Source organism: Citrobacter sp. Marseille-Q3906, assembly GCF_916618775.1.
In the GTDB taxonomy this organism is placed as follows: domain Bacteria; phylum Pseudomonadota; class Gammaproteobacteria; order Enterobacterales; family Enterobacteriaceae; genus Citrobacter; species Citrobacter murliniae.
This window is the reverse complement of the sequence record NZ_CAKAKA010000002.1, coordinates 1,845,491-1,899,121: the sequence shown is the minus strand read 5'-3', so window position 1 is coordinate 1,899,121 and position 53,631 is coordinate 1,845,491. Positions and strand designations below refer to the sequence as shown.

Here is a 53,631-nt window from a genome sequence, read left to right as displayed (position 1 = left end):
GTTTGGTCGCGGTCCCGGAAGTTTTACCGGTGTACGTATTGGTATCGGTATTGCTCAGGGGCTGGCATTAGGTGCGGAATTACCCATGATCGGCGTTTCAACTCTGGCAACAATGGCGCAGGGAGCCTGGCGTAAAACTGGGGCAATGCGCGTGCTGGCGGCGATTGACGCACGTATGGGTGAAGTTTACTGGGCCGAATACCAACGTGATGAAGACGGCGTCTGGCACGGCGAAGAGACGGAAGCGGTATTAACACCAGAACAAGTTCATGAGCGTTTGCTGCAACTTTCCGGCGATTGGGCGACGGTTGGCACAGGCTGGTCGGCATGGCCTGAACTCGGCAAAGACAGTGGTCTGATGCTGATTGATGGCGGCGTTTTGCTTCCGGCTGCTGAAGACATGTTGCCTGTCGCCACTCAAATGCTGGCAGCAGGAAAGACGGTTGCGGTGGAACATGCTGAACCGGTTTATTTACGTAACACCGTAGCGTGGAAGAAACTTCCCGGGAAAGAATGAATCTTAGTAGTAAATACCCTGATTAATTTGAATTGCAGTTCATACGCGGCAGTTTGACAGAGGCGGGGCAGGCGCTGAGAAAAGGGAGTCGCACATGGCGGGTCAAAAACAGGTAATGAAAGGTGTACTGGCTGGTGTATTAGCATTAATGCTAAGCGGTTGCGTCACCATTCCGGATGCGATTAAAGGTTCAAGCCCTACACCGCAGCAGGATCTGGTGCGGGTGATGAATGCACCGCAGTTGTACGTCGGACAGGAAGCGCGTTTCGGCGGTAAAGTGGTGGACATTCAGAATCAGCAGGGGAAATCCCGTCTGGAAATTGCTACCGTTCCGCTCGACAGTGGCGCGCGACCAATACTGGGAGAAGCCTCACGCGGAAGGATTTATGCTGATGTAAACGGCTTCCTCGATCCGGTTGATTTTCGTGGACAACTGGTTACCGTCGTGGGACCGATTAGCGGCACGGTAGACGGTAAAATCGGTAGTACGCCGTATAAGTTTATGCTGATGCAGGTAACAGGTTATAAACGCTGGCATATTACTCAGCAGATCGTGATGCCACCGCAACCGATTGACCCCTGGTTCTATGGTGCGCGTGGCTGGCCATACGGCTATGGCGGTTGGGGATGGTACAATCCCGGTCCCGCACAGGTTCAGACGATAGTAACAGAGTAACTCTTTGTTTTATTGGTAAAAGAAACAGCGGCTCGTCCGCTGTTTCTGCATTAACGTGGATATAAAAAAAATAAATAGTGACGCGCTTCGCAACCTTGTCGTTGTGTAATAAACAAACTGGTACGCTGAGTTAATATTATGTTAACAGTTTGTTTATTGTCTGGGGTTGTGATGACGACGAATACGCATTTTAGAGGTGATGTATTGAAAAAGGTTTGGCTTAACCGTTATCCCGAGGGCGTTCCCGCGGAGATCAATCCTGACCGTTATCAATCCCTGGTGGAGCTCTTTGAACACTCAGTAAGGCGCTATGCTGACCAGCCCGCGTTTGTAAATATGGGGGAGGTGATGACCTTCCGCAAACTGGAGGAGCGTAGTCGGGCATTTGCGGCCTACTTGCAACAGGGGCTTGGGCTGAAAAAGGGCGATCGTGTCGCGCTAATGATGCCTAACCTGCTGCAGTATCCTGTGGCATTGTTCGGCATCCTGCGTGCCGGAATGATCGTCGTGAACGTTAACCCGTTGTATACGCCGCGGGAACTGGAGCATCAGCTTAATGACAGCGGTGCGGCGGCGATCGTGATTGTCTCCAACTTTGCTCATACGCTGGAGAAAGTGGTCGATAAAACGTCGGTTCAACATGTGATCCTGACGCGTATGGGCGATCAGCTTTCTACCGCTAAAGGGACGCTGGTTAACTTTGTCGTCAAGTACATCAAGCGTCTGGTGCCGAAATATCACCTGCCTGATGCCATCTCGTTTCGCAGCGCGTTACAAAACGGCTATCGCATGCAGTATGTGAAGCCTGAAGTGGTTTCTGAAGATCTGGCTTTCCTGCAGTATACCGGTGGCACCACTGGCGTGGCGAAAGGCGCAATGCTAACGCACCGCAATATGCTGGCTAACCTGGAACAGGTCAATGCTACCTACGGTCCATTGCTGCATCCGGGTAAAGAGCTGGTGGTGACTGCGCTGCCGTTGTATCACATCTTCGCGTTGACCATGAACTGCCTGTTGTTTATCGAACTGGGTGGTCAAAACCTGTTGATCACTAACCCGCGAGATATTCCGGGTCTGGTGAAAGAGCTGGCAAAATACCCGTTTACCGCGATGACCGGCGTCAATACGCTGTTTAACGCTTTGTTGAATAACAAAGAATTTCAGCAACTGGACTTTTCATCACTGCATCTCTCCGCGGGTGGTGGTATGCCGGTACAGCAGGCGGTAGCAGAACGCTGGGTGAAGCTGACCGGACAGTATCTGCTGGAAGGTTACGGCCTGACCGAGTGTGCGCCGCTGGTGAGTGTCAACCCTCACGATATCGATTATCACAGTGGCAGTATCGGCCTGCCGGTTCCTTCCACTGACGTTAAACTGGTGGATGACGACGATAACGAAGTGCCACCAGGGGAACCTGGCGAGCTGTGCGTTAAAGGTCCGCAGGTAATGCTGGGGTACTGGCAGCGACCAGATGCAACAGATGAAATTGTCAAAGACGGTTGGTTGCACACCGGTGATATTGCGGTGATGGATGATGAAGGTTTCCTGCGGATTGTCGATCGCAAAAAAGATATGATCCTGGTTTCAGGTTTCAACGTCTATCCGAACGAGATTGAAGATGTGGTGATGCAACACCCAGGTGTCCAGGAAGTGGCCGCAGTTGGTGTGCCGTCGGGCAGCAGCGGTGAGGCTGTGAAAATTTTTGTGGTGAAGAAAGACGCCTCGTTAACCGATGAAGCCTTGATTACCTTTTGTCGACGTCAGCTGACGGGCTATAAAGTGCCGAAGCTGGTGGAATTCCGTGATGAGCTGCCAAAATCAAACGTTGGCAAAATTTTGCGACGAGAATTACGTGACGAAGCACGTGGCAAAGTGGACAATAAAAGCTAAGCGTTAAGACAGCCATCAGAAAGCGCCGGTTAAACCGGCGTTTTTTTTGGTGCAAACCTGAGAGAGCACGATTTGAATTACCAAATGATCACCACGAACGACGCGTTGGCCACGCTGTGCGAAGCCGTTCGTGAGTTTCCGGCTATTGCCCTGGATACTGAATTTGTTCGCACACGTACCTATTACCCGCAACTGGGTCTGATCCAGTTGTTTGATGGCAAACACGTTGCTCTGATTGATCCGCTTGGGATCACCGACTGGTCACCGCTGAAGACCATTTTGCAGGACACTGCCATTACCAAATTCCTGCATGCAGGAAGTGAAGACCTGGAAGTGTTTCTCAACGCCTTTGGCGAACTTCCACAGCCGCTGATTGATACACAAATTCTGGCTGCGTTCTGCGGACGTCCACTATCGTGGGGATTTGCCGCGATGGTGGAAGAGTATACGGGAGTGGCGCTGGATAAAAGCGAATCCCGCACTGACTGGCTGGCGCGTCCGTTAACTGAGCGTCAGTGTGAGTATGCGGCAGCGGATGTCTGGTATTTATTACCGATCACCCAAAAGCTGATGACAGAGACTGATGCCTCTGGTTGGCTGCCCGCCGCGCTGGATGAGTGCCGTTTGATGCAGCAGCGTCGTCAGGAAATTCTGGCGCCTGAAGATGCGTGGCGCGAGATAACCAATGCCTGGCAACTACGAACCCGCCAGCTTGCCTGCCTGCAACTGCTGGCTGACTGGCGATTACGTAAGGCGCGTGAGCGCGATCTGGCGGTGAACTTTGTGGTACGTGAAGAACACCTGTGGTCTGTCGCTCGCTATATGCCAGGTAGTCTGGGTGAACTGGACAGTCTGGGTCTTTCCGGTAGCGAGATTCGTTTTCACGGCAAGACGCTGATTTCGCTGGTGGAGAAGGCTCAGGCTCTGCCGGAAGAATCATTGCCGGAACCGTTGCTGAACCTGATGGATATGCCGGGATATCGCAAGGCATTCAAGGCCATTAAGGCACTGGTTGCAGAGGTGAGTGCGGAACATAATCTCAGCGTTGAGTTACTGGCTTCGCGCCGTCAGATTAATCAGCTCCTCAACTGGCACTGGAAACTAAAGCCGCAGGCTTCCCTGCCGGAACTGATTTCCGGTTGGCGTGGTGAACTGATGGCCGAGCGTCTTAACGCACTGTTGCTGGAATATCCGCAGTAAGTTGACCAGACTATGCCGGGTAGCGCTATCGCTCACCCGGCCTGACGTGATTACAAATCAAGGACCAGACGTTTGCCTTTGGCGCGCGAGCAACAGATGAGCATACTTTGCTGGCTGGCCTTCTCATCGTCGCTGAAATACTGATCGCGATGATCCGCTTCCCCTTCAATAATTGTCGTTTCACAGGTACCGCACACGCCTTCGCGACATAGACATTCCACCCTGGCCGCTTTGTTATTTTCGATAACCTGTAAAATAGTCATCTCTTCCGGCACGACAAATTCACGTCCAGAACGTGCCAGCACAAGGGTGAACGCATCACCGCTCTTATCTTCCACGGCAAATTGTTCGAAATGTAGCGTATCGTTGTCCAGATCGTGGCGGGCGGCTTCGCTTTTTACGGCATCGTTAAGTACAGCAGGGCCGCAGGTGTAAATATGCGTGCCGGGTTCTACATCGGCCAGCAGACGCGCCAGGTCAAGGCGGGTGCCTTCGGTAGAAAGGTGCAGATGAATGCGCTCGGCGTTGATGTGCTGAGTGAGTTCATGATGAAATGCGCAGCTTTCCGGGCTGTGGGAGCAGTAATGCAGTTGCCACTCAGCGTGTGATTGTTCCAGCTCCGGGATCTGCGATAAAAAGGGGGTTATGCCAATGCCTCCTGCAATCAGTATATGTTTTCGTGCCTGAGGTTCGAGGGCAAAGAGATTATTTGGTGTGGATATCGTCAGCGTGTCGCCAGCGTTCACGTTCTGGTGTAAGAAACGTGAGCCGCCTTTGGACTCATCCTCCAGTCGTACAGCTATTTGATAAGCGGTGGTATCAAGCGGTGAACTCATCAGCGAATAGGCATTGCTGTAGAGATTTTCGCCATCGCGCATCTGCACGATTATATGGCTGCCTCCACTGAACGCGGGTAACGAGCCGCCTGCAGAGGCAACTAAGGTGAAACGTTTTACATGTGGAGTAATGGTCTCAATCCGGCTGACCCGCACTTCATGCATTTGATATTCAGACATCGCGGCACTCCCTTAAAAATCTGTCCGGCGCGGGTTAACCCTGCGCGCCGGAATCTGTGTCACAGCCCCTGGCAGAGATATTTCATCTCCAGGTAATCTTCGATACCGTGTTCAGAGCCTTCACGCCCAAGGCCGGACTGTTTGACGCCGCCAAACGGGGCAACTTCATTAGAGATAAGCCCGGTATTGATCCCCACCATGCCGTATTCAAGCTGCTCAGAAACTCGCCAGATACGCGCAGCGTCATTACTATAGAAGTAAGATGCCAGACCGTAGATCGTATCGTTTGCCTGGTGGATCACGTCCTGTTCATCGTCAAATTTCACCAGCGCGGCGACCGGTCCGAAGATTTCTTCCTGTAACAGTTGCGTGCCTGGCTGCACGTTGCCGATGACAGTAGGGGTAAAATAGTTTCCGCCCAGCGCATGGCGTTGGCCGCCGGTTAACAGCGTGGCACCACGCGTCAGGGCGTCATCAAGAAGTGATTGTACTTTGTCTACGGCGGCGCTGTTGATCAGTGGTCCGGTCTGTACGCCTGGTTGCTCACCATTGCCTACCTTCAGCGCGGCGACACGGGCGACAAACTTCTCGCAAAACGTGTCGTAAATGGCCTGATGAATATAAAAACGATTCACACAGACACAGGTCTGTCCGGCGTTGCGAAACTTGGCAACCAACGCCCCTTCGACGGCTTTATCAATATCTGCGTCATCAAACACAATAAACGGCGCATTACCCCCCAGCTCCAGTGACACCTTTTTGATGGAGTCAGAACACTGGCGCATCAGGACGCGTCCGACTTCTGTTGAACCCGTGAACGAGAGCTTACGTACACGATCATCAGCGGTGAACTGAGCGCCAATTTCGCGTGATTTTCCTGTTACGACGTTGATGACGCCTGAGGGAATGCCGGCCTGACGTGCGAGCTCGGCCAGCGCCAGTGCTGTGAACGGCGTCTCGTTGGCCGGTTTTATCACCATCGTACAGCCTGCAGCCAGTGCCGGACCGGCTTTGCGGGTGAGCATGGCGGCGGGGAAGTTCCACGGCGTAATCGCGGCGCAGACGCCGACGCCCTGGCGGATCACCATCAACCGCTTGTCCGTTGTAGGAGAGGGAATGATTTCACCGTTGGTGCGTTTTGCCTGTTCGGCAAACCACTCAATAAACGAAGCGGCATAGACAATTTCGCCTTCCGCTTCTGCCTGCGGTTTTCCCTGTTCGGCAGTCATGATTTGCGCCAGCGCCGTTTTGTTGTCGAGAATTAAGTGATGCCAGGCTTTGAGCAGAGTGGAACGCTGGGCTGCGGTCATTGCACGCCAGTTGGGTAACGCCTGAGAGGCGGCATCAATAGCCCGCTGAGTCTCTGACATTCCCATATTGGGTATTTTCCCCAGAATAGCGCCTGTCGCCGGATTGCTGACCGATAACGTATTGTTGTCATCGGCGTCGCACCAGTTCCCGGCGATAAACGCCTGCTGGCGGAAAAGTGAAGTCTGAAAGACGGTCATGACGAACTCCTTCAAGGATTAATCCTGAAACACCTGGGCTACCAGGTTATGGAAATGGGCAATACCGTGTTCAGAAATCCCGCTGCCGCTGGTATCTGCCATAATGCGTCCCTGACCGCGATAGCCGCGTGATTTCAGCCCTTTTTGTACGCTTTCGACCAGACGTAAATCTTCAGGGCGGAAGACATTGCGATACCATTCAATCAGCTCTTTCTGCTCTTCGGTGAGTTCTTCATTGGTGAAGTAGATGTCGTAGTTTTGCAGTGTGGTTTCTGCATCCACCGGGAACTCATAGATAACGGTCATCATGCCTTTAATTGGCGTGACGTTGAGCATGGTGCATGGCCACAACCAGAAACCGTGGAAGGCGGCATCAACGCCTTCTTCGAACTTAAATGACTGCTCTGATGGTTTGGCAAAACCGTATTGCAGAGTCCAGTTGCCATGCATGGTGTGCCAGTAGCGGTCAACCTGTACCGAGTCGGAAAAACCAGGGTGTGCCGGACCGCAGTGGTAGCACTCCAGATAGTTATCAACGATATTTTTCCAGTTGGCAGGTGTGCGAGTCGTAAAGCGCGCAGCCAGTTTCAGATCGTGTACATCAGGGCAGGCTTCGACAACTTTCGCTGCCAGTCCCGGGAGTTGATCTTCAACGCTGCCGGCATTCGGATCCATATTGATAAATACGAATCCGGCATATTCTTCAAGACGTACCGGTGTGAGATGGGCTTTCTCACTATCGAAATTGGCCACGTTTTCACAGTTACGGGCGTGTGCCAGGTTGCCATCGAGCTTAAAAGCCCAGGCGTGATAGGGACAGGTAATGACATTCTTCGCTTTCCCTTCGCCGCTTAGCAACTGATGACCCCGATGTGGGCAGACGTTGTAGAAAGCGCGCAGCACATTATCGCGACCCCGTACCAGCACGATATTTTCGCCAATCACTTCACGAGTGACATAGTCATTTGGTTTTGCCAGTTCGCTGCTGTGGGCTACGCAAATCCAACTTTTGGCAAACACGTTCTCTTGCTCGTGCTCAAACGCCTGTTGATCGGTATAAAACCGTGCTGGGATGGTCCATGCGTCCTGCGGGTTGGCACAAAAATTTTGCGGCAGAATAAACTCAGGGCTCAGATTGCTCATTGGATTACCTTTAATTTGTGAGTAAGAGGATGTTTTTGTACTGGCGCTCAACTGTCGCCTTTGAGTAATGCCCCGGCGGGTGGCGTGACTGGCTCGCCGCCCTGTGCGTCGGGAAGATGACTTTCAATTTGGTGAGCAGGAATATGGGCATAGTCCTGTTTAACCCAGCGAAGAAAACCACCGACCTTCACCAGCAAAATGGCGAGGAAGGGAAGTGCGGTCAGTACCACGGTAGTCTTCATGGTTTCCAGTGAAGCACCGGTAAACAGAATCGATAATGGAATCAAGGTAATGACCACGCACCAGAACAGGCGTAAGCCGCGCTCGGGATCTTCACCTTCCTGAAGATTGCGCGTGCTGGTGGCCGCCATGGTATAGGCCACAGCATCCATATGTGAGGCGAGGAAAATAATCATGATAGCCAGATAGGCCACCAGGAACAGTTTCCCGGCGGGTAGTGACATCAGTACCTGCTGGACGGCCGTTTCGCCGCCAAGCGTTGCCATTATTTGCGGAACATCAATTACACCGTTAACAAACTGATGGATAGAGTAACTTTCCATCACCCCGAAGAAGAACCAACAACCGACGGTGCTACCAAGGATCAATGCCCAGATCACTTCCTTAATTTTGCGTCCACGGGAAACGCGGGTAACAAACATCGCCACGCCAGGGGTATAGGAGATCCACCACAGCCAGTAAAATACCGTCCAGTTGCGGGTAAACTCACCATTACCGAGAGGGTCGGTAAACAGGCTCATTTGCAAAAAGTTTTGTGTTGTCAGGCCGATGGCATTGATGATGTTGTTAGTGATGAACTCGGTTGGTCCGACGATCAATACCAGCAGCGGCAGCAAAAACGCGCCCCAACCAACCATTTTGCTCAGACGTTGTAAGCCGTTATTGATGCCAATCCAGGAGCTGAGACAGAAGATGCCCCCCGAAAACAGGATCACAAATGCCTGCACCGTAAAGTTATCCGGCAGACCAGTGAGAGCCGATAAGCCACGAGTAAAGGTGGCTGCGGTGACGACCAGGGAGATGGTTAACGCGCCGACGGTGGCAATCAGGAACATCAGGTCGACTAAGCGCCCCCAGACGCCTTGCGGATGAACGCCAGTAATTGCAGCAATAATACCGGACAGGCTCAACCCTTTGTTTTTACGCACATGGAAGTGATAAGCCATAGTTAATGAGGCCAGCGTATAGGTTGCCCACGCGCTGATCCCCCAATGGAAAAAAGAGTAGGGCAGGCTGAATTCCAGTGCTTTTTGCGAGTTGGGGGCGATATTCAGGCCCGGTGTCTGGTAATAATAGGCCCATTCTGCAACGCCCCAGTAGAGCGTGGAAGAACCTAACCCGGCGCAGATAAACATAAACAGCCAGGAAAGAGTGCTGTATTCCGCTTTGCCTTCTCCCAGACGAATGTTGCCGTACTTGCTGGTGGCAAGATAGATGACCAGTCCCATAGCCATGAGGACCAGTATCTGGACCGCTGAACCCAGCATGCGGGTGACACCATTAAAAATGGTGTTTGCCGCTTGCGCGGATTGCTGAGGGAAGAAACTCAGTGTGGCTGCGATAAAAAGAATGGCCACCAGGCTGATGGCTATGAGTGGCACATCTTTTTTCTTTACGTTGCTCAACATGGGTGATCTCCTGGGCATAAGTTGCCCGCGTTTGGCATTAGCCTGTCGTTGTTATCATGCTGTAGGGGTACAATGTGTCGCTTCGTTATTTAACATTTTAATTATTTGTTCTTTACATGAATTAAACAATTGCCCGATGCGTGAAGCAATAAAACACGGAACGGAAATAATAAAAGGTGAATTCGCGCAGGTTATTTCAGCAATTGAACGCATAAAAAAGCCGCGTCAGTGACGCGGCTCAAATTAAGTGGTTTGACCTTTAACGAAGGGCCTGACAGATGGCCTGGCCAACCTGTGATGTGGTGGCGGTCCCTTTCATATCCGGTGTTTTAGGACCACTGGCAATGACCTGTTCAATCGCCGCCACGATCCCATCGTGAGCAGCCTGATAATTTGCATCACCGTTGCCGAGGAAATCCAGCATCATGGCTCCCGCCCAGATTGTGGCAATCGGGTTGGCGATATTCTTGCCGTAGATATCTGGTGCCGAACCGTGTACCGGTTCGAACAACGATGGAAAGGTGCGTTCCGGGTTTAAGTTTGCAGAAGGGGCAATACCAATTGTCCCTGTGCAAGCAGGGCCTAAATCGGAAAGGATATCGCCAAACAGGTTCGAGGCGACCACCACGTCAAAGCGTTCAGGCTGCATAACAAAACGGGCGCACAGAATATCGATATGCTGCTTATCCCAGCGAATCTCAGAATATTGAGCTGCCATGGCTTCAACGCGTTCATCCCAGTAGGGCATACTGATGGCAAGACCGTTTGATTTGGTTGCAGAGGTTAACGTTTTGCGTGGACGGCTCTGGGCCAGTTCGAACGCGTAACGCAAAATACGGTCGACTCCACGACGGGTGAAGACGGATTCCTGAATGACCACTTCATGCTCGGTTCCTGCGTTTACTCGCCCGCCCAGTGAAGAGTATTCCCCCTCGGTATTCTCGCGCACGACATAAAAATCAATGTCGCCTGGTTTTTTTCCTGCCAGTGGACAGGGAACGCCGGGGAACAGGCGAACCGGACGCAGGTTGACGTACTGATCGAATTCGCGCCGAAACTTGAGTAATGATCCCCATAATGAGATGTGATCCGGCACGGTATCTGGCCAACCGACAGCTCCAAAATAGATAGCATCGAATGATTTTAGCTGCTCATGCCAGTCATCCGGCATCATTTTTCCGTGATGCGTATAGTATTCGCAGCTGGCCCATTCCATTTGCTCAAAGCTGAGCGACAAATCCCAACGCTCCGCAGCCGCCTGTAACACATTAATGCCTTCAGGCAGGACTTCTTTACCAATACCATCTCCGGGAATAGCGGCAATACGACAGGTTTTCTTCATAGCAGCTCTCACTTGTACGCCATCAAAATTGACTTTCCCCTTATCCTATAATTGACTGATTAAGAGTTAATCCCCCTAACTGGTGAAACATAAAACACAGATCATGAATAATCTGCCGCTGCTAAATGATTTACGCGTCTTTATGCTGGTTGCCCGTCGTGCAGGATTTGCCGCTGTTGCTGAGGAGTTGGGCGTTTCTCCCGCGTTTATCAGCAAGCGCGTTGCGCTGCTTGAACAGACGCTGAATGTCGTGTTGTTACACCGCACCACGCGGCGAGTGACCATCACGGAAGAGGGAGAGCGGATCTACGAATGGGCGCAGCGGATCCTGCAGGATGTGGATCAGATGATGGATGAGTTGTCTGATGTCCGGCAGATCCCTCAAGGTATGTTGCGCATTATCAGTAGCTTTGGCTTTGGTCGCCAGGTGGTGGCGCCTGCACTGTCTGCACTGGCGAAACAGTATCCGCAGCTTGAGCTAAGATTCGATGTTGAGGATCGGTTGGTGGATCTGGTTAATGAAGGTGTCGATCTTGATATTCGTATTGGTGATGATATTGCTCCTAATTTGATAGCACGAAAGCTGGCGACTAATTATCGCATCCTGTGCGCTTCACCAGAATTTGTGACGCAATACGGTGCGCCTAAGCAACTGAATGAACTGGCAAGCTTTCCCTGCCTGGTAATTAAAGAACGTGATCATCCGTTTGGCATCTGGCAATTGCGTAATAAAGAAGGTGAGCACTCGATTAAAGTGACGGGTCCATTATCATCTAATCACGGTGAGGTTGTTCATCAGTGGTGTCTGGATGGGCAGGGTATTGCGCTGCGTTCGTGGTGGGATGTATGCGACAACATTACTAGCGGACATCTGGTTCAGATATTACCAGAGTATTATCAGCCAGCTAATATCTGGGCTGTATATGTTTCTCGCCTGGCGACATCGGCCAAAATTCGTATTACGGTTGAGTTTTTGCGCCGCTATTTTGAGGAGAATTACCCCAGGTTTTCTCTGGAATAAATGCGAGTTGGCTGGGGGAAAAATAAAAAAGGCAGAATAATCTGCCTTTTTGCTGCTGACCATACTCTGTTACAAAAAACGTTATTTAGACTCTTCTGCTTCAGGTAATGTCACGTTAAGTTCGAGGATAGAAATATCGCCGTCTTTTTGTTCAAGTTGTACGGTGACCATTTCGGGGTCAATTTGTACATACTTACAGATAACGTCGAGAATATCTTTCCTCAACTGCGGTAAATAATGCGGCTCGGCGTCACTGCGACGACGTTCCGCAACAATAATCTGCAGTCGCTCTTTAGCGATGTTTGCTGTGCTCTTTTTCCGCGAGAGAAAAAAATCCAGTAATGCCATAACTTATCCTCCGAACAGGCGTTTGAGGAAACCTTTCTTCTCTTCTTCAATGAAGCGGAAAGGACGTTCTTCTCCCAACAGACGGTCTACGGTATCTGCGTAGGCTTTGCCGGCATCAGCATTGATGTCGAGAATAACCGGCTCACCCTGGTTAGACGCGCGCAGGACTGACTGATCTTCAGGAATCACGCCGACCAGCTTGATTCGCAGAATCTCCAGTACATCTTCCATGCTGAGCATGTCGCCTTTGTTTACGCGGCCTGGATTGTAGCGCGTAAGTAACAGGTGCTCTTTAATCGGATCTTCACCATTTTCAGCGCGACGAGATTTCGACGCCAGAATACCCAGAATACGGTCAGAGTCACGTACGGATGAAACTTCCGGGTTGGTGGTGATGATAGCTTCATCAGCAAAATACAGGGCCATCAACGCGCCGGTTTCAATACCTGCCGGGGAGTCGCAGACGATGAAATCGAAGCCCATCGTTTTCAGATCATCCAGAACTTTTGCGACGCCTTCGCGCGTCAGCGCGTCTTTATCGCGAGTCTGTGAGGCCGGAAGAATAAAGAGATTTTCGGTACGCTTATCTTTGATTAACGCCTGATTTAACGACGCATCGCCCTGGATCACGTTGACGAAGTCGTAAACGACGCGGCGTTCACAACCCATAATCAAATCAAGATTACGCAGGCCGATATCAAAATCAATAACGACAGTTTTCTTTCCCTTCTGGGCCAAACCTGTAGCGATGGCCGCGCTGGAGGTTGTTTTGCCAACGCCCCCTTTACCCGAAGTAACAACAATAATGCGTGCCATAGAAATTCCTTGTTAAAAAGGGATCAATTCAACGGTTGAACTGTCAAAGCGTTCTCTGCTAATTGCAGACGAGCCGCTTTGCCATAAAATTCTGCTGGGATATTATCACTCAGCCAATATACACCTGCGATAGACACCAGTTCTGCCGTCAGATGGGTACAAAAAATTTGTGCTTCCCGGTCACCGCTGGCGCCCGCCAGTGCACGGCCTCTCATCACACCATACACGTGAATGTTACCATCAGCGATAAGCTCAGCGCCTGCGCTGACGTGGCTTGTAACAATCAGATCACATTGTGGTGCATAAATACGCTGACCGGAACGAACCGGTACATTTATTAATCGCGTTTTTGTGATGGGAGTAACGTTTTGTGGTGGCGCGGCAGGGGCCGGGGTATTAACTGGCGCGGAACGGATGGTTTTTTCTTTACCTTCAGTGAGTAAAGGAAGACCCAATTCGTCTATTTCTGCCTTAAGTTTGGCGTCTTTACAGCCGCTGACGCCAATAATACGCAGGCCGGTAGATGCGACCACTTTTTGCAGCGCCGGCCAGTTTACCGGGCTTTCAAGGCCACTGACGTTGATCACCACGGGAGCATGTTTTAAAAAAGCAGGTGCCTGCGCGATTTTGTCTTCCAACGCCTGACGAATAACCTCGGGTTCTGCTTCGTGCAAGTGAACCACTGATAAGGTGAAGCTACTGCCTTTAAGCTCGATTGGCGTGTTTGACATCCTGGCCTTACTCAATTTGCTATTTATCATCCCCAGCGCGGGGTGATATTCCGAAGACTATAAGGCATGTTATAGTCAGTATTATATTGAGGCAAGCCACCATTCCCTGAATTCAGAGTAAAAGATATGTTTTGTGTGATCTACCGAAGCAGCAAACGTGACCAGACCTATTTATATGTCGAAAAAAAAGACGATTTCTCACGCGTTCCTGAAGAACTGATGAAAGGATTTGGTCAACCGAAGCTGGCAATGATTTTACCGCTTGATGGCCGTAAAAAACTCGTCAACGCCGATCTTGAAAAAGTAAAACAGGCGTTAACTGAGCAGGGCTATTATTTACAATTACCGCCACCGCCAGAAGATTTACTCAAACAGCATCTGTCTGTGGTTAAACAAAATACACCAGACGTTAAACCTTAAACTGTATCCGGCAGTAGCGTGTCCCATCGATGCAGTTTATGAAATCAATGACTACGTTAGGGGAAAGTAATGTATCAACATCACAACTGGCATGGTGCTCTGCTGGATTACCCGGTAAGTAAAGTGGTTTGTGTAGGCAGCAATTATGCAAACCATATTAAAGAGATGGGTAGTGCAACGCCCGATGAACCGGTCCTGTTCATAAAACCTGAAACCGCACTGTGCGATCTGCGTCAGCCGCTGGTGATCCCGGCGGATATGGGATCTGTTCACCACGAAGTTGAGCTGGCGGTGCTGATTGGTTCGACTCTGCGCCAGGCGACGGAAGAGCACGTGCGCAAAGCCATCGCTGGCTATGGTGTGGCTCTGGATCTGACCCTGCGTGATATTCAGGGCAAAATGAAGAAGGCGGGTCAGCCGTGGGAGAAAGCGAAGGGATTTGATAACTCCTGTCCGTTGTCTGGCTTTATTCCTGTTTCGGAATTTAACGGCGATCCGCAAAATACGCAGCTCGGTCTGACAGTAAACGGTGAAAAACGTCAACACGGTTCCACAGCGGATATGATCCATCAAATTGTCCCGTTGATTGCCTATATGAGCCGTTTCTTCACGCTTAAAGCGGGTGATGTTGTGCTGACGGGGACGCCGGAAGGTGTTGGGCCATTGCATAGTGGTGATGAGCTGGCTATTAGTTTCCATGGTCAGACTCTCACGACCCGAGTGCTGTAATCTCTTCTTGCCGCCTTTTCGGGCGGCAAAACTTGCATCAGCGTGCCAGACTGGTTATAAGGTGCAGCTTTATTGCAATAGCGGATACCCTGATGAGCGACAAACCTTTCTGGCAAAGCAAAACCCTGGATGAAATGACCGATGCCGAGTGGGAGTCATTATGTGATGGGTGTGGTCAATGCTGTCTGCATAAGCTGATGGATGAGGACACCGACGAAATTTACTTTACCAACGTCGCCTGTCGTCAGCTCAACATTAAAACCTGCCAGTGCCGTAATTACGAACGCCGATTCGAATATGAGCCTGATTGTATTAAGTTAACGCGTGATAATCTCCCGACTTTTGAATGGCTACCGATGACCTGTGCCTATCGTCTGTTAGCGGAAGGTAAGGGGTTACCAGACTGGCACCCGTTGCTGACAGGTTCTAAAGCGGCAATGCATGGTGAACGCATTTCGGTACGACATATTGCAGTGAAAGAATCGGAAGTGTATGACTGGCAGGACCATATTTTGAACAAACCTTCATGGGCGGACTAACGTCATGAGGTTAAAGGAGTTTGTGTTTACTCGTTTTGGGCGTGGGGCATCTGTGGGGCATCACCTCCGAAATTAGCATTCAATATTGCCAGTTGATTATCATTGTTGTCTGTCATCCATTTACCGTAAACGCTGTAAACCATCTGTGCCGATGTATGCCCCATTTGAGCTGCAATGAAGTTGGGGTTGACTCCGGCACTTAATGCCCAACAAGCATATGTGTGTCGAGACTCATATGACTTGCGGTGCGGAATGCCGCTCCTTCTTAATATGTTGTTCCACGTTCCTGAGAATGACCCTGGTGAGTACCATTCACCTCCCTTGCCATTCCTTGCAGTTAGCCTGGGAACAAAAACGAATGTGCATTCATCCTGTCGAGTTCTGCCAAACTCTCTGAGGTGAACGTCTATTTGATGTTGTTTCCCCATCCTGGTGTAGGCCATCTGGCTTTTTAGTGCCTCGATAGCCGGAGTTGTAAGGTTAATTGTCCGGTTCCCGCTTTCTGTCTTTGGGGGCGTGAAGTGATTGGATATGGCAAGGTTCCTGCTGATCCGAATCGTCCAGTTCTTATTGTCTATGTCCTCCCATGCCAGTGCACATATTTCTCCGTGTCGCATTCCTGTATTAAACGCAAGCTTCCATAGGTTCCGTATCTGTTCGCATGGGCACTTTTCAAGAAAACGATGATACTCATCACGGGTAAGCGGCGACGGATCTGACTTCGACTTTTTGAGTGGAGTAACTGCAGCAAATGGAGATTTGCTTATGTATCCATTCAACGCCGCAAAATCAAACATTCCCTTCATGCAGGTAACATAGACGTTAACCGTCCGTACCGTCCTTCCTTTCTTAGCTGATCTGTTCTTCTGGTGTGCGCCACATATCTGGTAGCCGGTCAGCAACTCCTTTCTTAAGTTAAGCACATCCTCATGAGTTATAGAATCAACCATCCGGCCGCCTCCGAGAATATCGGTTCCGATCGTGACATACGATACATATCGGAGATGGGCGTTAAGGGTTAAGTCCATCCTCTTAAGCCCCAGCCATTTTGCCGCCAGTTCAGCAACAGTTATCCCCGGCGGCGCGATATTGAACTTCTTCAGGTTGGGTGACTGTGGGAACTGTCTGGAGTAATCGAATACACCAGTTTTTATAGCGAAACAAACAGAGGCGCGAAGCTCTCCAGCAATGCGCCTGTTCTTTGCAGTATCGACAACCCCAAGGCTTTCCCTGACCCTTTTCCCGTTATATATGAACCATATGCGCAAAGTGCCGCCGTGGTTCTCCACTCCAGTTGGATAACCAGACATAAAATCTCCTGCGTTTGTTTAATGGGGAGGGTATTTAAGCAGATTTCTGGCGCGGGATCGCCGGTCGTTGACGTTCCACCCAATTATCGACTTCGTGTCGATTGTAGAGGATAGGGGAGTTCTCCTTTGGCTGGCAGTCTCCGGAATAATGACGATACTCTCGACCCTCCATCCATGAATTTGTGCGTGCTGACTTGATCGCATTCTTTGTCAGGCCAGTGATAGCCATCAGAACTTCTTCGGATACCCACTTATTGGGAGTCAATTGGATAATGTCGCTCATAGCTTCATCCTTCTATTTTTTCAGGAAACGACTACATACAGAGCTACAGAGCAGGCTATGAAAGCGATAATTAGCGCGGCAACAAATAGCTTTGCTGATGTGGTGTATTTCATGTTTTCTCCAGGCAAAAAAATCCCGGCACTATTGGCCGGGCAAATGGGGGATAACGTGGCAGTGCATTCGCACCCAATAGTCGACTCAGTGAATCAGCTATCAGTTGCTTCATGTGGTTGGTGGCTCTGGAATTGGCATCCAATGCGTTACCTCTTTGAGATGTAAGTCATTGCCGTCGCCATCATCCCAGGTTGGGTTACCATCACTAAACCAATCGCCATAAACTCCGACCTGAGTGTTCGGAAGGTTGGGCCAGTAGTGATTTTTGAAATCGGCAGCCAGCACATAGCTTTGTTCGCTACCTCCAGTCGGTGGCATCCTGTCACTGCAATTAATCCAATCCATATGGGTGCTGAGCAAAGGGGAAATCCGCGAGAGAAGCGTTTTCTGCGCCTCCTCAATAGTCACCGGCTCGCCAGGGCTGCCAAAAATAGCAAAGAAGTCACTTATTTCTGACTCAGCTAGTTGTTTCATTGTTGCCATAATCTCTCCTCATGCCGCCCGCATAGCGCGGAGGCGTTTTAAGTGTTCTGCTGTTTCCAGTTCGGCGCGTATCTGTGCCGCCTCGTGTGGGTCGAGGTGCTCGAAATCATTGTTAAAGCGGTCGATTGAAGCGGTGTTTATCCTGCCCTGTCGCCAGTAGCGGACTATTTCTGATGTGACGGAATGAATTATTACCGGCCACCCGGCATTGTCAGCGTATATCTGACCCCGTTGAATTAGCTGGAACATTGGCAGTCTCCATGTAAGCACCAATGAAAGCGGCTGCCGCCTGCGCGTTTATAGCGTTACCGTAACCCTTAAGTCGGCCTGTGCGGTTGCGGCCTGCCATTGCTCGTAATGAGGACTTTCCATGTCCCATGCTTTTGGCAAACCTTGCAACCAGCGGGAATGTGCCGGATTCAACTGGACGCCATTGCCCATCTCGACAAAAGAGCCAGTCCGCATCTCGCCAAAAACCGTTAACCTCAAGGGGCCTGCTGTGTAAGCCTGTCGAGGTAACTGATCCAGACGTTCTTTCCCATCCCGTTGCGCTGTCATTCCTGATGTGTCTTTCCAGTCGCGAGTTGTTGGCGTCACCCATCCCGCAAGTAGAACCGATCCTGGTAGTTTCAGGCATACCTTCGGCGAACCGTCCTGATTCTTCCCGCTGTAGCAATGAGTCGACCCGGTTGAGTCGTTCGCCACTGGAGTCTGCCACCCCGTCAGACGCGCAGCTCCGGAGACGTGTTGCAGACCCCGTTTCGTTTCCGGCTGCGGATTCGTGTTCGCTACCGGCGTTGGCCACCCAGTAGGCCCGCTCTCTGATGTGCGGCGCACCGATGCCCGCTGCCGAAAACGGAACAAGCCCGAAGGCGTATCCCATTCATTCCAGGTCAGTTTGTACAAGGTCGAACCAAGCATTTGCGTTACCTGCTGCAACCTGTTCGCCAAAGACATGCTGAGGTCTGCACTCGCTGATGAGGTGGAAGAAGTGGGGCCAAAGGTGCCGCTCGTCAGCAAACCCATCTCCTTTGCCTGCCGCGCTGAAAGGCTGGCACGGGCAGGAACCTGTCCAGACCGGTTTATCGTCAGGCCATCCGGCGAGGCGCAGGGAATGTGACCAGACGCCAATTCCGGCGAAAAAGTGGCATTGGGTAAATCCGCTGAGGTCGTCAGGTGTGACATCTTCAATACTCCGTTCGTCAACTTCGCCTGGCGCGATGTGACCGCCGGCGATGAGGTTTCGCAGCCACTGCGCAGCGAAAGGATCAATTTCGTTGTAATAGGCTGCCATTACCCGCCCCTATGCTTATTCCGCAATTCCTTCTCAGCTAGGCAACTGACGCACATCGTGCATCCCGGATACGCTTTCCGGCGCTCATCACTAAGCTGATCGCCGCATTCCTCACAGTGCGTTGCTGATACTGCTGAGTGATTGAGTCTGTGCATGCTCAGTGCCGCGTCACGCTGCAAATCTTCAAGCTGTGATGCGTTATCGATAATGTCAGCCATGTTATGCGTCCCAGTTGATGCCGGCAGACACAAGCTGTCGGCAATGCCTGATAATTTGAGCGCGATTGACGGTGCCAAGTCGCCACGGAGAGTAATAAGGAGACATGTCTATTTCAGCATCCCAACCGGCTTTATTACGGGCGTCCATTTCGCCTTCAAAGTCGTGAGTCTGAGTAATCAAGTTGTCATGTAGAACGAAAAAGGCATCGTAGCTATCGCACTCACCAGTCCAGTAATCCGGTGAATCCCATAGATGCCATTCATCGTGATAGACAGTGCCGTGACGCCCTTTGAAGTCATCATATTCCAGACTGAAATCGTCCCGGTTAATGCTTCGCGGCCTTAGCTTAATAAGCAGTTCCATTGCCGATTTGCTGAACTTCTTTTCGATGCGCGCCTTGCGATTGGAGAATTTGTTGCGATCCATAATCAGTGCTCCATGAACTGTCGGTTAATTCGGTTGAAGGTGAACGCGAGAAAATAAAAAGGCCGACATAGCGACCTTGTGATTCGCTTGGTTAGCGTCATGTTCGCGTCTTGCCTGGAATTGACCAGCAAATCTGGACTGCGTAACTGCTTTTCACTCTCTGAACTTTTCCTGCTGCTTCCAGCTTCTTCAGTCTGCGCAGTACGTATGCCGCATCGAGGGGGAAATAAACACGACGAAGGATGTTGGCTACGACGTACGTCATACATCGCCCGTGACCTTCAAGTATTTCAATAATTTCCTCATCGGTAATGTTGCTCATGATTCCACTCCGTACCGGCCCGTCATCCGACCGATGCTGCTAACGAATGCCACCAGGCTGATACCAAGCGGCGCAATTTTCTGGTGATGCTTCTTGAGGATCGGCGGCACTACTGCATTCCATTTCGGCTTAGGCCTGCATTTCAGTGCCTGCTGAATCTCTGCCACGCATTTACGTCCCTGTGCTCTCACTACGTTGTTTTGCTCTGGTGTCATGCAGCCCCCCCCCGTCGAGCGAGAAGTTTCGCTCCGAAAGTCATTAATTCGTCCCGCTCCACAGTTGCGAAGTGGCAGTGTGTACGCGGGTACGGATGCCAGATGATGAGCATCGACCCTTTGTTGTTGCCGCTTACCGGCTTACCTGTGACCGGGTTGATGAATGCCAGTCGACCGGCGGTGATGAAGCGAACCTCGCTGGCGGTCTGGATAGCCTCACGGAACCAGCCGACGGACGTATCAGCCGGAACCAGCATGACGGTGCCGATCTGGTTCTTGCTCTCCGCTGCGGATTTCTTCACGAATGGCGTGATGTCGCTATATGGTGGGTTTAGCCAGGCATAGCCGGGAATTGTGAGGTAATCAGTCCACGGCGTTTCCAGCGTGTTCTTCTCGGCGGTGATGAACTTTCGGCACAGCGTATTGTGCGGCGCGGCGGCCGCGTCCAGTTGAAAGCAGAATTCAGCATCCAGCGCAGTGAACAGTGCCGGCGGTGTGCGCCATAAATCACGCTGATCCGCTGGCGTGTTGCTTCCGGTGTAATCGGTCATGAATCCTCCCGTTCAGGATTTCTTACACCCCATCCATTCCGCTCAATATTCACAGACAACCTCTTATCTCCGACCTCTTCGATACTCCGACCGGTAATCTCTGTTACTTCTGCGTTGGTGTAGCGCATCAGTGCAGCCAATTCACATGCAGTCCATTCACGCATAGTTAATCCTCCGGAGCGGGCCAGTGCGTCACGCTTGCTTCTGACTGAGTAAATGGAACGACCGGTTGCTGTGGCTATCTCTTCCTCTGAGAACCGACCAAAGAGATGAATCTCGGCTGGCGTCCATGCTCTGCCGGTCATTCGAGATGGTAGTGGTGCACCAATACGCGATGCCTGAGTTACTATGGCGCGTTCCGTGCGCTCAAGCTTTTCGGCGATAATGTGCAGTGGCATTGTTTTGCAGACGTCATGCAGGAACAGGTTTTCCCACGGTTGCCAAAGTTCGCTCATTAGTCACCTGCCAGTTCCTTTTTGCGATCCATATAAACCTCGTCGAGCTTTTTCTCTTGCTCAGGATGGGGAGAAAGCGCCGTTTTTGCTCTGTCGTAGGTTGCCTCAAGCGAATTCAAATCAGCGCTGATCGCGTTTTCGCTAAACCATGCAAGGATTGACTGCGGGTCGGTTATTTTTTTGGTCACTTCTAGTTTTCTTACGCGGTGCTCCTGCCGCTTCCCGCGAGATACCGAAAGCATCATTGAGAAATCAGCCTCAACGTCACTCATTGCAGAGATCTTTATTCCGCCAACTGCAACTCCGCCGAATCTGACAGAAGGGTCGCCAACTAGCGTAAGAGATCGACCAACCCACGAATGACCATCAGCGCCCCAGCCGCCAATTAACACGCGGCGCATTGATTTAGATGGCTTGTAAGGCCGTCCGTCATAACCCTCAAGGTCGATGAATACTGGCTGCTCAGAGTTTCCAGCCCGCACAGCTTTGATGGCAGCTGTGATACTCTGACTCTGAACATCTTCAAAGTTTATCTGGTCTGATTTAGGGATAATTGTGCGTGAGAGATCCATCAGAGAATTACCTCGTCGTCATATTCTTCATCCAGCAGATAGGCCGGAACATTAATTTCGTTGGAAGGAAGGACGATCCCTTCATATTTCAGGTCGTCATCTTCCATGCATTCTTTTATTTTCCAGAGCGCTGCAAACATCTGCTGGCGACCGAGATCTAATGACTCCTCACCGATGTAGTACATGCAGTTCCGATATGGCGCGGTGTTCTCAATGGCGAAGAATGCAAACTGATTGCGTTCTATGCCGGCTGCCAGCTTGAGAACGTATAGATAGAAGGCCGCCTGAATGTGATAGCGATATTGTCCAAATGCGTTGCTGAACCCGCGCTCAGTTGCGTCACGACAACTCTTAACATCAAGTGGGTATGGAATATTATCTGCCAGACGGTCAAATCGACATTTTAAATCCAGTCCAGTTTCCGGACAGGTGGCGAACATAGAAATCTCAGATGCGCCGGGTGCTGCCAGGTAATCCATGAAGTCGTCATTCATCCGCGACGATTCGAGCATCCTGGTTACTGTTTCAACTTCACTGCCAACCAGTATGTATTCCGGGTTAGTGCATGAGACCTCAACCTTATATTCCTTTGACGCTCTAGAGGTCACATCAGCCATCAGCGTGTAGTCTTTCCTGAACAAATCAGGCTCGAGCAGTGCGGCATGAATGGCGCTTCCAATGTGGGCTGACTTACTGCCCTTGAATGGGTTGAAGTAAAGGTTTGCAGGACTAATACTGATTGATTTTACTGACGTTGAACCGATAGCAGGATCAGCATGATAATCCGAGTTGCTAATTCCCTTATATACACCTGGTTTCATCAAATTCACCTTGTTCGATATCTGTTTGGTAGCGAGCAATTGTCTCTGCCATGTAGCGAATAAATTCGGCGGCCTTTTCCTGAAACTCGACGTCATCATCGAACGCCTTTGAAATGGCCTTCTTACTGGCTCCGCGTCGTTGCAGTTCGTCAACGCACAGCGACTCCAGCTTGCTCTGCGGTAATCCTTTCTCAAAGTCACCAGCCAGTTCAGATTCACGCTCTTCTCTGGCTATTTGCTGATAATGGCGCGTCCAGTTCTGCGCCTCGATACGGTCTTGAACGTGGTACGCTGCCATGATCAACCTCAGTAATTAATATTGGTGTGTGGGACTAGGCCATTCATTAGAGCCGTCAGCACTTCGATGGCTTGCTCGCGGGTTATGCTGGAGTTTTCGGTGAGCGACTTAACGATGTCTGCACCAATCGCCTTGCGGTGCTTCACGTCAGCTTCACGCTTTGCCTTCTCATCAGCGATACGTTTCTCTTCTGCCAGTCGGGCAGCTTCTTTCGCTTCAGCTTCACGCTTAATTCGATCTGCCTCTTCCTGGGCTTTACGCTGTTCGGCGGCAATGGCTGCTTGCTTGTCTGCTTCAGCTTTCGCTGCGGCGTCTTTTGCTTCCTGCTCTGCGCGCTCCTTCGCTTGCTTAGCCAGTAACTCAGCCTGAGCTTTTGCTGCAATAGCATCCTCTTCGCGTTTCTTCGCCGCCGCCAGATCAACTGCTGCTTTCTCTTCGGCTTCGCGCTTGGCCTGTTCTGATGCCTGACGCTTCAACTCTTCTTCATGAGCAATGCGCTGGCGTTCCGCTTCCGCTTTCTTCTCTGCCAGTTCACGGTCGAATGCGTCGTTCATCAGCAGCGCCATTTCGTGATCGGCTTCTATCTGTTTTTTGAGTGCTTCGAGTGCTGCCTTTTCCTCTGCTTCAATACGCAGACGCTCTTCTTCGGCAGCTTTTTCTGCTGCAATACGTTCCTGCTCGGCTTCCCACTCGGTTAGCGGTCGGCGAACCTCATCTTTCAGCGCGTCCAGACGTTCACGAACAATGCGGCGACTTTCATCAATCTGCTTTGGCAATGCTTTCAGTTCTGCTACAAGGTCTTTACCGGCGTTGTCGATGTATGTTTTTGAACGTGCGACCTTGTGAGCCATTGACGCGATAGCATCACGACCTTTCTTGGTGGATACATCCGGTACCAGGCTGCGAGCTTCTTTCTCGATTTTTTCAATGATGGGATCGAGTTGCTCGTTATTGGTGAATACAGCCATTGAGCTCGATTTTTCGATAACGACTAAATCCGTTACTTCATTCATGGTCTCTCCTTAAATTTGGTTGTGCGCTTCCCGTCTGCGATAGCCGGACGAGTAGGGGGAATGGGTGGAATTTAGTATTTACTTATCAGATATCATCTTGGAGAAGGCGTCGGTCATTTCTCTTTTGAAGCGGTCAATATCAGCTTGCATATCTTTGAATGTGACGTTTTTCCGTGATTTTTGCAGTGTGTATCCGCAGCGAGCCATATACCAAAGAAAGGTATCAACCACATAGATATGACCATCACGCGGGCTGCCATTTTCGTCTGCGTTTTTAATGGTGTTATGCATGGCTTTGAACACATCTTTCTGGTCGTGAAAGTCACGCATGAAATCAGGAAGATATTCACCACTTACTAGCCATTGAGATAAAGGGTCCATAATCATTTCCTGTGCCACGGAAAACCAATTGCCGCCTTCATATCGTTGTAGGCCGACATCCACATCACCGAATCACCTATGAATCTTGCGATTAGCGCTTTGTTCTGAGCTGCACGAAGCATGTCGTGATTAATCATGATTTACCCTCCACCCGCTGCAATAACCCGGCTAAATCCATCTGCCAGCGGTTCATTGTGATTTTCTCGCGAGGTTTATCGACTGATGAGAGTTGCCAGTCGTTGTCGTTGATTTTTGATGCGTGGTACTGCTTGCCGTTGTGGGTGACTGTCATGATGCCTCCCGGGCGCGGAGCATTGCGTCGGCAAACTTATATGCAGCGCTTGCTGCATAATTAACAGCGCCATCAGAATCATTATCGATAATCGATGGATTGCTAATCATTGCCTGCATAGCCTTGGCCGCGAAGTAATCGCGCAGAGTCATGTCGTCAGATGCAACAGTTACTGAAACATCCTCCGGGTATGGCTTGTCATCAAAGCGATAAAGAAGGTCGTAATCACCGGAATCGTCAAAACTGGTGGTTTCGTACGCCCATCGGTGCCCAGCCCACTCGAATGAGTTTCCCGTCTTTTTTCTGTCGAAGCGAGCCGAAAGATAAGCTGAATGCTCTGCCGATTTTTTATAAACCTTCATGGTGTGTTTCATAATCATCTCCGCGCTTAAGCCGCGCCGCTGAACGTAAAGACCTCTGCATGCAATTTTCATCGCTGCACATTGGTAAGCGGTGGATAGCCGCCGTGATAACAGAGCACCCTCGTGAAGGCGCTGTGGTATCAGCAATAAAAAACCCGCCGGAGCGGGTCTGTGGAGTAGTGCTGACTAAATGTCGATTACATCTTTATCGCCATTAGCCCAGCCGTCATCGAAGTCAATCTCACCCTTACAGGTGCTCAACATCACTCCAGTTCATGTTATTGGCTGCCCAGTCTTCGATTTCAAACGCGTCCGACTCGAACAGCGGGTTGGTGTCATTATTCAGGCTGTCTTCTAAAGAAACGCCGTCATTCTTCGAATAATAAACCGCTCGGTTCATTGCAATTACTTCAACCGGAACGGCCCACTTACTTCCATCTGGCATTGTTACCTGTAGGTGCTTTGCCATCGCCTTACCCTCTTGTCTCGTGAGCTAATAAAAAGGCCGCCGTAGCGACCTATTTGTTCAGTGAAAGCGCCGACACTCTCGGCCAGTAGTATTTAGGTTTTGCGCGCGAACCGGGCTTTGGCCCAACGCATACGATGTAGCTTTCTTCATCGCGCGGTAAGGTCGATGCATCCAGATCATGTCTGAATCGGGATTTAAGAATGCTTTTCCCTGCCGGCAAAACCTCTACCACTTCACCAACCTTTTCCTTAAGTCTTCCGCCTGCCTGGCTGGACCAAATCACCTCATCGCCTTCTTTGAATTTCTGCACTACCTTTGCCATTGCCTCACCTCATAAGTTAATTAACGCGCCGTAACCGATTAAATCAGCGGCGTCGATTTGCCGCGGGATTTCTGCACCGCATGGATTTTGTTTCCGAACGGGTTCGCATCTTTGTACCAGGTGCGATGATTCTTGCGCTCAACATCTTCAGCGCGTTTTTCCATCTCTTCCCGATACTCAGCCAGCACCGTTAAATCAATCGGGTTCACAGCGCTTTCTACGCGTGATTTCGGCTTGCGAGTCAGCGACAGAACAGGGCGGTTATCTGGCTTAGCGCTTATCCCAACTAACAGGGGATTTGCAGCTTTCCATTCAGCCTGTTTCTCTGCGCGGCGTTCGCGGCGTCGTGCTTGTGCATCCATTGTGAATCTCCTGTCAGTTAGCTTTGGTGGTGCAGTTGATTAGGAATTTCCAAGATGCTTCTAACAGCTATCGATTGGGCGTCACGTGGCGTTAGCCTGGTGCGCTTATTCACTTGGTCTTTGTTTCAACTACACCCCAAAGCTTTCTGCTTTGAATGCTGCCCTTCTTCAGGGCCAGATTTTTAAGAGCTTCACCGTCCTGGTGAGTAGTGCATCCTGCTGATGGGTTTAATGTATGCGTTATACGCAAATGCGTCAAGCGCATATTTATAGCAAAAAGGAGATTTACGCTTTAAATTAATTTATGCGTATGATTCAAAAGGAATAAAAAAATTTACAGATATTGCTTAAGGCACAAAAAAAACCCGCCGTAGCGGGTTGTTGGTATGCGATTATGTGTTAACCGTGTCTGCGGAACTGCTGCGACTGGCTTAGCATTACCCTACCAGACACATGAAGCATCGCAGCCTCTTCAGGGCTTATGCTCCACTCTCTATACTTTGGATTGTCCGAGATAACGAACAGATCATTTTTAACTTTTTGAAGCCGCTTGACGAAAGTGTCACCGTTGAAATCAAAAACGTAAATACCATCGCCATCGAAGTAATTGACTCTGATATCCACAAAAATCAAATCGCCTGGCTCAATGGTTCCTTGCATGCTATCGCCGCGAACGTTGATAAGCTTCACCGATTTTTGAGGGATGCTGCCAAATATAGACTTAGCCTGGTCAACGTCATACTCAATTGATCGGACAACTTCCACAATATCTTTTGATGGCGAGCCATTGCCTGCGCTGGCGGAAACGTTAAGAACATCAACCCTATACACATCCTTTTCCTCTCGACTGTTTAGGGAATCTATACTGTATGAATCTACAGTATTTTCATCGTCATCGGAAGAGAATAGTACAGCTACAGGAACATCGAGAGCTTTCGCTATTTTTCTTAGGAGCTGATCACTATACCCTTGAATCCCACGCTCAAGGCGTGAAAGGTTACCGACGTCGCTATCTACAAGAAGCGCCATCTCATTCAATGTGTATTTATTTTTCTTCCTAAGAAGTCTTATCTTTTCACCTACTTTCATATCTTCATTAGAAAACATTTATGCGTCCTTCGCAAAGCGCCTTGCGCAAAATTTGCGGATGGATTAATATGCGTCTAACGCATTATGGAGGTGCAATATGTGTACACCACTTAGAAAAATGCGCGTAGAGAAAGGTCTGACAATTTCTGAAGTTTCCAAAATGACAGAAATTGATGTAGGCAACCTGAGCCGAATTGAACGCGGTATGCAGGTTACATCTCTGGAGACAGCTGAAAAGTTGTCCAAGTTCTTCGAAGGGAAGATCTCAGAGATGCAGATTCTCTACCCGCATCGGTATATGGCAGCCTAAGCAACATCCGCTCTTATCACATCTAAGCCCTGAAAAAGGGCGATTCAAAACAACAAGTCTTAAAGGCTATGCGTGTCTGCGCATTGGCCTATTTAACTATTTCAACACTCTAGGAAATTAACAAATGGAAAACTCAATTAACCGCAACAAGGTCAATGCCCGTCGCATTGAGTCCTGGTTGCTTAACCGTATCGCCATGAAAGGTGGCAACAACGTAGCTAAAGAGATCGGCGTCGATAAGGCACAGATTACCCGCTGGAAAGAAACGTGGCTGCCGAAGATGGCAATGCTGCTGGCAGTTCTGGAGTGGGGTGTCGTTGATGACGATATGGCGCGGTTGGCAAGAGAAGTAGCTGCGGTACTCACAAAGAAAAAATCCCCGGCTGTCACCGAGGATTCAGATCAAATCACCATGAAATTCTAGCCGAATAACTGGATCAATTCACAGGAGTAATTATGGCAGTTCTCGCCACAGTATACAACTTTCCCGGCTCACCACCGGGTCAACTCAGGAGCAACAGGATGGACAACCAGAAAACTGGTTACGTCCCGTTGTACCGGAGCGTTCTAAAGCAGTCATGGTCCAAAGATGTTTACCTAAGAACTCTGTGGGACAACCTGCTTCTCAACGCAGCCAGAAAGCCGTTTACAGCCTCATTCAAGGGTAAGCAATGGCATCTGCAACCCGGACAACTGGTTGTGACAGCGGCTGATTTAGGGCTGCAACTTTGTGACAGGAAAGGAAATCACGCCAGCCGGGATCAGGTTGAGCGAATGCTTCAGGTTTTTGTCAGGGAGGGGATGATTTCCATTGACGGAGAGAAGCAAAAGGGCCGTGTGATAACTATCACAAATTACGGTGAATACGCTCAAAAAATAGACGATTTACCCGCACATGAAGCCGCACATGAGGCCGCACATGGCGAAGCCAGTAATGGCGGGGGTTTAAAAGTTGTACCCCCACATGAAGCCGCACATTCACCCGCACAACATGAAAAAGAAGGTAATAACAATAATAAAAACATTAAAAACTCTACGTCCGAGAATTCTGACGAATCCTCTGACAGACACGGAAAGAAACTTCCTGTCTTGAAACCTGATGCTGCAATTCAAAGTGGTGCCAAGTGGGGAACCTCAGAAGACCTTCGCTGTGCAGAGTGGCTCTTCGATGTCGTGCAAAGCATCTCTTCGTCTGCCAGAAAACCGAACTATGCAGCATGGGCCAATGATATTCGACTGATGCGAGAACGTGACAATCGCACTCACAAGGATATAGCCGTGCTGTTCAGATGGGCATGCGATGACGACTTCTGGAAGGGGAATGTCCTGTGCCCGTCAACACTGCGGGAAAAATGGACTCAACTCGACATCAAGCGCAACAAGCAACTAGCTGGAAAAGCCGAGAAAAGCGGCAGCAAACCGGATCTGGACTTCAACAACACTGACTGGGCCTATAGGGTGATGCCATGAAATCTATTGCAGAGCAGATGCACAACTTCGACCGCGAGCAGATGGGCCGTGTAGCTCATAACCTTCCTGAACAGTACCAGGAGCGCGCGCCGGTTGAACAGGTGGCTCAGATATTCAACAAGCTATTCAGCGAGCTTAGAGCAGCGTTCCCGGCAAGCATGGCTAACTTTCGCAGCCAGGAGGATGTGAATGAGTTCCGCCGACAGTGGTTGCTAGCATTTCAGGAGAACGGGATCCACTCACTGGAGCAGGTTGATGCCGGAATGCGAGTGGCACGTCGCCAGGAGCGACCGTTCCTGCCATCGCCTGGTCAGTTCGTTGCATGGTGCAAACAGAGCGGTGGGGTACTGAATATCACGGTGGAAAACGTGATCGCCGAATACTGGGACTGGCGCAACCGTTCATTCGAGTTCACATCCAGTGAGCAATTCCCATGGTCTCAGCCGGTCATGTATCACGTCTGCGTAGAGCTTCGCCACCGCAGCACCGAACGCCAGTTAACGCATAGCGAGCTTGGACGTGAAGCCAGTGACTTGCTGGACATGTGGGAAAGGCGAGTTATCGATGGCAAGCCGATCCCCCCTGTTCGTAGAGCTATTGCGGCGCCATCGGCAGATCTCGGCCCAACTCCAGCTCAGCTTCTGCTGGCTAAATACAAGCGCAACAAAGCTAACGGGGCGGTGTGAGATGGATAGCGTAAAGCAACGCATTCTTGATTACGTATCAGCTAACCAGCCAGCCAAGGTCGATCTGATTTACAAGGAAGTCGGCATCAGTCGCAACCGCTACTACGAAGAGGCGAAAGAGCTTCGTTTCATGGGCAGATTGCGCAGCGTTCCTGGTATTGGCGTATTCCCCGGCGAAAAGGCGTTCCAGCAATGGCTGAAGAATGGCGGCGGCGAGGCCATCAGGCAGCGTGCCGTTGATGCTAACCAGAGTAGCCAGGTAGCAAAAGGCGTTATCAAGAAAGATAAAACCAATAGTGACGATCCGAAGATGTTTACCCCATACAACCCGGAGAATAACGGTGTTGTAGCGGAGTTCATGCAGAGCGACGCACGCAAGCGGCTGATGATGATTTACGGGAGAACTGGAGCATGAAAGAAGCACGTAACACGCGAGAAATTATCGAAGCTGAGTACCCGGAATTCCCCGAAACCATCCTCCACGCTGAACTATGCCGGGCATGTGCTCGCGTAGACGGTCGCAGTATTAAGCAGTCGCTAAAAGCATTTGCGCTGGCACGTATCGAAAAGGTTGATAGCAAGCCACTTAAAGGCGCACTGGAGCAGATGGCATCCAGCATGTTTCCAGAGACAGAGATAGCACGTATCCGCGCCTGTGTAGGTCGCATGGAGTCGGCACTGGTTAAAACATTCGGAGTGAAGCGAGCATGAATGAGCCAAAAGCAGGTGACGTAATTAGATGGACTCGTGACGATAACTGGAGAGGGATTGAGGTTTTGGAATACACGTTAGAAGTTTACCGCTTTACGCTGGGATTCTTTGAAAATAACCAGTGCCGTGAAGCCGGGCAATTCACCCCACTTTGTGACCGTGATTTGTGGGTTGAGGGGCCGGACAGTAAACAGGAATACGTCTGCAATCACGGCGCTTACGTGTCCAATCTCGTACCCGCATTCGACATTATCAAGCAATGAAATCACTGAGACGAGCATGACTGAAGCCTACATAGCAGAGCTATCTGCAAGCGTGGCCGTGATAGTCGGCCTTTTTTATGCCCGGAGGAAATGGTGAAAGTTGAGATGACGTCTGATTTCAGCGACAGGATTGATCATCCAATGAATGGCTCTCAGCTGGATGTTAAAGACATCATTTATTCTGATGTCGATGTTGAATATTACGAATGCAAGTGGGGTGATTCCATTCTTGAAATTTATCCCTATGAATGCAAATTGGTTTAACAGGCTCGCAAATCAGCGGGCCTTTTTTATGAGGGTAGGATTATGAGTAACCGTGAAGAATTTGAATATGAAGCGGGGCAAGAATTAAAGCTTCCAGTATCAATTATTAAACAGGCCCGCATGGGGGGTGGGTACGACCACGCTTTCGACAGTATGAACGTTATGCAGCCATTAAACCAATGGTGGCATTGGTGGCAAGCAGGGCGAGAAGGTATGGATAAAAAGTTCACAGGCATGTCAGTACAGCTCGCTAACGCCGAGAGCAAGTGCAGGGTGCTGGCGGCGGAGAGCGATAAAACCAGCGAGAGAATGCAGCAACTCATTCAGATTATCAACAATGCAGACAATGACTACTGCATGTGTGGTGACGCCATGAAAAACCACACCCACGGTGGATGCGGGCACCCAACTGGAATGTTTGATTATCACTACAACCAGTGGCTTCAGGCCGAAAATAAAACCCCGGCCACCGACGCTTTCCTAGCTGAAGTGCGGGCCAGTGCAATCACAGATGCACTTAAATCACTCGATGTGGTGTTTGACACTGACTGTGTTATGGAGTCGAACGGCATCAGCTATGAAGACGCAGAGCAGCGCACAGCAGGAGCTTACGCAGCTTCAAAGGCTCTCGAAGAGTTCGCCGCCCAACTTCGCAAAGGAGTGCAGTCATGATCATTGTTGACGATTCACATCTGACCGATGAAGTGGTCAATGCAGCATTCGAAGGGACCAACTTCGGGCGTGAAGACTTCCGCACTATTCTGGCTGAGACCGTGCTCAAGCGAGCTGCCGGATATCACTCTGGTTATACGGCAACAACTATTTGCTTACGCCTCGGGTTACTAAGCAGGCACGACCGCCCGACAAAGCTAGGTCTGACCTTTGCCTTTCATCACTACTACAAACCATGCGTGCGTGAAGCACTGATGCCAGTACAGGAGGCCGCCCAATGAGCAACATCGACAAACGCGCATTACGTGAAGCAGCAGAGAAGGCCATCTTAGAGGAAGGTGAAACCTGGTGGAATGAAGAGCAGCTGGCTAGCGACTATGGTCTTGCGCTGCATAGGCCAGACGCCAAATTCATCGCCGCAGCTAACCCCGCCACCGTTCTGGCGCTGCTGGATGAGCTGGAAGCAGCAGATAGGCTAATCGACACTCTGCGTCAGGACAAAGACAAGGTTATCGACATGAGCATTGAGCGTGTCAATAAGCTGCTGTCCAGAGCGGAAGCTGCAGAGAAGCGCATAGCAGAACTGGAGGCGCGGACGGTGACTCTGCCACCAAAAGAGCATGATAAGGGCACTGATTCGCAAATTGATATTAACGCCGGATTCGAGAATCGAATGTGGCAGAAGTGCTACGACGCAATCCGCGCTGCTGGCATTGGCGTGAAGGGGGAGTGAGATGGACTTAATACCATTAACGCACGATGAACTCTGCCAAATAGCCTGCCGGTTTCTGCAAAATAACGGCTTCAAAGTAGCGTTTCATGACCGATTCCGTGCATGGACACCCTACGGCGAACAGGCTGATGCTATCGGATTTCGCAACGGTGCTAGCTGCCTGATTGAGGCTAAATGCTCTCGCTCTGACCTGTTAGCAGACCGTAAGAAGCCTTTCCGGATTGAGCCAGAGAAGGGCATGGGAGATTGGCGCTTCATGATTAGCGAGCCGGGAATTGTGAATGTTGAAGACCTGCCGTCAGGATGGGGATTACTTCACGTCATTAAAGGTCGGGTTAAGAAGGTGCACGGGTGGCCTGGTAACGGCCTGTGGGTTAACCGGGATAGCAAACCATTTCAGGCTAACAAACAGGCCGAATGCGATTACATGTTTAGCGCTCTCCGACGCATGGATTTACGTGGGCATCTTAAAGAGGTTTACGACGGCGTAATCGTTAACAAGACAGAAGGAACCGCAGCATGACAACTAACCACCCGGCGCACGGTCCTGTATCACTCGATCGCCTGCACCAGATACGCGAAATACTCAGCAAAGCAGCAGCACAAAGCGACGGCGGTAATCTCGGCTACGCAATGGCTGATGCTGTGAAGGTGATTGATGTGGCTATTGCGGCATTTGATGCTGAGCCTATGGCAGTCAACGACGATATGGCTTACGCATTCCATCACGCACTATCTGATTCATCCTTAGGCGCTGATGAGGTAGAGGATATTAAGACCGGTTTGCGTGCTGCCTTTGCCAGCATCACCGCCCAACCAGCGCTTAGATTTATTCCAGCCGAACTAACCCGAGAAGAGTACAGGCGTCGATTCATGATGGAAGACAACTTCGATGATACTTATCGAGGAGGATGGAATGCCTGCCGCTCCGCCATGCTTCAGGCTGGCAACTCTCCGGTAACTCCGGATGGTTGGATTCCGGTAAGCGATCGGATGCCGTATGTTGGCAAGAAACTTGCGCTTTATGGGAGAAGAGCAAAAGAAGACTGTGCCCATTATGTGGATGAAGGATATCTTGGGTCGAATGGATTTTTTTACTTCTTTGACTGGGAAGGCGGACCACGAATTGATGATTGCCACAACGACGACAAGGCCACGGTCACACACTGGATGTACTGGGAATTACCAGCAGCACCGCATCAGGAGGTGAATCCGTGAGTAAGCACATTATCAAATATGACTACCGTGACGGAGTTAAACTTGCAAAGCATGAAATAGAGACGTGGTGCGGACATGCGCCACAATTTTCAGACTGGCTGTTTCAGGATGCTCAGCATGCACTGTTGAGCATTGAGCAGGGTTCATTGCAGGTTCCGTGCAATAAGTGCCTGGCTGCAATCATCAAAACGGCGCAGGAGGTGAAGTGATGCTATTTTGCTTGTGCGAATTTTGCGGAAGGAAGAGGCTCATAGTGCTCATGAAGTCATACCCTTCATTCTGGAATCAATGGAAATTTTATCGATTTTGCAACAAGGAATGCGCAAAGAAATTCCTGGAAAGAAACAGAGAGGAGGCATTGATCCGGTGGCGTCATCTTTGCGAAAACATACCAAAGTAAAATGACAGAGCGCAATGTCAAGCAACATTACCCACCATCAAAATTAGTGTTATAATTACGTCGCAGTCGGAGTTGAACGCCCGGCTGTGACCTCTGCATCTGATTGGGAAATTAGATGCTAAACACAAAGAGTACCTCATACCACCTGTCACAGATGCAGCAATGCACCTGCGATTTTCTGAATTCTGCGTTACCTCTCGGAGGTGGCGTATGAAACAGCAATTCCTCCTTCGCAACACCAACATCCGCGCTAATGCCATCAGCGCGATTAACCAGCTGCAGCTCGACGAGAAACGACCGGTCGTCATCGAGATAAAAGAGATGACCCGGTCCATTGACCAGAACTCCAAGCTTTGGGCAGTTTTGGGCGACGTCAGCAGCCAGGTTGAATGGCATGGGCGAAAGCTCTCATCCGAATCATGGAAGCATATCTTCACCGCTGCGCTTATTAAGCAGGAGGTGGTGCCTAACCTGACCGGTGATGGCTTCGTGGTGCTGGGGCAGTCAACCAGCAAGATGACAGTCGGCCAGATGCGCGACCTTATCGAACTGATCCACGCCTTTGGCGCAGAGCGTAATGTCCGTTGGGGCGATGAATCCCGCCTTGCTATGGAATGGGCTTCCCGATTTGGAGGTTCCCATGCGTAAACCTACCCGCCGCAGCTGCAAAATCTGCAAAACCAAATTCACCGCTACCTACGACAACATCTGGTGGTGCTGTCCTGAGCATGGCTACGAATACAGCCAGCAAATAATCGCCAAGAAGAAGCTGGAATCAGACCGCAAGCGCAAACAGGAAGCGCAGCAGGAACGCCGTGAGTTGAAGGTAAGAAAGGCGAGTTTAAAACCCCTCAGTCATTGGGTGCGCATGACTCAGCGTGTCGTTAATGATTACCGCCGAGAGTTACTTCTGGCTGCCGGACATGGTTGCATATCCTGCGGCACAAGAACCGCATCAGTCTGGCACGCTGGGCATTACCGCACTACGGCCGCAGCTCCTCAGTTGCGCTTCACTGACGAAAATATATGGGTCCAGTGCCCATCCTGTAACGTTCACAAGTCAGGGAATATCGAGGCCTATCGGACTGCGCTGGTTGAGCTGATCGGCGAAGAGAGAGTTCAGGCACTCGAATCCAATAACGAAACCCACCGTTACACCCGAGAAGAGCTGGACGGCATCCGCGCCGACGCCAGGGCTAAACTTCGCGCCATCAAACAGCAGGAGGCCGCATGACCCGCACCGATATAGACAACTATCAGCGCTCGTCAGTAGAGCGTGCTACCAGGCTGACTCCTTACGCAAGAAGTGAAATATCCCGGATTGATAGAGAGACAGCAGAGCTTCAGAAACGCATCGATCGGAACAACGAATTACGCCGTGAAATCATCAACCGCGCAAACATCAATAAGGGGCCGTCAGCATGAATACTCAATACCTGCAGTTTGTACGGGAGCAACTCATTGTAGCTACGGCTGACCTTAGCGGTGCGACGAAAGGCCAACTGGTAGCGTTTGCTGAGAACGCGATGTTTGAATCGACTCCGCGCAGCCGTTCTCGTCTGAAGGTGGTTAATCCGGCTAACGGTCGCCTGATGAATCCAACCAGTCCACCAATTTCCGGGCAGCAGTCACGAGCGAAAGGTTCATCTATCGCATTGGTGCAACCGGTGGAGTATTCAACAGCATCATGGCGTCGCGCCGTGCTGTCACTCGATGAGCATCAGAAAGCCTGGTTACTCTGGAACTATAGCGAGAATGTGCGATGGGAGAATCAGATTTCTATCACTCAATGGGCGTGGTCAGAGTTTAAATCCTCCCTTGGCACAAAGAAGGTGGCAGGGAAGACGCTGGATAGGCTGAGGGCCCTTATCTGGTTAGCGGCGCAGGACGTGAAAGCAGAACTTGCAGGGCGCGAAACTTACGAATATCAGAAACTGGCTGAACTGGTTGGCGTCACGCCAAAGAACTGGTCTGAGACATTTACCGATCGATGGCTGGAGATGAAACGCACATTCATGCGTCTTGATAGCAGCGCTTTATTGCAAGTAACGCGATCACGTTCACAACAAAAGGCGACAAATTTAGATGTAAGTCTTGCAAAACTGGATTGAAAAGCATATATTTCATGTAAATCTGATATTGTGCCAATGTTGTATGCACTGGCGGTATAGAAGAATTCAGAGCCTGAGGTTAACGCCTTGGGCTTTTTATTTGCCTGTAGCTCAGAGGAAAGAGCATCTGCCTTCTAAGCAGTCGGTCGCTGGTTCGAATCCAGCCAGGCGAGCCATTAGCAAAACACGTCGCTATCGTGGCGGCGTTATCTTGCGCATGGTGCATAACTGACTCGCGATTAGGTTATGTCGTTGGCTCCACGAAACGGAGCACACAACAGGTAAGAGCATTGATGGCGACACGCTTATTCGGAAGCCTTGTCGTGTACCGAACTAGTCAGTGCTCTTTCCGTTGTGGTGAATGCGCAGGCTGATGCGCTTCGAGAGCGTCACGGTGCCACAAGCCTCTTAAACCGATATGACACCAAAGCCGGAGATCAGCACCGGCCACCACACACCTACCCAGGACCATAAGAGCGAAAGCTCAACGCACTACCCTCATCTTGCCCACTTCGCCGTGGGCTTTTTTATTGCAGGCCGCAGACATTCAAACTCAGATGCCCCGTAGCATATGTGTCTGACGGCCTTTCCCATACTACGACACAGCACCCGCTAACAACGCGAGGTGAGAGCATGTATCGCATGGAAAAACTAACCACTGGTGCGGCCTATGGCGCTTCTGCCGGTAGCATCCTCAACGGCATGCTTAACGCCTACAGTCCTGAGCAGTGGAACGCCATTGGCGTACTCGTTGGCATAGTCGTTGCCGTACTGACATATCTGACAAACCTCTATTTCAAGATCCGCGAAGATAATCGACGAAGCAGGAGCCACGATGAACCCGACGCTCAGGAATAAACTGGTTGGTGCGATTCTTGGCGGATCCGGCGCTATTACGATTGCCGCTGTTATGCTGGGCAATGCTGATGGTCTGGAAGGACGCAGATATTATCCGTATCAGGACGTAGCCGGTGTATGGACGGTATGTGATGGACACACAGGCAATGACATCCGCCGAGGTCACCGCTACACAGACAAAGAATGCGATGCTCTACTGAATGATGACCTGTACAAAGTCGCCAACCAGATTGATCCGCTTATCAAGGTAAAAATACCGGTAACCACCCGCGCCGCGCTGTACTCGTTCGCTTACAACGTCGGGTCTGGTGCTTTCGGTAAATCCACTCTGCTGAAAAAACTTAACTCCGGCGATTTGCCCGGCGCATGCAAAGAATTGCAGCGCTGGACATATGCCGGTGGCCAGCAGTGGAAAGGGCTAATCACCCGCCGTGAGGTTGAGCGTGAAGTCTGCGAGTGGAGCCAGAAATGAGCCGCGTAACCGCCGCTATATGGGCTGTGATTATCTGTCTGCTGGTATCGCTTGGTTGGGCTGTTAATCACTACCGTGACAACGCCACCGAATACAAGAAGCAGCGCGATGAGAAAACTCAGGAGCTGAATCTGGCTAACGCCACCATTACTGACATGACAATCAGGCAGCACGATGTCGCTGCACTGGATGCAAAATACACACAGGACTTAGCTGATGCGAAAAAGCAGCTTGATGATCTGCAGCGTTGTGTTAGCGATGGCAAGTGTGGGTTGCGCGTCAACGCCAAGTGTCCCGCGAACGGAGCGACCAGCACCGGCAGCCTGGTCGATGCTTCCGGCCCCCGACTTACAGACTCCGCTCAACGGGATTATTTCACCCTCAGAGAGCGAATCGTCACAGTAACGAATCAGGTCGGATATCTGCAGGAATACATCAACACGCAGTGCCTGAAATAACCTGGCGCTGGAAACCAACAAACAGGAGTAGTGCATGGCTAAGTTTTACCCTCGAATTACCGCTTTCTTTTCTGGATGCTGGGCGTTTATCGCATCTCTCTCTTTCGACAACTTCTCCCTGTCCAGAACGAAATGCACTATTCGGCGGGCGGTAGAATATGTGGTTAGTGCCGCATCCCTAAGTGCACTTCCTGACAAGGCGGAATGGCGAATCGTAGAGCGAATGTGCAGCGAAGACGTGCGAGAGAAAATCAATATCTTTGGCGCCCACCCTCGCAGCACTGGCGCATTGTGCAGCCCGTTACTGTAGTTATTACAGAAGCTCTTCAGTGAGGGGCTTCGACAATGGCTTATACCAACAACCGGAGCCAACAATGGCAGAGCTAAATACCATGACCGACGAACAGAAATTCAAGTTAGAAATTTACAAGCTGGTCATGAGCCAGAATGCGGCCGCTGAAGAAGCTTTCTCGTTTATCGGCACTAACCAATTGAAACTGGAGTTGTTCAAAATCCACTTTCAGGCAGGTGGCGCGAATTCAGATGTCACTACTCGAACGATTGAAGCTGTGCGCAAATCGAAAGAAGCACTGGACCTGTTCACTACCGGAGCGTGATATGACCACGGTCGCATGGGATGGCAAGGCGATTGCCGCAGACACGCAATCATCGTCAGGCGATGTGGTCTGCTCGCTGCATGAACAAAAGATTTACACGGCACCAGAATCAGGCTGGAAAGTGTATGGAGATAACATCATTGCCATTGGCTGTTCTGGTGATTGTGGCGCGGAGATGGAGATTCAGGACTTGCTCTCTGGCGGCCTGACTTATGCCACTGAATTTCTTCCCACCTTCCAGTTTTCCTGTATTGCAGTAATTGGGCCGGGCCGCGCCTACATCATCACCAAGGATAAAGGCGATACAAGAGCGAACATCTCTCTGCAAGTTACGCCGTATGCCATTGGTTCGGGCGGATTGATTGCGCGAGTGGCCATGCACTGTGGGAAGAACGCTCATGATGCCGTAGCTGTAGCGATTAACATGGATTGCTATAGCGGCGGACGAATCGACACATTCAATGGAGGGTAAGTAATGGGCAGTTTCTTCACTGTGGTCGATGACCCAAAGAACGAGCGGGTGATGCTGTATCGCGCAATTGAGGCCCTCGACCAGTGCATCTATCTGGACGCAGACCCGACCGGCGCGACTGAAATCCCGATGCCTTCTGTACTAAGCAAAGTAGATATGGGCTCTGCTACAAATGGCGCTGGCTTCATCATGCCGTACAAAGCTGGCGTGAAGCTCGCATTCACAACGAACCTTCCGACGACCAAAGCGCTCACCACTGGCACCCCTGCTGATGTAACCGTGGTGGTGGCAGGCGGCAACCCATCGTACACCTATGCATGGGCGAAGAACGGCACGCCACTGGCAATCACTGGCGCAACCATTCACTTTGATGGTGTGGCAGGTGACGCAGGCAGCTATGTCTGCACAGTAACTGATGCGCTTGGCCTGATTATCGTTTCGGCGACAATGGTCGTAACAGTAACGTAAGGATGATTTATGGCGACTGAAAGCAAGATTGGTCGCCCGACTGATTACATGCCAGAGGTAGCAGAAGACGTCTGCAATCTGCTTATGTTGGGCGAAAGTTTGAGGTCTATTTGCAAACGTCCGGGCATGCCAGCAATCAGGACTGTTATGTACTGGCTGCAAAGGCACGATGACTTTATGCAACAGTACGCGCGCGCGCGTGAGATTCAGGCCGAGATTCTTGCTGAAGAAATCATTGAGATCGCTGACGACAGCGCCGGTGATGTCATGGTCGATGAAGATGGTCGCGAGCAAACTAACCACGAGCGCGTTGCTCGTTCCCGGCTGCGAGTTGACGCCCGCAAGTGGTACGCATCAAAACTGGCGCCAAAGCGTTATGGCGATCGTATCCAGCACGAGCAGAAGATAACCATCACCGACCTCACCGACGAGGAGCTGGACAAGCGTCTTATGGAGTTGACTAATGCACAGCCTGAGCCGGGAGGAGAAGCTTGAGCTCCTGAAGATACTTGAGGAGAAAAAGCGAAGAGAAAGCGTATACCGGTATCGTAAGTATTATGACACCCGCTATGCCTGGCAGCGTAAGTTTATCGCCGCCACCTCTGAGTATCGCCAGTGCGCGCTAATTGCCGCAAACCGCGTTGGTAAGACCGACACCGCAACTTACATCGACGCCATTCATCTGCTGGGTGAGTACCCGGAAGGATGGAAAGGCCATCGATTCACTCACGCCCCTTTGATGTGGTGCCTTGGTTACTCCGGCGAAAAGTGCCGAGATCTCCTACAGGCTGCCATCATCGGGAAGAAAGTGAACGGTGAATTCACTGGCGGCCTGATACCTCCAGACCGAATCATCTCAACAGAGCCGATGACAGGCACGCCAAATGCTGTGCGTTCAGCGTACATCAGGCATGCTAGCGGCGATCTGAGCAAGGTTCAGTTCTGGTCTTACACTCAGGGGCAGCACGCACTGATGGGTGATGATATCGACTGGTTCCATATCGATGAGGAGCCGGAAGACCAGACAATCTATCCGCAGGTATTAACTCGTACTGCGACAGGCGATCAGGGTCGTGGTGGCCGTGGAATTCTGACATTTACCCCTGAGAACGGGCGCACAGAACTGGTAATTCAGCTACTTGATACGCCAGCCGCTTCTCAATTCTGCATGAATGTTGGCTGGGATGATGCGCCTCACTTAACGGAAGAGACGAAGCAAGCCCTTCTCGAATCATATCCTCCGCATCAGCGCGACATGCGTACGAAAGGTATTCCCATGCTTGGTCACGGACGCATATTTGATTTCAGTGAGGACGCAATCACCTGCGAGCCATTCCCGATACCTAAGCATTACATGGTAATTGATGGGATGGACTTCGGGTGGGATCACCCGCAAAGCCGCGTTCAACTCGCAATCGATATGGACAGCGAAACCTTCTACGTAACTAAAGCATGGAAGGCCAGCAAAACATCGCCTGCGGAGGCATGGGGCGCTACTAAATCATGGGCAAACAAAGTGCCAACCGCATGGCCCCAGGATGGATTGCAGACAGAGAAGGGCAGCGGTCTTCAGCAGCGAGAATATTACAGTGATGCAGGCTTTTTAATGCTTCCTGAAGCTGCTCAATGGCCTGATGGTTCCCGTTCGGTTGAGCCAGGGCTGTTTGAATTGCACGATCTGATGAGTACCGGACGCTTCAAGGTATTTGCTGGTCTGCGTGATTGGTTCGAGGAGTTCAACTTCTACCATCGCGATGATCGCGGTCGCATTGTTAAGACTCGTGACGACCTTCTTGATGCTACCCGATACGCCTACATGATGCGCCGCTTTGCTAAGCGATACGGCGACATTGGAATTGTTAAAGACAAAAAGATCCCCGCCCCGATTAGACCAGTTTCCAGAGGACGATAATGGCTGACAACGAAAGCAGGCTGGAGAGCATTCTGTGCAAGTTCGACGCAGACTGGACAGCCGGAGACGAAGCCAGAACCGAGGCGAAGAATGACCTGTTCTTCTCCCGAGTCTCTCAATGGGATGACTGGCTTAATCAGTACACAACACTGCAGTACCGAGGCCAGTTCGACGTTGTGCGCCCGGTAGTGCGTAAGCTGGTAGCAGAGATGCGCCAGAACCCGATTGATGTTCTCTACCGCCCGAAAGATGGCGCAAGCCCTGACGCAGCAGATACGCTGATGGGCATGTACCGCACCGACATGCAGAACAACGCATCGAAGATATCGGTGAATATTGCTGTCCGGGAGCAGATTGAATGCGGTATCGGTCACTGGCGACGCGTCACCCGATACGAAGATCAGAACCCGACCAGCAATAACCAGATCGTATTGCGTGAGCCTCTTCACTCGTCGTGCTCAAGTGTCGTATGGGACAGCAATAGCAAGCAGATGGATAAGTCAGATGCGACGCGCTGCACTCTGATCCACTCATTTAGCCGTGATGGGTGGAAAAAATACGCAGAAGACAACGACATCGATAGCGACATTACGCCATCTTTCCAGAGTCCTAACGACTGGGTTTTCCCCTGGTTAACTCAGGACACCATTCACGTCGCTGAATACTACGAGGTGGAACGGAAGAAAGAGACCGTCTACATCTATCAGGATCCGATGACCGGCGCACCCGTGGCTTACTACAAGCGCGATATCAAAAATGTTATCGATGACCTGGCAGAACGAGGCATGGTCAAGGTTGCAGAGCGTAAGGTTGAACGATGCCGGGTGTATAAATCCATCATCACCTGCACCGACATTCTGAAGGATAAGCAGCTCATTGCTGGCGAGCATATCCCCATCGTACCGGTATTCGGTGAGTGGGGCTTTGTCGAAAGCAAAGAGGTGTACGAAGGTATCGTTCGCGGAACCAAAGACGGCCAGCGCCTGCGCAACATGATCATGTCGTTCAACGCTGACATCGTCGCCCGTACGCCGCGCAAAAAGCCAACGTATTACCCTGAGCAGATCGCCGGCTACGAACACATGTATGACGGCAACGACGACTACCCGTACTACCTGCAGAACCGTACCGATGAAAACGGTAATGATCTGCCGCTGGGCGCCATCGCCTACATGGAAAATCCGGAAGTGCCGCAGGCCAACGCCTACATGCTTGAAGCTGCAACCGCAGCAGTGAAAGAGGTGGCGACGTTAGGCGTGGATGCTGAGGCTGTGAACGGAGGTCAGGTTGCCTTCGAGACCGTCAATCAGCTTAACATGCGTTCGGATCTGGAGACGTTCGTATTCCAGGATAATCTCGCAACAGCGATGCGCCGTGACGGGGAGATCTACCAGTCCATCGTCAACGACATCTACGACATCCCCCGCACTGTTACCATCACGCTTGAAGATGGCAGCGAGAAGGAAGTGCAGCTGATGGAACAGGTGGTTGACCTTGCTACTGGAGAAACAACCGTCCTGAACGACGTCCGGGGACGATATGAGTGCTACACCGATGTTGGCCCATCCTTCCAGTCGATGAAGCAGCAGAACCGCGCAGAGATTCTGGAATTGCTCGGCAAGACACCGCAGGGCACTCCGGAATATCAGCTATTGCTGCTCCAGTACTTCACGTTACTGGATGGTAAAGGCGTCGAGATGATGCGCGACTACGCCAATAAGCAGCTGATCATTATGGGGGCGAAGAAACCGGAATCGCCTGAAGAACAGCAATGGCTTATGGAGGCCCAACAGCAGCCGCAGCAACCATCACCTGAGCAATTACAGGCGCAAGGCGTACTGCTTACTGGTCAGGCCGATCTGCTCAACGCGCAGGTCAAACAGCAGCAGCTGCAGGTTGATGCTGCCAAAATTGAAAGTGTTAACCAACTCAATCAGGCGAAGATTGCTGAAATCTTCAACAACATGGATCTCGATAAGCAAGCCGCATTCCGCGACTTCCTCGACCTTATGCAGCGCGCGCAAAACGAAAGCGCTGCAGATGCTCGGGCCAACGCAGATCTACTTCTCAAAGGCGCCGGACAGCAGCATAACCAGCAGATGGACGTCGCCAGCCTCCTGCAATCGCAGAGAAAAAACACACCTTCCGGCAGCGTAGCCGAGATTCCTCAATAAGAGAGAGCTAAACATGTCATATACCAACGCAATTCAGGCAACTGAAGACTCAATCCTGTCTGGCACAAAGGCGGCGGCACCCGCAGATGGCTTAGTTATCGATAATGCCAACGATAACGCAGGACTGGATACAGGCTTCGATGTTGTCCTGAGTGACGATGAGGGCAAGCAAAAACAAGACCCGGAAACCAACGCGAAATTTGCAGCCAAGCGCCTGGAGCGCAAGCGTCAACGCGACCTTGAACAACAGGCAGAGGCAGTCAAGCGTGGTGAGTTGCCGGAGAACTTACGGGTAAATCCTGATCTCCCACCCCAGCCAAACTTTAACGACTTCTTTGGTGATGACGCCTTGTACAGCAAGTACAACGGTGACACCGCCATGGCGTCGGCTGCTTTCCAGCAGGCGAATAACGAATGGAGCACAAAGGCTCAGGACGCGCGCAGTAATGCGGTGGCTGAGCAGGGACGCAAGACGCAGGAGTACACCCAGCAATCAACGCAATACGTCGAGGCAGCCCGCAAGCATTACGACGCAGCGGAAAAGCTCAACATCCCTGATTACCAGGCGAAAGAAGATGCGTTTACTCAGATGGTGCCGCCACAGGTCACCAACGACATCATGCGCCTCTTCCCTGAGAAATCCGCGGCGCTCATATATCACCTGGGTGCAAACCAGGAGACCACCCGTCGAATCTTGTCGATGGATGGGCAGTCAGCGCTGATTGAACTCACTCGACTCTCTGAACGTTTAACTCTCAAGCCTCGCGGGCAACAGGTTTCGTCCGCTCCTCCTGCCGACCAGTCAATCGCTGGTGATGTCACTGCTGCTAACCGTGAGGCGTTAACGCGCCAGATGGAAGCGGCGGCGGACAAAGGGGACACGGACACCTATCGCAAGCTGAAGGCAAAATTGAAATAAAGGAACTCGGCAATGAGCTTAAAAGAAGGCCAACTGGTCACGTATGCAATCGATGAGATCATCGAGACCGTAGAAAACCTGACGCCAATGGCGTCCAAAACCACCAAATACACCCCGGCGGCTGACTCTATGCAGCGTTCCGGTAACACCGTCTGGATGCCGCTGGAGCAGGAAGCACCAACTCAGGAAGGCTGGGATCTGACTAACAAGTCAACCAACGTTCTGGAGCTGTCCGTTAAGTGCAACATGGGTCTGCCGGATAACGACTTCTTCCAGCTGCGTGCTGACGATCTGCGTGACGAGCGTTCGTACCGTCGTCGCATCCAGGCATCTGCCAAGAAACTGGCGAACAACATCGAGACGGCTATCGCCAAGCAGGCTACGGAAATGGGCTCGCTGGTCGTGCATGACTCTCGCTCTATCGGGCCGGCCACTGGTTTAAGTGGCTGGGATTTCCTTTCCTCCGCTGAAGAACTGATGTTTGCGCGCGAACTTAACCGCGACATGGGCATCAGCTACTTCCTGAACCCGTCTGACTATCGCAAGTCCGGTCGTGATCTGACTGCTGGCGATATCTTCGGGCGCGTACCGGAAGAGGCATATCGCAACGGAACGATCCAGAAGCAAGTTGCTGGCTTTGATGACGTCCTGCGTTCGCCAAAACTGCCAACTGTCGTTGGTTCCACCGTCACCGGCATCACCGTCACCGGCGCGCAGAAGTTTAAGCCACAGGCTTACATTACTGACACCGACGGCAACAACGAGAACGTTGATAACCGTGTCGCAACGGTAGTTGTATCAGCATCTGCGGGCCTGAAGCGTGGGGACAAGATCAGCTTTGCTGGCGTGAAATACCTGTCGCAGATGGCGAAGAACGTCCTCACCGACGATGCCACCTTCTCTATCACCCGCGTTATCGATGGTACTCACATCGAGATCACTCCGAAACCGGTAGCTCTCGACGACGCCGCGCTGACTGCGGAAGAGAAGGCCTACGCCAACGTGAACACTTCACTGGCTGCAGCCGCACCGATCACGTTGCTGAACACCACCACGACCACCGCCAACATCGGCTGGGCTGATGACTCTATTCGCCTGCTGTCACAGCCGATCCCGCTTAACCATGAGCTGTTCTCTGGCATGAAAACCCAGTCGTTCAGCATTCCTGGCGTTGGCATTAACGGCATCTTTGCTACCCAGGGTGATATCAACACCCTGACTGGTAAGTGCCGTATCGCGGTCTGGTATTCAGCTTGCGCTGTTCGCCCGGAAGCAATCGTCGTCGGCCTTCCTGGTCAGGCGTAATAACTCAACCACCAGGGGCTTCGGCCCCTTTTTTCATTCTGGAGCAAAGCATGACACAGATGGTATTTCGCCAGGGCGAGATGAAGAAGTGGAAGGGTGTGGGCTACGACTTCGAGATTATCCAGGAAGACGACCTGCAGGAATATCTCGATGCTGGCTGGTTTGCGCATCCTGATGATCTGGTGAACTCTCTTGCAGAGCCAGATCCAGATCCAGAAGTTAAGACAAAGAACAAGCCGTGGTCAAAACCTAAGGCGGATAAAGATGCTGATAGCAACTAAAGGTGACCTTGTTAGAGCGGCGCTGCGCAAGTTAGCAATTGCATCAAACGCCACCCTAACCGACGTTGAACCGCAGTCTATGCAGGATGCGGTCGATGACCTTGAGTCGATGATGGCTGAGTGGTACCAGGACGGAAAGGGCATTATCACCGGCTATGTATTCGCGGATCCGGATAATCCTCCAGCCGAAGGCGATGACCACGGATTACGTTCGAGCGCAGTGAGTGCCGTATACCACAATCTGGCCTGCCGTATTGCTCCAGACTACGCGCTGGAAGCGACAGCAAAAATTATCACCACCGCCAGATACGGCAAAGAGTTGCTGTACAAGCAGACCGCTACATCACGCGCCAAACGTGCGCCTTATCCAAACCGGATGCCGATTGGCAGCGGCAATCAATTAGCCACCCTGAATGGCTGGCATTTCTTCCCTGGAGAGAAACAAGATGCCGATCCAGCAATTTCCTCTGATGAAGGGAACGGGTAAAGACTTCCGAAACGCCGACTACATCGACTATTTGCCGGTTAACATGCTGGCGACCCCTAAAGAAGTGCTCAACAGCAACGGATATTTACGCTCATTCCCAGGTATAACTAAGATTTCCAATGTGTTCGGTGTGTCTCGCGGAGCTGAGTACAACACTTCTCAGAATACCGTATATCGCGTAATGGGTGGCACGTTGTATCGAGGTGATGCTGCGGTTGGTAATGTCGAATACTCTGGGCGCGTATCAATGGCTCATGGGCGGACATCCCAGGCTGTATGCGTGAGCGGAAAAGTCATTGAATATCGATACGACGGTACAGTAAAAACAATCACCAACTGGCCAGTAAGTAGCGGACACACTCAATACGAACTTGGACTAGCCCGTGACGTAACCCGGTTACGTGGACGTTATGCCTGGGCGAAAGATGGCACTGATTCATGGTTTATTACCGACCTTGAAGACGAGTCTCACCCTGACAGAAATGCTGCCGAGTATCGGGCAGAATCCCAGCCTGATGGCATCATCGGTATCGGAACATGGCGTGATTTCGTTGTTTGTTTCGGAGCCACAACCACTGAGTTCTTCTCTCTTACCGGTGCCAGCACAGCAGGCGCGGCGCTGTATGTTGCCAACCCGGCGTATATGGTACCAAAGGGTATCGCCGGTACATTCTGCAAATGCGTGTTCATGGATGCTTATGCCATCGTCAGCAATCCGGCTACCGGTGCGCCGTCCGTATATATCATCGACTCGGGCCGGGCTACTCCGATCGCCACCGCCAGCATCGAGAAGATAATCCGCAGCTACACATCATCCGAGCTATCCACCGTGGTGATGGAGTCATTGCGCTTCGACTCTCACGAGTTGCTGATGATCCACCTTCCGCGCCATGTTCTGGTATATGACGGCACAGCATCACAAAACGGGCCCCAGTGGTGCATTCTGAAAACCGGATTATATGACGATGTGTACCGGGCTATCGACTTCATGTACGAAGGTAACTCGATAACCTGTGGCGACAAGGTTGAGCATATTAAAGGCGTGCTTAATTTTGATATATCAAGCCAGTATGAGCAGCGGCAAGAGCATCTGCTGTTTACGCCGTTGTTCAGGGCTGATAACGCTCGGGTGTTCGACTTCGAGGTTGAATCGTCAACCGGAGTGGCGCAATACGCTGATCGGTTATTTCTTTCCGCAACGACTGACGGTATCAACTACGGTCGTGAGCAGATGATTGAGCAGAACGAACCATTCGTTTACGACAAGAGGGTTATCTGGAAACGTATCGGGCGTATTCGCAAGAACGTAGGGTTCAAAGTCAGAGTTATCACCAAGTCACCTGTCACGTTATCAGGCTGCCAGATAAGGATTGAGTGATGGCTGATAATTCTCTTGCTATTCCTGTCATTGTCCGCGCAGTTAGCCTGAGCGCTGCGTCATTGCCAAAAGGATACAGCCCAGCATATGAACAATATATATTGTCTCAAGCTGTTGATTTTACAAGCGTAGCAGACAAGGCGAATGCGGCCGGGCAAGGCGCATACGAAGCTCAGGTTAAGAATGATGAGCAAGATGTTGTTCTTTCCGACCATGAGCAACGTATATCTGCAGCTGAAGTAACACTTTCTGACCACGAAACGCGAATTAGCGCCGCTGAAGTTACGATAGCAGACCACGAGACAAGAATTACTCAGAATGAGAGTGATATCTCATCGCTTGATACCAGAGTGGGAAGCCTTGAAACTCAGGTATCCGACCACGAAACACGGATTGATGCGCTTGAATACGCTGTAACACGCAAGAAGTCAGAGGTGGTCTACACCGGTATATCTCAGGTTATCCCGACTACCGCCACCAACCTGGTGACGATGCTCAAGGCATTGACTCCGACATCCGGCACGCTGGCTCCGTTCTTCGACACCGTTAACAACAAGATGGTTGTCTTTAACGAGAACAAGTCGCTCAACTTCAAACTGGCTATCATCGGAAGCTACCCGGGCGGCACAACCAACCGCTCTATGCAGCTTACCTTCTCCGGTTCAGTCCCGGACACGCTGGTTGCCAGCCGCAATGCCGCAACGGCGACGGATAACATTCTGCTGGCCACGTTCTTCTCGGTAGACCAGGGCGGATTCCTCGCCACCAACGGAAGCACGTTAACCATTCAGTCCAATGGCGCGGCGTTCACTGCCACGACCATCAAGATAATAGCGGAACAGTAACCATGCTAACGAATATCGATGCTCTCACCGGGCAGGGATTGATGCGCTTGTGGGGTGTGGAGTCGTGGGTTGATCCGGGAGCGGATTACTTCTTCTGGAATGGCTGCTGTGTATTCGCTCTGGTTCCGCAGCGTGGGTATTTCGACATCCATATTGCGATGGATAAGCGCCGCTGGCGTGAGTGCCGTGATGCTGGCGCGGACATCCTGAAAGTGTTCGGAATGAACCGGCTACGCGCCGTCATTCTCACTGACCGACCAAAAGTGTGCAACTACGCCAGGCGAATGGGATTCGGTGAGCGAACAACAGAAACTCTGACAACTACCGATGGGCGCGAAAGCGCCTTTTTTATTATGTGGCGCGAGCCGGGAGAATATCATGGGCGGTGCAATTAGCGGTATCGGCGGTGCCGTATCTGGCGTTATCGGTGGAATTGGTGCGAATAAAGCCGCGAAGCAGCAGCAAAAGTATCAAGACAGGGCGATGGACCAGGCTAGGCAGGGCTATTCAGATGCCGTTGAATGGCTCACACCATATGAGAGCGCTGGCAGAACAGGACTTGCCGGGCTACAGGCGATCGCCGGTCAGCCGATAGACAGAAACAAACTTCTTTCCGATTACTTAAATTCTCAAGAATACCAGATGCTTAATGACCAGGCTCGTTATAGCGGACTGAATGCAGCAGAAGCAACTGGAGGGCTTGGATCAACAGCAACCGGAAATATGCTGGCGTCTATCGCTCCAACTCTCGGTCAAAACTATCTCGCTGATATGACCAACCAGCAGCAGAACATGTATTCCCAGTTGATGGGCCTGTCAGGGTTCGGCGCTGAGGCAGCTAACGCGCTAGGAAACTATGCCATTGGTCAGGGTAACAACATGGCTGGAATGTATCAGCAGAAAGGCCAGATTATGGCTGGCAAGGCGGCTCTTCCATGGCAGGTTGCTGCCAGCGCTAACAGCAGCATTAATAACGGCGCGGCGCAGGACGTTAACCAGTTTACCGGTATGTTCGGCGGCATGATGGGTGGGGGGATGTTCTGATGGCTCAGTTTGGTGGATTGCAGGGGCTTGGTGCCCCTATCAACTATTACGACACCATGATCCCCGACTTCCGCAGAGAGGCTCTACAGGAAACGCAGAATCGAGTTGGGCAGCAGCAAGTCGTCGCTTCTCAAATGCAGAACCAGCAGGCACAGAAAGACAATCAGCGCCGCCAGGATTTCTATACTGCAATCGAGATCGCAACGCCGGACCAGTTACCAGCGTTGCGCCGCCAGTTCCCTGAGTTTGCGCAGAATATCCAGCAGGAAATCGGCATTCAAAGCGCTGAGCACGCATCATTTGTTCATGGTGCATTGAATGACCTTTCAGTGGCGGCCGCAAGTGGTAACCCTCAGGCAGTGCAGTCAGCTATCCAGAAAAATGGCCCGGCGCTATCAAGCCTGGGCGTATCTAAGGAGCAGGCAGCGCAACTGTATCAGCAGGATCCGCAGCAGTTTAACAGCCTGCTTAACGCCACTCGCCTCGCAACATTGCCGATGGATAAACAGTTCGAGACGCAGCAGAACCAGCAGAAGATTGACGAGACCGTTCGCAGCAACCGCGCTGGCGAGGGTCTTCAGGCCCGAGGGCAGAACATCACGATGCGCGGACAGGACATGTCGGCATCAACAGCTCGGCGCGGTCAGAATATGGCTAACCAGCGTGCTGGCGCGGCAGGCGGTCAAGGCGATCGCGTAGTCCAACTGGCTGACGGAAGAACTGTAAATGTCGGCGGTAAGCTTCACGGTGCCGGTGCAAATGCTTTCTATGAAGGTATCGACAACGCCGGAAACATGGTGCGCGTCCCGGCTAGCGCTATCGCAGCTCCTGCAACATCAGCAGCCAGCGCGCAGAATTACGCGATGAAGAAAGACCTTGATGCAATTTCCGGAGCGAATGCAGGCGATCTTGATTTTATGACAGGGGTGACTGGGTCATCTGGTGCTCCAGCTCTCGGAGCTGACATCCGTAGCCGCGCTTCCGGTGGCGGCCAGCGTCAGCTTTATAACGCAGCGCAACGTGTTCAAGGGAAGATGCAGAACCAGGGCATTGCGGCCGCACGTGATATGGGCGCATCCGGCATTAACACCGCTGCAGAAGCGAAGATGTATTTTCAGGGCATGCCACAGGTTGATTACTCAAGTCCTGACGCTATGCAGCAGTCAATGCGCGACATCCAACAATATACCGACAATTACAACCAGCAATACCAGGTTGATGTTGGTAATGGTGGAAATCGTCAGCAGTCAGCACAGCCATCCGTACAACAAACAACGCAACCGAAAACATCTGGCTACCAGTCTCTATGGGGTGATTAATGGCTAAGGCATGGAAAGACGTTATTTCCTCTCAACAGTACCAGGCATTATCACCAGAGCAGAAAGCACAGGCGCAGGAGCAATACTTCAATGAAGTAGTGTCCCCGCAAGCCGGAAGCGATGCAGAACAGGCTAAACAGGCTTTCTATGCTGCTTATCCACCTCCAACGACTCAAGAACCAGCACAACAACCACAAGATGCAGCGCAGCCACAGCAACAAGATGGATTCATGTCTGACCTTGGAAATGCTGCTGCAGAGACTGGGCGTGGTTTGCTACAGGCTGGAGTTAATCTGGCAAATATCCCGGCGTCAATGGCTGATGCAGTTGCCAGTGCTGGGGCATGGGCTGGTCAGAAGATTGGCATCGGTGACGGAACTTATCATCCAGCGCCTCGCGTCACAACCCAAGGGCTTGAGCAGGACTTTGGATTACAACAAGATTCGCTTACCCCTCAGACGACAGAAGGTAAAATCTTCTCTGAAGCGCTGCCATATTTGACTCCGGTTGGAGCTGAGAGAATTGCAGCGCAAGCGCCATCTATTGCTGGTCGAGTTGCTCAGGGAGCATCTCGTTTGCTGGCCGAAAACTCCGTTGGTTCATTGGCTGCAAATAGTGAACGTGATAACCCGGAAGCACTGGCAACAGACTTAGGTACCGGTGTTGTGCTGGGTGGCGCGATTAACCAGTTAGGTCGTGCCGCTGGCGCTGCTTATCGTGGGGTTCGCGGGACGATAGCGCCAGAAGCGCAACAGGCTATTCAGTTCGCTAATGCCGCTGATGTTCCTCTGCATACCACTGACGTTTTGCAACCAAATTCCCGCGTCGGCCGCATGGCACAGACCACAGCTGAAAACATACCATTTGCCGGGACAAGCACTATGCGAGCTAATCAGCAAGAAGCTCGAAGCCAGTTGGTAGATGAGTTTGCATCACGATTTGGTGAATACGATCCGTCGATTGTGGTTGGCAGTCTGAAGGCAAAAACTGCTGGTATTAAACAAGCCGCTGGTAATCGACTGGAGCAGGTTCAGAATGCAATGACGGGCGTAAATATCCAGCCATCTCGCGCCATCCAGCAAATCGACACCGAAATAAGCAATCTCCAACGCCTTGGAAAGGTAGCCGATAACGAGACTATCGGGAAACTGCAGGCATACCGTGATGAACTGACTCGCAATGCAGGTGCAAGTGGTCCAATGGCGATGGACCTACAGCAGCTGAGTGGCCTTCGTAGTCAGTTCAGACAGGATGTGAAGGGTGAGCGAGTTGTTATGCCTAACCGGTCAGATGCTGCCGTTCAGCGCGTCTACAAAGCGATGACTGGAGACATTGACAGTGCCATTGGCAAGAATCTTGGCGATGATACTCTGCGTCGCTATAAGCAGGCAAACTCCATCTATGCAGATGAGGCCAACAAGCTTCAAAACACTCGCCTGAAGAACGTGATCATGAAAGGAGACTTAACTCCTGAAGTGGTCAACAACATGCTGTTCAGCAAGAATAAATCAGAGGTTCAAAACCTATACCGTTCTGTTGGTCAAACAGGTCGTTCCCAAATGCGTAACGGCATCATCGGTAAGGCAATGGAGAAATCAGGCGGTTCTCCAGACCAATTCCTGCGCCAGGTAAATCTGATGTCTAACCAGACAGGAATCGCTTTTAAAGGCCGCGATGCTGCATATCTGAAAGGGCTGAAGAACTATCTTGAGTCAACCAAACGTGCGGGGCAGGCAGGTGTAACGACGCCAACCGGACAGCAGACAATCCCCTTCATCTTAGGGATTGGGACAGCAACAAACCCTGCGCTAGTTGGAGCGGGTGGCGGTTATGGATTGCTGGCGAGATTGTATGAGAGCGAACCAGCACGAAACGCAATGCTTCGCCTGGCTAATACTCCGCGCGGGTCTACGGCATTTGAAAAAGCATTGTCTGATGTAGAGCGTGCGGTTAATTCATTCGCTCAGGGCGCTAAATCAGACGCATTAAGCGAATAGCAACTTTCCGACTACTATTCCGCATAGTAACAAAGCAAAGTTTAGCAAATCACGTTCCATGATAACTCCTCTTTTACATAACCATATCAAACTTTAACTCAACGCTGCGAAGATTGGGTAATTATCATGTTGATGACAGGCATTCTTTTTTGCATGATCTATTCAGGACATCACAATTTATGAAGAATCATGAAAAGAAGAACGCTTCTGAAGTCTTTACTAGGCCTGTCATCACTTTTGCCAATTAAGTTCTCTGCAGCTAAAAACATGCAAGGTAAAAGTATAATGTCAGACATCACTGCAAATGTCGTTGTAAGCATGCCTTCGCAGTTGTTCACTATGCCTCGGTCATTTAAGGCTGTGGCAAATGGTAAAATCTACATCGGTCAGATTGATACTGACCCTGTAAATCCTGCGAACCAGATTCAGGTTTATCTTGAGAACGAGGATGGTAGCCATGTTCCTGTCGCTCAGCCGCTAATCATCAACGCTGGCGGGTTCCCTGTTTACAACGGTCAAATTGCCAAGTTTGTTACCGTACAAGGCCATTCAATGGCTGTGTACGATGCCAACAATGCGCAGCAGTTTT

74 protein-coding genes, 1 tRNA gene and 2 pseudogenes (2 of these 77 only partly in view) are annotated in these 53,631 nt (G+C 51.1%); 47 read left to right on the top strand and 30 right to left on the bottom strand.

Annotation, left to right across the window (positions count from 1 at the left end; translation table 11 throughout):
- The 4 genes from tsaB to rnd all read left to right on the top strand — a co-directional run.
- Nucleotides 1-517, top strand: partial view of a tRNA (adenosine(37)-N6)-threonylcarbamoyltransferase complex dimerization subunit type 1 TsaB gene (gene tsaB, locus LG384_RS13295; protein ID WP_225761062.1) — the 3' portion only. The gene continues 179 nt to the left of window position 1, outside the view; the window shows 517 of its 696 coding nt (coding positions 180-696); its start codon lies beyond the left edge, outside the window; the stop codon is at nt 515-517.
- Nucleotides 518-611: 94 nt separating this feature from the next.
- Complete coding sequence (locus tag LG384_RS13290; RefSeq protein ID WP_225761061.1) at nt 612-1,193, top strand: Slp family lipoprotein; 582 nt, start codon at nt 612-614, stop codon at nt 1,191-1,193.
- Nucleotides 1,194-1,397: 204 nt separating this feature from the next.
- On the top strand, nt 1,398-3,083 hold the full coding sequence (gene fadD, locus LG384_RS13285; protein WP_136345473.1) for a long-chain-fatty-acid--CoA ligase FadD: 1,686 nt from the start codon (nt 1,398-1,400) through the stop codon (nt 3,081-3,083).
- A gap of 84 nt (nt 3,084-3,167) precedes the next feature.
- The gene (gene rnd, locus LG384_RS13280; protein ID WP_045443915.1) at nt 3,168-4,283 is read left to right on the top strand and encodes a ribonuclease D; all 1,116 of its coding nucleotides are present in this window, start codon (nt 3,168-3,170) and stop codon (nt 4,281-4,283) included.
- A 50-nt stretch (nt 4,284-4,333) separates the two neighbouring features.
- Here rnd and LG384_RS13275 read toward each other — a convergent pair whose 3' ends face one another.
- From LG384_RS13275 to LG384_RS13255, 5 genes are all read right to left on the bottom strand, one after another.
- Nucleotides 4,334-5,299, bottom strand: a complete 966-nt coding sequence (locus tag LG384_RS13275; protein ID WP_225761060.1) for a PDR/VanB family oxidoreductase — start codon at nt 5,297-5,299, stop codon at nt 4,334-4,336.
- Between the two features lie 59 nt (nt 5,300-5,358).
- A complete protein-coding gene (locus LG384_RS13270; RefSeq protein WP_225761059.1) occupies nt 5,359-6,807 on the bottom strand; it encodes an NAD-dependent succinate-semialdehyde dehydrogenase in 1,449 nt (482 codons plus the stop codon).
- A gap of 18 nt (nt 6,808-6,825) precedes the next feature.
- Nucleotides 6,826-7,950, bottom strand: coding sequence for a carnitine monooxygenase, oxygenase subunit YeaW (gene yeaW, locus LG384_RS13265; RefSeq protein ID WP_045443906.1), 1,125 nt, complete (start codon nt 7,948-7,950; stop codon nt 6,826-6,828).
- 47 nt (nt 7,951-7,997) lie between these two features.
- The gene (locus LG384_RS13260; protein ID WP_225761058.1) at nt 7,998-9,599 is read right to left on the bottom strand and encodes a BCCT family transporter; all 1,602 of its coding nucleotides are present in this window, start codon (nt 9,597-9,599) and stop codon (nt 7,998-8,000) included.
- A gap of 259 nt (nt 9,600-9,858) precedes the next feature.
- The gene (locus LG384_RS13255) at nt 9,859-10,941 is read right to left on the bottom strand and encodes a tartrate dehydrogenase (protein ID WP_225761057.1); all 1,083 of its coding nucleotides are present in this window, start codon (nt 10,939-10,941) and stop codon (nt 9,859-9,861) included.
- Between the two features lie 103 nt (nt 10,942-11,044).
- Here LG384_RS13255 and LG384_RS13250 point away from each other — a divergent pair, with 103 nt between their 5' ends.
- Nucleotides 11,045-11,962, top strand: a complete 918-nt coding sequence (locus LG384_RS13250) for a LysR substrate-binding domain-containing protein (protein ID WP_045443897.1) — start codon at nt 11,045-11,047, stop codon at nt 11,960-11,962.
- An 81-nt stretch (nt 11,963-12,043) separates the two neighbouring features.
- Here the strand turns inward: LG384_RS13250 and minE are convergent, their stop codons facing one another.
- The 3 genes from minE to minC are packed head-to-tail and all read right to left on the bottom strand — an operon-like array spanning nt 12,044 to nt 13,857.
- Complete coding sequence (minE, locus tag LG384_RS13245) at nt 12,044-12,310, bottom strand: cell division topological specificity factor MinE (protein ID WP_003833739.1); 267 nt, start codon at nt 12,308-12,310, stop codon at nt 12,044-12,046.
- A 3-nt stretch (nt 12,311-12,313) separates the two neighbouring features.
- Nucleotides 12,314-13,126 (bottom strand): septum site-determining protein MinD, encoded by an 813-nt coding sequence (gene minD / locus LG384_RS13240; RefSeq protein WP_045443887.1) that lies wholly within the window; start codon nt 13,124-13,126, stop codon nt 12,314-12,316.
- 23 nt (nt 13,127-13,149) lie between these two features.
- Nucleotides 13,150-13,857 carry a septum site-determining protein MinC gene (minC, locus tag LG384_RS13235; RefSeq protein ID WP_200011062.1) on the bottom strand — a complete coding sequence of 236 codons (708 nt, stop codon included), beginning with the start codon at nt 13,855-13,857 and terminating at the stop codon, nt 13,150-13,152.
- A gap of 126 nt (nt 13,858-13,983) precedes the next feature.
- Here minC and LG384_RS13230 point away from each other — a divergent pair, with 126 nt between their 5' ends.
- The 3 genes from LG384_RS13230 to LG384_RS13220 all read left to right on the top strand — a co-directional run bounded on the left by LG384_RS13230 (nt 13,984) and on the right by LG384_RS13220 (nt 15,545).
- Nucleotides 13,984-14,277, top strand: coding sequence for a YcgL domain-containing protein (locus LG384_RS13230; RefSeq protein ID WP_045443883.1), 294 nt, complete (start codon nt 13,984-13,986; stop codon nt 14,275-14,277).
- 69 nt (nt 14,278-14,346) lie between these two features.
- Nucleotides 14,347-15,006, top strand: coding sequence for a fumarylacetoacetate hydrolase family protein (locus LG384_RS13225; protein WP_048221320.1), 660 nt, complete (start codon nt 14,347-14,349; stop codon nt 15,004-15,006).
- A gap of 92 nt (nt 15,007-15,098) precedes the next feature.
- Nucleotides 15,099-15,545 (top strand): YcgN family cysteine cluster protein, encoded by a 447-nt coding sequence (locus LG384_RS13220; protein ID WP_225761056.1) that lies wholly within the window; start codon nt 15,099-15,101, stop codon nt 15,543-15,545.
- A 26-nt stretch (nt 15,546-15,571) separates the two neighbouring features.
- On the opposite strand, the gene LG384_RS13215 is transcribed toward LG384_RS13220, so the two are convergent.
- The 22 genes and pseudogenes from LG384_RS13215 to LG384_RS13105 all read right to left on the bottom strand — a co-directional run bounded on the left by LG384_RS13215 (nt 15,572) and on the right by LG384_RS13105 (nt 27,198).
- On the bottom strand, nt 15,572-16,855 hold the full coding sequence (locus tag LG384_RS13215) for a site-specific integrase (protein ID WP_181540763.1): 1,284 nt from the start codon (nt 16,853-16,855) through the stop codon (nt 15,572-15,574).
- Nucleotides 16,856-16,889: 34 nt separating this feature from the next.
- Nucleotides 16,890-17,138, bottom strand: coding sequence for an excisionase family protein (locus LG384_RS13210; protein ID WP_047500635.1), 249 nt, complete (start codon nt 17,136-17,138; stop codon nt 16,890-16,892).
- A 222-nt stretch (nt 17,139-17,360) separates the two neighbouring features.
- Nucleotides 17,361-17,591 (bottom strand): annotated as a pseudogene (locus LG384_RS13205) (DUF551 domain-containing protein); the annotation flags it as partial.
- A 153-nt stretch (nt 17,592-17,744) separates the two neighbouring features.
- Complete coding sequence (locus LG384_RS13200; protein ID WP_101700634.1) at nt 17,745-17,984, bottom strand: DUF4222 domain-containing protein; 240 nt, start codon at nt 17,982-17,984, stop codon at nt 17,745-17,747.
- Nucleotides 17,947-19,029, bottom strand: a pseudogene (locus tag LG384_RS13195) (DNA cytosine methyltransferase). Before LG384_RS13195 ends, LG384_RS13200 begins: the two are co-directional and overlap by 38 nt.
- A complete protein-coding gene (locus tag LG384_RS13190; RefSeq protein ID WP_225761055.1) occupies nt 19,029-19,247 on the bottom strand; it encodes a TraR/DksA family transcriptional regulator in 219 nt (72 codons plus the stop codon). Before LG384_RS13190 ends, LG384_RS13195 begins: the two are co-directional and overlap by 1 nt.
- Nucleotide 19,248: 1 nt before the next feature.
- The gene (locus LG384_RS13185; protein ID WP_225761054.1) at nt 19,249-19,674 is read right to left on the bottom strand and encodes a hypothetical protein; all 426 of its coding nucleotides are present in this window, start codon (nt 19,672-19,674) and stop codon (nt 19,249-19,251) included.
- A 97-nt stretch (nt 19,675-19,771) separates the two neighbouring features.
- Nucleotides 19,772-19,996, bottom strand: a complete 225-nt coding sequence (locus tag LG384_RS13180) for a hypothetical protein (RefSeq protein ID WP_225761053.1) — start codon at nt 19,994-19,996, stop codon at nt 19,772-19,774.
- Entirely contained in the window at nt 19,993-20,211 is a 219-nt protein-coding gene (locus tag LG384_RS13175) for a hypothetical protein (RefSeq protein WP_225761052.1), read from the bottom strand. Before LG384_RS13175 ends, LG384_RS13180 begins: the two co-directional genes overlap by 4 nt.
- Nucleotides 20,208-20,762, bottom strand: a complete 555-nt coding sequence (locus LG384_RS13170) for a phage N-6-adenine-methyltransferase (RefSeq protein WP_225761051.1) — start codon at nt 20,760-20,762, stop codon at nt 20,208-20,210. Before LG384_RS13170 ends, LG384_RS13175 begins: the two co-directional genes overlap by 4 nt.
- The gene (locus LG384_RS13165; protein ID WP_225761315.1) at nt 20,759-21,217 is read right to left on the bottom strand and encodes a hypothetical protein; all 459 of its coding nucleotides are present in this window, start codon (nt 21,215-21,217) and stop codon (nt 20,759-20,761) included. The genes LG384_RS13170 and LG384_RS13165 overlap by 4 nt, the downstream gene beginning before the upstream one ends.
- The gene (locus tag LG384_RS13160; protein WP_225761050.1) at nt 21,217-21,789 is read right to left on the bottom strand and encodes a hypothetical protein; all 573 of its coding nucleotides are present in this window, start codon (nt 21,787-21,789) and stop codon (nt 21,217-21,219) included. The genes LG384_RS13165 and LG384_RS13160 overlap by 1 nt, the downstream gene beginning before the upstream one ends.
- Complete coding sequence (locus LG384_RS13155; RefSeq protein WP_225761049.1) at nt 21,789-22,610, bottom strand: PD-(D/E)XK nuclease-like domain-containing protein; 822 nt, start codon at nt 22,608-22,610, stop codon at nt 21,789-21,791. Before LG384_RS13155 ends, LG384_RS13160 begins: the two co-directional genes overlap by 1 nt.
- Entirely contained in the window at nt 22,591-22,908 is a 318-nt protein-coding gene (locus tag LG384_RS13150) for a host-nuclease inhibitor Gam family protein (protein ID WP_225761048.1), read from the bottom strand. Before LG384_RS13150 ends, LG384_RS13155 begins: the two co-directional genes overlap by 20 nt.
- Nucleotides 22,909-22,916: 8 nt before the next feature.
- Nucleotides 22,917-23,921, bottom strand: a complete 1,005-nt coding sequence (locus tag LG384_RS13145; protein WP_225761047.1) for a hypothetical protein — start codon at nt 23,919-23,921, stop codon at nt 22,917-22,919.
- A gap of 78 nt (nt 23,922-23,999) precedes the next feature.
- Nucleotides 24,000-24,302: a hypothetical protein gene (locus LG384_RS13140; protein WP_225761046.1), complete on the bottom strand. Its 303-nt coding sequence runs from the start codon at nt 24,300-24,302 to the stop codon at nt 24,000-24,002.
- 133 nt (nt 24,303-24,435) lie between these two features.
- Nucleotides 24,436-24,594 (bottom strand): hypothetical protein, encoded by a 159-nt coding sequence (locus LG384_RS13130; protein WP_225761044.1) that lies wholly within the window; start codon nt 24,592-24,594, stop codon nt 24,436-24,438.
- Nucleotides 24,591-24,968, bottom strand: a complete 378-nt coding sequence (locus tag LG384_RS13125) for a hypothetical protein (protein ID WP_225761043.1) — start codon at nt 24,966-24,968, stop codon at nt 24,591-24,593. Before LG384_RS13125 ends, LG384_RS13130 begins: the two co-directional genes overlap by 4 nt.
- 235 nt (nt 24,969-25,203) lie before the next feature.
- A complete protein-coding gene (locus tag LG384_RS13120) occupies nt 25,204-25,425 on the bottom strand; it encodes a hypothetical protein (RefSeq protein ID WP_225761042.1) in 222 nt (73 codons plus the stop codon).
- 49 nt (nt 25,426-25,474) lie between these two features.
- Nucleotides 25,475-25,747: a hypothetical protein gene (locus LG384_RS13115; RefSeq protein ID WP_225761041.1), complete on the bottom strand. Its 273-nt coding sequence runs from the start codon at nt 25,745-25,747 to the stop codon at nt 25,475-25,477.
- 38 nt (nt 25,748-25,785) lie between these two features.
- Entirely contained in the window at nt 25,786-26,109 is a 324-nt protein-coding gene (locus tag LG384_RS13110) for an antitermination protein N (RefSeq protein ID WP_225761040.1), read from the bottom strand.
- Nucleotides 26,110-26,508: 399 nt separating this feature from the next.
- Nucleotides 26,509-27,198 carry an XRE family transcriptional regulator gene (locus LG384_RS13105; RefSeq protein WP_370637151.1) on the bottom strand — a complete coding sequence of 230 codons (690 nt, stop codon included), beginning with the start codon at nt 27,196-27,198 and terminating at the stop codon, nt 26,509-26,511.
- A 97-nt stretch (nt 27,199-27,295) separates the two neighbouring features.
- On the opposite strand from LG384_RS13105, the gene LG384_RS13100 reads away from it, so the two are divergent.
- The 39 genes from LG384_RS13100 to LG384_RS12905 all read left to right on the top strand — a co-directional run.
- Complete coding sequence (locus LG384_RS13100; protein ID WP_048224852.1) at nt 27,296-27,508, top strand: helix-turn-helix transcriptional regulator; 213 nt, start codon at nt 27,296-27,298, stop codon at nt 27,506-27,508.
- 124 nt (nt 27,509-27,632) lie between these two features.
- Entirely contained in the window at nt 27,633-27,932 is a 300-nt protein-coding gene (locus LG384_RS13095) for a CII family transcriptional regulator (RefSeq protein ID WP_225761038.1), read from the top strand.
- A gap of 98 nt (nt 27,933-28,030) precedes the next feature.
- Nucleotides 28,031-28,978 carry a replication protein gene (locus LG384_RS13090; RefSeq protein WP_225761037.1) on the top strand — a complete coding sequence of 316 codons (948 nt, stop codon included), beginning with the start codon at nt 28,031-28,033 and terminating at the stop codon, nt 28,976-28,978.
- Complete coding sequence (locus tag LG384_RS13085) at nt 28,975-29,664, top strand: replication protein P (protein ID WP_182269442.1); 690 nt, start codon at nt 28,975-28,977, stop codon at nt 29,662-29,664. The genes LG384_RS13090 and LG384_RS13085 overlap by 4 nt, the downstream gene beginning before the upstream one ends.
- A gap of 1 nt (nt 29,665) precedes the next feature.
- Nucleotides 29,666-30,079: a hypothetical protein gene (locus LG384_RS13080; RefSeq protein ID WP_182269443.1), complete on the top strand. Its 414-nt coding sequence runs from the start codon at nt 29,666-29,668 to the stop codon at nt 30,077-30,079.
- Complete coding sequence (locus LG384_RS13075) at nt 30,076-30,375, top strand: hypothetical protein (protein ID WP_049040441.1); 300 nt, start codon at nt 30,076-30,078, stop codon at nt 30,373-30,375. The genes LG384_RS13080 and LG384_RS13075 overlap by 4 nt, the downstream gene beginning before the upstream one ends.
- A 65-nt stretch (nt 30,376-30,440) precedes the next feature.
- The gene (locus tag LG384_RS13070; RefSeq protein WP_225761036.1) at nt 30,441-30,638 is read left to right on the top strand and encodes a hypothetical protein; all 198 of its coding nucleotides are present in this window, start codon (nt 30,441-30,443) and stop codon (nt 30,636-30,638) included.
- A gap of 306 nt (nt 30,639-30,944) precedes the next feature.
- Nucleotides 30,945-31,574 (top strand): hypothetical protein, encoded by a 630-nt coding sequence (locus tag LG384_RS13065; protein WP_225761035.1) that lies wholly within the window; start codon nt 30,945-30,947, stop codon nt 31,572-31,574.
- Nucleotides 31,571-31,855 carry a hypothetical protein gene (locus LG384_RS13060; protein ID WP_225761034.1) on the top strand — a complete coding sequence of 95 codons (285 nt, stop codon included), beginning with the start codon at nt 31,571-31,573 and terminating at the stop codon, nt 31,853-31,855. Before LG384_RS13065 ends, LG384_RS13060 begins: the two co-directional genes overlap by 4 nt.
- Nucleotides 31,852-32,307, top strand: coding sequence for an ead/Ea22-like family protein (locus tag LG384_RS13055; RefSeq protein WP_225761033.1), 456 nt, complete (start codon nt 31,852-31,854; stop codon nt 32,305-32,307). The genes LG384_RS13060 and LG384_RS13055 overlap by 4 nt, the downstream gene beginning before the upstream one ends.
- Nucleotides 32,308-32,317: 10 nt before the next feature.
- Nucleotides 32,318-32,830, top strand: a complete 513-nt coding sequence (locus LG384_RS13050; protein ID WP_094168769.1) for a hypothetical protein — start codon at nt 32,318-32,320, stop codon at nt 32,828-32,830.
- A complete protein-coding gene (locus tag LG384_RS13045; protein WP_225761032.1) occupies nt 32,827-33,525 on the top strand; it encodes a DUF551 domain-containing protein in 699 nt (232 codons plus the stop codon). The genes LG384_RS13050 and LG384_RS13045 overlap by 4 nt, the downstream gene beginning before the upstream one ends.
- Complete coding sequence (locus LG384_RS13040; protein ID WP_225761031.1) at nt 33,522-33,734, top strand: hypothetical protein; 213 nt, start codon at nt 33,522-33,524, stop codon at nt 33,732-33,734. Before LG384_RS13045 ends, LG384_RS13040 begins: the two co-directional genes overlap by 4 nt.
- Nucleotides 33,735-34,135: 401 nt before the next feature.
- A complete protein-coding gene (locus tag LG384_RS13035; RefSeq protein WP_225761030.1) occupies nt 34,136-34,573 on the top strand; it encodes a recombination protein NinB in 438 nt (145 codons plus the stop codon).
- The gene (locus LG384_RS13030) at nt 34,566-35,159 is read left to right on the top strand and encodes a recombination protein NinG (RefSeq protein ID WP_225761029.1); all 594 of its coding nucleotides are present in this window, start codon (nt 34,566-34,568) and stop codon (nt 35,157-35,159) included. The genes LG384_RS13035 and LG384_RS13030 overlap by 8 nt, the downstream gene beginning before the upstream one ends.
- Complete coding sequence (locus LG384_RS13025) at nt 35,156-35,350, top strand: hypothetical protein (RefSeq protein ID WP_117343709.1); 195 nt, start codon at nt 35,156-35,158, stop codon at nt 35,348-35,350. The genes LG384_RS13030 and LG384_RS13025 overlap by 4 nt, the downstream gene beginning before the upstream one ends.
- Nucleotides 35,347-36,036, top strand: coding sequence for a bacteriophage antitermination protein Q (locus LG384_RS13020; RefSeq protein WP_225761028.1), 690 nt, complete (start codon nt 35,347-35,349; stop codon nt 36,034-36,036). The genes LG384_RS13025 and LG384_RS13020 overlap by 4 nt, the downstream gene beginning before the upstream one ends.
- Before the next feature lie 100 nt (nt 36,037-36,136).
- Nucleotides 36,137-36,212, top strand: a tRNA-Arg gene (locus LG384_RS13015).
- Nucleotides 36,213-36,669: 457 nt separating this feature from the next.
- Nucleotides 36,670-36,894 carry a class II holin family protein gene (locus LG384_RS13010; RefSeq protein WP_137399302.1) on the top strand — a complete coding sequence of 75 codons (225 nt, stop codon included), beginning with the start codon at nt 36,670-36,672 and terminating at the stop codon, nt 36,892-36,894.
- Nucleotides 36,872-37,366, top strand: coding sequence for a lysozyme (locus LG384_RS13005; RefSeq protein WP_225761027.1), 495 nt, complete (start codon nt 36,872-36,874; stop codon nt 37,364-37,366). The genes LG384_RS13010 and LG384_RS13005 overlap by 23 nt, the downstream gene beginning before the upstream one ends.
- Nucleotides 37,363-37,824: a lysis protein gene (locus LG384_RS13000; protein WP_255642530.1), complete on the top strand. Its 462-nt coding sequence runs from the start codon at nt 37,363-37,365 to the stop codon at nt 37,822-37,824. The genes LG384_RS13005 and LG384_RS13000 overlap by 4 nt, the downstream gene beginning before the upstream one ends.
- A 34-nt stretch (nt 37,825-37,858) precedes the next feature.
- Nucleotides 37,859-38,134, top strand: a complete 276-nt coding sequence (locus LG384_RS12990) for a hypothetical protein (protein WP_225761026.1) — start codon at nt 37,859-37,861, stop codon at nt 38,132-38,134.
- A 64-nt stretch (nt 38,135-38,198) separates the two neighbouring features.
- Nucleotides 38,199-38,441, top strand: a complete 243-nt coding sequence (locus LG384_RS12985) for a DUF2560 family protein (RefSeq protein WP_225761025.1) — start codon at nt 38,199-38,201, stop codon at nt 38,439-38,441.
- Between the two features lies 1 nt (nt 38,442).
- Nucleotides 38,443-38,913: a hypothetical protein gene (locus LG384_RS12980; RefSeq protein WP_225761024.1), complete on the top strand. Its 471-nt coding sequence runs from the start codon at nt 38,443-38,445 to the stop codon at nt 38,911-38,913.
- Between the two features lie 3 nt (nt 38,914-38,916).
- Nucleotides 38,917-39,381 carry a hypothetical protein gene (locus LG384_RS12975; RefSeq protein WP_225761023.1) on the top strand — a complete coding sequence of 155 codons (465 nt, stop codon included), beginning with the start codon at nt 38,917-38,919 and terminating at the stop codon, nt 39,379-39,381.
- A 9-nt stretch (nt 39,382-39,390) separates the two neighbouring features.
- Complete coding sequence (locus LG384_RS12970; protein ID WP_225761022.1) at nt 39,391-39,876, top strand: DNA packaging protein; 486 nt, start codon at nt 39,391-39,393, stop codon at nt 39,874-39,876.
- On the top strand, nt 39,845-41,293 hold the full coding sequence (locus LG384_RS12965; protein ID WP_225761021.1) for a terminase large subunit domain-containing protein: 1,449 nt from the start codon (nt 39,845-39,847) through the stop codon (nt 41,291-41,293). Before LG384_RS12970 ends, LG384_RS12965 begins: the two co-directional genes overlap by 32 nt.
- Nucleotides 41,293-43,467, top strand: coding sequence for a portal protein (locus LG384_RS12960; protein WP_225761020.1), 2,175 nt, complete (start codon nt 41,293-41,295; stop codon nt 43,465-43,467). The genes LG384_RS12965 and LG384_RS12960 overlap by 1 nt, the downstream gene beginning before the upstream one ends.
- A gap of 13 nt (nt 43,468-43,480) precedes the next feature.
- Complete coding sequence (locus tag LG384_RS12955) at nt 43,481-44,386, top strand: scaffolding protein (RefSeq protein ID WP_225761019.1); 906 nt, start codon at nt 43,481-43,483, stop codon at nt 44,384-44,386.
- A 12-nt stretch (nt 44,387-44,398) separates the two neighbouring features.
- Nucleotides 44,399-45,691, top strand: a complete 1,293-nt coding sequence (locus tag LG384_RS12950) for a P22 phage major capsid protein family protein (RefSeq protein WP_225761018.1) — start codon at nt 44,399-44,401, stop codon at nt 45,689-45,691.
- Between the two features lie 50 nt (nt 45,692-45,741).
- On the top strand, nt 45,742-45,972 hold the full coding sequence (locus tag LG384_RS12945) for a hypothetical protein (protein WP_225761017.1): 231 nt from the start codon (nt 45,742-45,744) through the stop codon (nt 45,970-45,972).
- On the top strand, nt 45,956-46,459 hold the full coding sequence (locus tag LG384_RS12940) for a packaged DNA stabilization gp4 family protein (RefSeq protein ID WP_225761016.1): 504 nt from the start codon (nt 45,956-45,958) through the stop codon (nt 46,457-46,459). Before LG384_RS12945 ends, LG384_RS12940 begins: the two co-directional genes overlap by 17 nt.
- Nucleotides 46,419-47,837 carry a packaged DNA stabilization protein gene (locus LG384_RS12935; RefSeq protein WP_225761015.1) on the top strand — a complete coding sequence of 473 codons (1,419 nt, stop codon included), beginning with the start codon at nt 46,419-46,421 and terminating at the stop codon, nt 47,835-47,837. The genes LG384_RS12940 and LG384_RS12935 overlap by 41 nt, the downstream gene beginning before the upstream one ends.
- Complete coding sequence (locus LG384_RS12930) at nt 47,837-48,682, top strand: tail needle knob protein (protein ID WP_225761014.1); 846 nt, start codon at nt 47,837-47,839, stop codon at nt 48,680-48,682. The genes LG384_RS12935 and LG384_RS12930 overlap by 1 nt, the downstream gene beginning before the upstream one ends.
- Nucleotides 48,683-48,684: 2 nt before the next feature.
- Nucleotides 48,685-49,077, top strand: a complete 393-nt coding sequence (locus LG384_RS12925) for a hypothetical protein (RefSeq protein ID WP_225761013.1) — start codon at nt 48,685-48,687, stop codon at nt 49,075-49,077.
- Complete coding sequence (locus tag LG384_RS12920) at nt 49,061-49,726, top strand: DNA transfer protein (protein ID WP_225761012.1); 666 nt, start codon at nt 49,061-49,063, stop codon at nt 49,724-49,726. The genes LG384_RS12925 and LG384_RS12920 overlap by 17 nt, the downstream gene beginning before the upstream one ends.
- Nucleotides 49,726-51,045 carry a phage DNA ejection protein gene (locus LG384_RS12915; protein WP_225761011.1) on the top strand — a complete coding sequence of 440 codons (1,320 nt, stop codon included), beginning with the start codon at nt 49,726-49,728 and terminating at the stop codon, nt 51,043-51,045. Before LG384_RS12920 ends, LG384_RS12915 begins: the two co-directional genes overlap by 1 nt.
- Complete coding sequence (locus LG384_RS12910; RefSeq protein WP_225761010.1) at nt 51,045-53,042, top strand: lytic transglycosylase domain-containing protein; 1,998 nt, start codon at nt 51,045-51,047, stop codon at nt 53,040-53,042. Before LG384_RS12915 ends, LG384_RS12910 begins: the two co-directional genes overlap by 1 nt.
- Before the next feature lie 285 nt (nt 53,043-53,327).
- Nucleotides 53,328-53,631 carry the beginning of a phage head-binding domain-containing protein gene (locus LG384_RS12905; protein WP_225761309.1) on the top strand. It continues 1,553 nt past the right edge of the window, so only the first 304 of its 1,857 coding nucleotides appear in the window; its start codon is at nt 53,328-53,330; its stop codon lies off the right edge, out of view.

Coding starts and splice junctions, on each gene's coding strand:
- LG384_RS13060 (WP_225761034.1), top strand. CDS start 31,571: ATGATCATTGTTGACGATTCACATCTGACCGATGAAGTGGTCAATGCA.
- LG384_RS13080 (WP_182269443.1), top strand. CDS start 29,666: ATGGATAGCGTAAAGCAACGCATTCTTGATTACGTATCAGCTAACCAG.
- LG384_RS13170 (WP_225761051.1), bottom strand. CDS start 20,762: ATGACCGATTACACCGGAAGCAACACGCCAGCGGATCAGCGTGATTTA.
- LG384_RS13230 (WP_045443883.1), top strand. CDS start 13,984: ATGTTTTGTGTGATCTACCGAAGCAGCAAACGTGACCAGACCTATTTA.
- LG384_RS13185 (WP_225761054.1), bottom strand. CDS start 19,674: ATGGATCGCAACAAATTCTCCAATCGCAAGGCGCGCATCGAAAAGAAG.
- LG384_RS13160 (WP_225761050.1), bottom strand. CDS start 21,789: ATGGATCTCTCACGCACAATTATCCCTAAATCAGACCAGATAAACTTT.
- LG384_RS13110 (WP_225761040.1), bottom strand. CDS start 26,109: ATGGATGCACAAGCACGACGCCGCGAACGCCGCGCAGAGAAACAGGCT.
- LG384_RS13085 (WP_182269442.1), top strand. CDS start 28,975: ATGAAATCTATTGCAGAGCAGATGCACAACTTCGACCGCGAGCAGATG.
- LG384_RS12950 (WP_225761018.1), top strand. CDS start 44,399: ATGAGCTTAAAAGAAGGCCAACTGGTCACGTATGCAATCGATGAGATC.
- LG384_RS13190 (WP_225761055.1), bottom strand. CDS start 19,247: ATGGCTGACATTATCGATAACGCATCACAGCTTGAAGATTTGCAGCGT.
- minD (WP_045443887.1), bottom strand. CDS start 13,126: ATGGCACGCATTATTGTTGTTACTTCGGGTAAAGGGGGCGTTGGCAAA.
- LG384_RS13225 (WP_048221320.1), top strand. CDS start 14,347: ATGTATCAACATCACAACTGGCATGGTGCTCTGCTGGATTACCCGGTA.
- LG384_RS13210 (WP_047500635.1), bottom strand. CDS start 17,138: ATGAGCGACATTATCCAATTGACTCCCAATAAGTGGGTATCCGAAGAA.
- LG384_RS13255 (WP_225761057.1), bottom strand. CDS start 10,941: ATGAAGAAAACCTGTCGTATTGCCGCTATTCCCGGAGATGGTATTGGT.
- LG384_RS13035 (WP_225761030.1), top strand. CDS start 34,136: ATGAAACAGCAATTCCTCCTTCGCAACACCAACATCCGCGCTAATGCC.
- LG384_RS13000 (WP_255642530.1), top strand. CDS start 37,363: ATGAGCCGCGTAACCGCCGCTATATGGGCTGTGATTATCTGTCTGCTG.
- LG384_RS13165 (WP_225761315.1), bottom strand. CDS start 21,217: ATGAGCGAACTTTGGCAACCGTGGGAAAACCTGTTCCTGCATGACGTC.
- LG384_RS12915 (WP_225761011.1), top strand. CDS start 49,726: ATGGCTCAGTTTGGTGGATTGCAGGGGCTTGGTGCCCCTATCAACTAT.
- LG384_RS12935 (WP_225761015.1), top strand. CDS start 46,419: ATGCCGATCCAGCAATTTCCTCTGATGAAGGGAACGGGTAAAGACTTC.
- LG384_RS12910 (WP_225761010.1), top strand. CDS start 51,045: ATGGCTAAGGCATGGAAAGACGTTATTTCCTCTCAACAGTACCAGGCA.
- LG384_RS13250 (WP_045443897.1), top strand. CDS start 11,045: ATGAATAATCTGCCGCTGCTAAATGATTTACGCGTCTTTATGCTGGTT.
- LG384_RS13090 (WP_225761037.1), top strand. CDS start 28,031: ATGGACAACCAGAAAACTGGTTACGTCCCGTTGTACCGGAGCGTTCTA.
- LG384_RS12970 (WP_225761022.1), top strand. CDS start 39,391: ATGGCGACTGAAAGCAAGATTGGTCGCCCGACTGATTACATGCCAGAG.
- LG384_RS12975 (WP_225761023.1), top strand. CDS start 38,917: ATGGGCAGTTTCTTCACTGTGGTCGATGACCCAAAGAACGAGCGGGTG.
- LG384_RS13075 (WP_049040441.1), top strand. CDS start 30,076: ATGAAAGAAGCACGTAACACGCGAGAAATTATCGAAGCTGAGTACCCG.
- LG384_RS13175 (WP_225761052.1), bottom strand. CDS start 20,211: ATGACACCAGAGCAAAACAACGTAGTGAGAGCACAGGGACGTAAATGC.
- LG384_RS13005 (WP_225761027.1), top strand. CDS start 36,872: ATGAACCCGACGCTCAGGAATAAACTGGTTGGTGCGATTCTTGGCGGA.
- LG384_RS13270 (WP_225761059.1), bottom strand. CDS start 6,807: ATGACCGTCTTTCAGACTTCACTTTTCCGCCAGCAGGCGTTTATCGCC.
- LG384_RS13220 (WP_225761056.1), top strand. CDS start 15,099: ATGAGCGACAAACCTTTCTGGCAAAGCAAAACCCTGGATGAAATGACC.
- LG384_RS12945 (WP_225761017.1), top strand. CDS start 45,742: ATGACACAGATGGTATTTCGCCAGGGCGAGATGAAGAAGTGGAAGGGT.
- LG384_RS12925 (WP_225761013.1), top strand. CDS start 48,685: ATGCTAACGAATATCGATGCTCTCACCGGGCAGGGATTGATGCGCTTG.
- LG384_RS13125 (WP_225761043.1), bottom strand. CDS start 24,968: ATGAAACACACCATGAAGGTTTATAAAAAATCGGCAGAGCATTCAGCT.
- LG384_RS13275 (WP_225761060.1), bottom strand. CDS start 5,299: ATGTCTGAATATCAAATGCATGAAGTGCGGGTCAGCCGGATTGAGACC.
- LG384_RS13030 (WP_225761029.1), top strand. CDS start 34,566: ATGCGTAAACCTACCCGCCGCAGCTGCAAAATCTGCAAAACCAAATTC.
- LG384_RS12920 (WP_225761012.1), top strand. CDS start 49,061: ATGGGCGGTGCAATTAGCGGTATCGGCGGTGCCGTATCTGGCGTTATC.
- LG384_RS13025 (WP_117343709.1), top strand. CDS start 35,156: ATGACCCGCACCGATATAGACAACTATCAGCGCTCGTCAGTAGAGCGT.
- LG384_RS13145 (WP_225761047.1), bottom strand. CDS start 23,921: ATGAATGAAGTAACGGATTTAGTCGTTATCGAAAAATCGAGCTCAATG.
- LG384_RS13200 (WP_101700634.1), bottom strand. CDS start 17,984: ATGTTCCAGCTAATTCAACGGGGTCAGATATACGCTGACAATGCCGGG.
- LG384_RS13100 (WP_048224852.1), top strand. CDS start 27,296: ATGTGTACACCACTTAGAAAAATGCGCGTAGAGAAAGGTCTGACAATT.
- LG384_RS13010 (WP_137399302.1), top strand. CDS start 36,670: ATGTATCGCATGGAAAAACTAACCACTGGTGCGGCCTATGGCGCTTCT.
- LG384_RS13045 (WP_225761032.1), top strand. CDS start 32,827: ATGACAACTAACCACCCGGCGCACGGTCCTGTATCACTCGATCGCCTG.
- LG384_RS13055 (WP_225761033.1), top strand. CDS start 31,852: ATGAGCAACATCGACAAACGCGCATTACGTGAAGCAGCAGAGAAGGCC.
- LG384_RS13140 (WP_225761046.1), bottom strand. CDS start 24,302: ATGGACCCTTTATCTCAATGGCTAGTAAGTGGTGAATATCTTCCTGAT.
- LG384_RS13020 (WP_225761028.1), top strand. CDS start 35,347: ATGAATACTCAATACCTGCAGTTTGTACGGGAGCAACTCATTGTAGCT.
- LG384_RS12985 (WP_225761025.1), top strand. CDS start 38,199: ATGGCAGAGCTAAATACCATGACCGACGAACAGAAATTCAAGTTAGAA.
- LG384_RS13095 (WP_225761038.1), top strand. CDS start 27,633: ATGGAAAACTCAATTAACCGCAACAAGGTCAATGCCCGTCGCATTGAG.
- yeaW (WP_045443906.1), bottom strand. CDS start 7,950: ATGAGCAATCTGAGCCCTGAGTTTATTCTGCCGCAAAATTTTTGTGCC.
- minE (WP_003833739.1), bottom strand. CDS start 12,310: ATGGCATTACTGGATTTTTTTCTCTCGCGGAAAAAGAGCACAGCAAAC.
- LG384_RS13115 (WP_225761041.1), bottom strand. CDS start 25,747: ATGGCAAAGGTAGTGCAGAAATTCAAAGAAGGCGATGAGGTGATTTGG.
- LG384_RS13260 (WP_225761058.1), bottom strand. CDS start 9,599: ATGTTGAGCAACGTAAAGAAAAAAGATGTGCCACTCATAGCCATCAGC.
- LG384_RS13150 (WP_225761048.1), bottom strand. CDS start 22,908: ATGGCAGCGTACCACGTTCAAGACCGTATCGAGGCGCAGAACTGGACG.
- LG384_RS12955 (WP_225761019.1), top strand. CDS start 43,481: ATGTCATATACCAACGCAATTCAGGCAACTGAAGACTCAATCCTGTCT.
- LG384_RS12960 (WP_225761020.1), top strand. CDS start 41,293: ATGGCTGACAACGAAAGCAGGCTGGAGAGCATTCTGTGCAAGTTCGAC.
- LG384_RS12930 (WP_225761014.1), top strand. CDS start 47,837: ATGGCTGATAATTCTCTTGCTATTCCTGTCATTGTCCGCGCAGTTAGC.
- LG384_RS13180 (WP_225761053.1), bottom strand. CDS start 19,996: ATGAGCAACATTACCGATGAGGAAATTATTGAAATACTTGAAGGTCAC.
- LG384_RS13120 (WP_225761042.1), bottom strand. CDS start 25,425: ATGGCAAAGCACCTACAGGTAACAATGCCAGATGGAAGTAAGTGGGCC.
- LG384_RS13290 (WP_225761061.1), top strand. CDS start 612: ATGGCGGGTCAAAAACAGGTAATGAAAGGTGTACTGGCTGGTGTATTA.
- LG384_RS12940 (WP_225761016.1), top strand. CDS start 45,956: ATGCTGATAGCAACTAAAGGTGACCTTGTTAGAGCGGCGCTGCGCAAG.
- LG384_RS12990 (WP_225761026.1), top strand. CDS start 37,859: ATGGCTAAGTTTTACCCTCGAATTACCGCTTTCTTTTCTGGATGCTGG.
- LG384_RS13130 (WP_225761044.1), bottom strand. CDS start 24,594: ATGACAGTCACCCACAACGGCAAGCAGTACCACGCATCAAAAATCAAC.
- LG384_RS12965 (WP_225761021.1), top strand. CDS start 39,845: ATGCACAGCCTGAGCCGGGAGGAGAAGCTTGAGCTCCTGAAGATACTT.
- LG384_RS12980 (WP_225761024.1), top strand. CDS start 38,443: ATGACCACGGTCGCATGGGATGGCAAGGCGATTGCCGCAGACACGCAA.
- LG384_RS13105 (WP_370637151.1), bottom strand. CDS start 27,198: ATGAAAGTAGGTGAAAAGATAAGACTTCTTAGGAAGAAAAATAAATAC.
- rnd (WP_045443915.1), top strand. CDS start 3,168: ATGATCACCACGAACGACGCGTTGGCCACGCTGTGCGAAGCCGTTCGT.
- LG384_RS13155 (WP_225761049.1), bottom strand. CDS start 22,610: ATGAAACCAGGTGTATATAAGGGAATTAGCAACTCGGATTATCATGCT.
- minC (WP_200011062.1), bottom strand. CDS start 13,857: ATGTCAAACACGCCAATCGAGCTTAAAGGCAGTAGCTTCACCTTATCA.
- LG384_RS13065 (WP_225761035.1), top strand. CDS start 30,945: ATGAGTAACCGTGAAGAATTTGAATATGAAGCGGGGCAAGAATTAAAG.
- LG384_RS13215 (WP_181540763.1), bottom strand. CDS start 16,855: ATGTCTGGTTATCCAACTGGAGTGGAGAACCACGGCGGCACTTTGCGC.